Source organism: Arthrobacter sp. PTI12, assembly GCF_056679915.1.
In genome coordinates this window covers 3,245,972-3,303,085 of sequence record NZ_CM155256.1, presented here as the reverse complement: position 1 = coordinate 3,303,085, position 57,114 = coordinate 3,245,972, and the positions used below count along the sequence as shown (strand labels likewise).

Genomic DNA, 57,114 nt, shown 5'->3' with positions numbered 1-57,114 from the left:
CTGCACCCGTACAACATCAGCCAGAAGGTTGCGATCATCGTGGAGCATTTCCGCTCCAATGTGCGCCACCACCTGGCGGGGCGGGCGAAGGCGATGGTGGTGACTGGGTCGCGCAAGGAAGCCGTACGGTACAAGCGGGCGATCGACAAATACATTGCCGAGAAGGGCTACAGGGACCTCGCCGCGCTGGTGGCGTTCTCCGGGGAGGTGAATGATCCGGAGTGCGGACCTTCTGGGTTTACCGAGACAAACATCAACCCGAGGCTGAAGGGTAGGGAGCTGCCGCAGGCGTTTGCGACGGATGAGTTCCAGATCATGCTGGTGGCCAATAAGTTCCAGACCGGGTTCGACCAGCCGCTGCTGGTGGCCATGTATGTGGACAAGAAGCTGTCCGGGATTTCGGCGGTGCAGACGCTGTCCCGGCTGAACCGGGTGACCGAGGGCAAGGACCAGACGTATGTGCTGGACTTCGTGAACGAGCCGGAGGAGATCCTCGCAGCGTTCAAGCAGTACCACACGGAGGCAGAGCTCTCTGGGGTGACGGATCGGGATATCGTGCATGACCTGCAAACGAAGCTCGACGGTAGTGGGATCTACGACTCCAGCGATGTCGAGCGCGCGGTTGCGGCGTGGGTTGGGAAGGTCAGTCACGAGGAGCTCAACGCTTCCGTTGCTCCTGCGCGGTCGGTGTTTCGCGAAAGGTACCGGGCTGCCGTGGAGGCGGGGGACAAGGCCGCCCAGGATGCGCTCGACATGTTCCGCAAGGATCTGGGGAGCTTCATCCGGGCGTACGACTTCCTCTCGCAGATCATCGACTACCAGGACACGGATCTGGAGAAGCGGTCCATTTTCTACCGGTTGTTGATCCGGGTGATTCGGGCGGACAACCAGAACCGCGACCGCATCGACCTTTCTGAGGTGGTGATGACCCACTACAAGCTTCAGAAGCTGCAGAAGGCCGACCTGCGGTTGGCCGAGGGGGAGGCTGAGCTGCTCGATCCCGTTCGCGAGGTTGGGTCTGGGACCGCGCATGATCCACAGAAGGTGCGCTGGGCCGAGATCATCGAGCAGGTCAACGGGTTCTTTGAAGGCTCGGGGCTGTCTGATGCGGACCAGTTGTCGGTTGCTGAAACGGTACTGAACAAGGCACTGGAGAACGATGTCTTGCGCGGCCAAGCGAATGCGAATCTGAAGACCGACTTTTACTCTTCGCCGAAGATTATCCGGACTGTCGAGGACACCATCATCGAGGCCGGCGAGCAGCACGCGAAGGGTATCGGCTGGTTGTTGTCCTCAGACAAGCTGCCGGAGTTCATTGAGGTGCTTCGGACGATGGGAATGTACGAGAAGTTTCGTGGGGAGGAAGTGGCATAGTCAGCACCTGCCATCCCTCGACGTGCGGCCATGTGCACCAATTGCATAGAAACAATTATCAGTCCTGAAGGAGACATATCAATGATTCCACGAGCGTTCATAAGTTTCGAGATGGAAGATAGATGGGCGCGGGATTTTCTCGTGCAGCATGCGAAAGACGAGCGTAACGGCGTCCAATTTGTTGACTATTCAGTTCAGAATCCGTGGGATACATCGTGGAAGACCCAATGTGCTGAGCGAATTGCGCGAACAAAAGGAACGATTGTTCTGATCGGTCCTACGACACATAAATCAGAAGCTGTACTGTGGGAAATCGAGGAAACTCTCAACCAAGGTCATTCTCTTTTTGGGATTCAAGCCTACTCCGACAAAACGTATGCCGTTCCCGCCGGAATTCCTGCAGGGGACGTAATTTGCTGGGATTTCCACCAAATCGCCACTAGGCTTAGTACGTGGGAATGACTTATCTTGATCGCCTTGCGACTCGTATACGCGCACACGTCGCGACGTCGGATCTGCCGGAGGAGGATGCCGTTGATCTGTTTCGAATATATGCCGTTCTCCTTCTAGCGAAGGGGCAGGCGGTAGGTGCGAGCGATGTACATAATGCCTGGGTCGCGTGGATGGTCACGCGCGATCCCTCCCACAAGGCGCTCGTCCCCTACGAGGAGTTACCACCCGCTGTAGCTGCACACGACCTCCCGTACGTAGACGCCATTCGCGCGCTCGCGCAAGAGGCCGAGCTGTGAACGAGGAAAATCCTCTAGATCAGGACCTCTTTCCGCATGGTCTCCCGAAACGGATAAAGAGTACGGATCCTGCCTTTGAGCTTTACAGGATGATGGTGGATAGCTCCGAGAAATTGGTAGCGAGGCGCCAAGGCGTCAATACCTTTTTCTTGACTATAAATGGAGCAATTCTGACAGCATTGGGCATCATTTTGAACGATGGTCCCGACCAGCAACTGCAGGCCGTAGCTCTAATGATCCTCACGATCACCGGCGGGTTGCTAGCTCTAGCCTGGCGCAGTTTGATCATCTCATTCGGACAACTCAATACCGGTAAGTTCAAAGTCATAAATAGAATTGAGCAGTTTCTTCCGGTTGCGATATACAGAGCAGAGTGGAAGGCTCTTGGCGAGGGCCGGGATCCTAAGCTTTACCGTAGTTTTACGTCGAGAGAGGTATGGGCGCCATGGGCCTTCATCATCGTCTACGGGGTCTTTACGGTGGTCGAGCTTCTTGTGGTGCTAGACCTCCTCGTACTGCAATAAGTATTCGGTAGATGCAGTTAACCCATTGCAGCCCTCAAGACCCCACCTGAGGCTTCACTGCAGCGGTTTGCGCAGACGACTTCGGGACGGGTGCAGCCTATATCCCGGCGCCGTTGGTGAGAGCAAAGCCGCCCGATATCTCGGCGTGTTCCGAGGCATGCAAGCTCCTAGGGAAGGAAAGGGAAGTCGAAGTCATCGCACGCTTGGGTTACTTCCTCAACGTAGAGGCGCCGGTCGCGAAGCTCTGGATTATCGGCAATGCAGGGCCAAGCTCGTGTGCGCGCCGCCCGAGTCAGCGTCACTGTGTCCCGTGTCCTCACCAGCCGCGGCGGCCCGCTCCGCCGATTGCCGTCCCAACATTCGAATCCTCACAAGGTCTTTGACCCCCGGACGGCAAGTTGCTTCCCAGCCCTGTGATGATTTCTGTGGAGTGGGTATGCTCGGGAGGGCTTTTAGCCGACCGGTACGGACTAGTGGGGGAAATGATTTCAAAGGACTATGGTGCTCCGCATCAATCGCTTCAGAATGCTGCTCAATCAGGCAAGCCTGGCGGTTCAAGCAATCTTTCGAAACGAGAAAAGGTCATGTCGTTTATTGTCATCACGGTGGTTGCGGCAATCGTCTGGCTAGTCGACTTCTTCATGATTATTGAAGGTGGTGAAGGCGGAAGCGCTGCAGCGAACGCCCTCGGCGCGACTCTGACAGGAGCTGGAGGCATCCTCATAATGCTGGCAAGCACCACTGCTATTGGCTGGACTGAACGTAAGTGGCGACCTAATACTCTCGCGGTAGGAGGTCTCCTTGTGGGAACCGGCGGGGTCCTCGTCGCACTCAGCGCCTGGCAAAACCTCGTCTGAAGTTCCTTTCATCTGGAGCCTAATCGAATCGTCTCTGGCGCCCAACCAGCTGTGGATGTTCCGCACTTGCGCTTGCCATTTAGTGCTTAAACCTCACCAAATTGGCACGACTGCTTCAACGATCGGTGAAATCGTTGAACGGCCTTGCATGTCTGCAGAATGGCCAACATGACGAGGACAGCCTTCCTGTCCTCACTGTTTTACCAGGGATATGCCGACGTTGGGTGTACGAGGAACCGGAAGTCACAGCCCTCGTCCGCTTGGGTTACTTCTTGCACGTAGAGACGCCGGTAGCCGCGTTCGGGAACTGAAGGAGCAGCAGGACCGAGCTCTTCTGCACGCCGCTCGAGCTCCTCCTCGGAGACCTCTAGCTGCACCAGTCGCTGGCTCACACTGAGCGTGACCGTGTCCCCAGTCCGCACCAGCCGCAGCGGCCCGCCCACCGCAGACTCCGGCGTCACATGCAACACCACCGCTCCGGCCGCTGTGCCGGACATGCGCCCGTCCGAAATCCGCACCATGTCCTTCACACCCTGCGCGGCGAGCTTCTTCGGGATGGGCAGGTAACCGGCCTCCGGCATACCGGGATTACCCACCGGCCCAATGTTCTTCAGGACCAGCACCGAATCGGCGGTGACGTCCAGCGCAGGATCATCGATCCGAGCAGCCAGGTCAGCCGCGCTCTCGAACACCACCGCCGGTCCGGAATGCTCGAGCAACGAAGGCGACACCGCCGCCTGCTTGATGATCGCCCCACCCGGAGCCAGATTCCCAAGCAACACAGCAAGACTTCCCTGCGGATAGATGGGGTCCTGCAGCGGCCGGATGATGTCCTGCGGGAAGCCGGGACCGGCGTCGTCGATCTCTTCACCCAACGTCCGCCCGGTCACGGTCAGCACATCGCGGTTGATCAGTGAACCCAGCTCACGCAGTACGGCAGGAACACCACCGGCACGGTGGAAGTCCTCCATGTAGTACTTGCCCGAAGGCTTTAGATCCACCAGCACAGGTGTCTCGGCACTCATCCGGTCCAACTCGTCCAGTGACAGCTTGATGCCGAGCCTCCCGGCCACAGCGGTCAGGTGAATGATCGCGTTCGTCGAGCCGCCGATCGCCAGCAGCATCCGCAGCCCGTTCTGGAATGCTTCCGGCGTCAGGATCGAGGACGGCGCAACACCAGCCGTAGCCAGTGCAACAGCCTGCGTCCCGGTCCGCTCGGCGATCCGTACCCGGTCCGCAGTCACGGCCGGCGCGGAAGCCGACCCAGGCAGCGCAATCCCCATCGCCTCGGCGATGCACGCCATGGTGCTCGCCGTTCCCATTACCGAGCAGGTGCCGACGCTGCCCACCAGGCGCGAGTTCACGTCGTCGATCTCTGGTTTTGAAATTTCCTGCGCCCGGAACTTGCCCCAGAACGCCCGGCAGTCCGTGCACGCTCCAACCCGCTCGCCGCGGTACCCACCGGTCAGCATGGACCCGGTCACCAGCGAAATCGCCGGCACACCGGCCGACGCCGCACCCATCAGCTGCGCCGGTACCGTCTTGTCGCACCCGCCGATGAGTACGACGGCGTCCATCGGCTGCGCGCGGATCATCTCCTCCGTGTCCATCGACATCAGGTTCCGCAGGAACATGCTGGTGGGGGAGGAGAAGCTCTCGTGCACCGAAATGGTCGGGAACTCCACCGGCAGCCCGCCGGCCAGCATCACGCCGCGCTTCACGGCCTCCACCAGCGCCGGCATGTTGCCGTGGCACGGGTTGTAGCCGCTGCCGGTGTTCACGATCCCGACGACGGTCCTATCCAGCGCATCATCCGAATACCCGGCACCCTTGATGAATGCCTTGCGGAGGAACAGCGAGAACTCGGCGTCCCCGTAGCTGGTGAGGCCGCGGCGGAGGCCGGTGGGTTCAGGCGAGGAGGAGGAGCCGCTCATCGGAACGCAGGCGTCCCCGTGATGTGGTTGCCCAGGATCAGGGTGTGCACCTCGTCGGTGCCCTCGTACGTACGCACACTCTCCAGGTTGTTCGCATGCCGCAGCGGCGAGTAGTCCAGCGTGACGCCGTTGCCACCGAGCATCGCCCGGGCGTCCCGACAGATCTCGATCGCTTCGCGGCAGTTGTTCAGTTTGCCCACGGAGATCTGGTACGGCTCCAGCGTCCCGGCATCCTTCAGCCGGCCCACCTGCAGCGCCAGCAGCATCCCCTTGTTGATCTCCAACGCCATGTTCACCAGCTTCTGCTGGGTCAGCTGGTACCCGGACAGCGGCTTGCCGAACTGCAGGCGCTCCTTCGAGTAGTTCAGCGCCGCCTCGTAGCTGTCCCGCGCAGCACCCATCGCACCCCAGATGATGCCGTACCGCGCCTCGTTCAGGCACTCGAACGGCCCGCGCAGCCCCTTGGCTTTCGGCAGCATCGCCGACTCCGGCAACCGCACGTCCTCAAGCGAAATGTCGCACTGGATCGACGCCCGCATCGACAGCTTCTGCGTGATCGGGGTGGCCGTGAACCCCGGCGTGTCGGTCGGCACCACGAAGCCGCGGACGCCGTCGTCGGTCATGGCCCAGATGATCGCAACCTGCGCCACCGACGCCAGCCCGATCCAGCGCTTGGCACCGGAGATAACCCAGTCAGATCCATCACGGCGAGCAAAGGTAGCCATCGATCCCGGGTCCGATCCCGCCGTCGGCTCCGTCAGCCCAAAGCAGCCGATAGCTTCACCGGCAGCCATCTTCGGCAGCCACTCGTTCTTCTGCTCCTCGGAGCCGTGCTTGGCGATGGCGCTCATCGCCAGGGACCCCTGCACGCTCACGAACGTGCGCAGGCCGGAATCGCCCGCCTCGAGTTCCAGCGCGGCCAACCCGTACTCCACCGAACTGCGGCCCGGGCAGCCGTACCCCTTGATGTGCATCCCGAGGAGCCCCAGCTCAGCCATCTTCGGCACGATCTCCAGCGGGAATACCGCGTTGTCATACCACTCGGCGATGTTCGGCTTGATCTCGTTATCCACAAAGGAACGGACTGTGGAGCGGAGGTCAATCTCCTCCTGTGACAGGAGCGAGTCGATGGACAGAAGGTCAACAGTCATGGTTCTACGTACTTTCAGTGAGAGGTAGTGGTGGTCGAGAGCGCCGCGAAGGTCGCATCGTTGTGTTCGCCGAGCAGCGGCGGCAGGCGCCGGTAACTGGCAGGGGTCTCGGACAGGTGGATCGGGTTGGCGACCTGGTGGCTGGTGCGCGGGCCGGCGTCGTCGGCCATTTCGACGGCGGGATCAAGTCCCAGCTCCTCAGCCAGCTGGAGCGCCTCCACAATGGAGTTCACTTTCCCGGCCGGGACGCCCTCCTTCGACAGGACAGCGGACCACTCCGCCGCGGGACGCTTGGCGAGCTGCTCCTCGAGACGCGACTTCAGCTCGTCGCGGTGGGCAACGCGCTGGGTATTGGTTTCAAATCGCGGATCGGACGACATTTCAGGCACCCCGAGAACCCGCACCAGCGACGCGAACTGTCGGTCCGTCCCGACGGCCACGGCCAGCGGCCCGTCCGCGGTGGCCAGCGTCTCATACGGTGCGATTGACGGGTGAGCGTTCCCCATCCGCTGGGGCGCCTCACCGGTGGCCAGCGTGCTCGACGCCTGGTTCACCAGCCCCGCCAGCAGCGACGACAGCAGGTTCACGTCAATCCGCTGGCCCTGCCCGGTCACGTCCTTGTGCCGCAGCGCCGCGAGGATCCCGAGCGCCGCGTTCTGCCCGGTGACCACGTCGACCAGCGCCACGCCCACCTTGCTCGGCTCCGAATCCAGCGACCCGGTCACGCTCATCAGCCCACCGACGGCCTGCACCAGGAGGTCATATCCCGGAAGGTGGGCTCCCGCCGTTGAACCGAATCCGGTGATGGAGCAGTAGATGAGGTCAGGATTGAGAGCGTGCAGCGTCTCATAGTCCAGGCCGAACTTCTTCATCACGCCGGGCCGGAAGTTCTCGATGATCACATCCGAGCTCAGCGCCAGCTCCTTCGCGCGCGCCAGCCCGTCCTCAGTCCGCAGGTCACACACCACTGAGCGTTTGTTCCGGTTCACGCTCGAGAAGTACGTGCCTACGCCGTGCTCGTCGACGGGCGGCGTCCAGGACCGGGTGTCATCCCCGGCAGGGCTCTCCACCTTGATGACGTCCGCTCCGAAATCGGCGAGCATCATCGACGCATACGGTCCCGCGAGAACACGGGAGAAGTCGGCTACCCGAACACCCTCGAGAGGGCCAGATCCAGACGTGCCCATCGTCATCTCCTTACTTTTGGTGCATCGAGTGGGCGCTGGCTACGTGCTTCCTGCCGGAAATCCGTTCTCAGCGCCCCCTCGATGGTGGTGCTCTTGTAACTCAGGTTCCTTGCGTCACGGGGTTGGTGAGGACGCCCACGCGTGCCACCCGGGCCTCCGCAACGTCCCCGGGCTTGATGTGGATCGCGCCCGGCGTACCGGTGGAGATGATGTCGCCCGGGAACAGCGGCATCACCTTCGAGTGGAAACTGATCAGGTACTCGGGGCTGTACCGCATGTGCGCCACGGTATTGGTCCGCAGCACCTCACCGTTCACCACCGTAGACACCTCCATGTCCGCGAGCATCCCGTCACCCACAGCCTCGGCCAGCGGCACAATCCGCGGCCCGAACGAGAAGAACCCCGGAAAGTTCTTGGACCGCGTCAGGAACCGCGGATTCCGCTGCAGGATGTCCTCGGCCGTCTGGTCCAGCACTGGCACGACGCCGGCCACATAGTCCAGCGCTTCCTCCACCTCCACATTGCGGCAGTACCGCCCGATGACGACGGCGACCTCCCCCTCGGCGGTGGTTCGCTCGCTCTGCGACGGGATGGGGATGTCCTCCCCGGGCCCGATGATCGTGTGATCGCCCTTGATGAACGACGCCGGTTCCTCCGGCACACCCTCGGACAGGTCCGAGGCGTGCTCCACGTAGTTCAGCCCGATGCCCCACAGCATCCGCGGGTGCCGGTAGGGCGCGCCATAGGTGACGCTCTCCGGGTCCCGGAAGACGTCGTCGTTCGCTTCATTTGCCGCGGCCTCAAGCTGATCGAGCAGTTCCTCGACCAGGACGTCCCGAATATCGCCGGTGAAGCTGGGCATCAGGTCCCGGACCAGCGCAAGACCGCGCTGCGGGTGCACCACGGCAGGAATCTCCTCCTGGCCCTCAGTGACAGAGCAGAGGTGCAGTGTGTGGTTCATCATCAGTAGCTCCTTACCAGTCCGCCGTCGCAGCGGATCTGTTCACCGGTCACGTAGCCGGCCGGCTCACTTGCCAGGAAGGCGACGACTGCGCCGAATTCCTCCGGCTTGCCGTACCTTCCGGCGGGGATGGTGGCCTCGGACGAGGCCCGGGCCTCCTCGGGCGTCTTGCCCGTTCGCTTCGCGGCGCCCGCGTCCAGTGATGCCACGCGGTCGGTATCAATCCGGCCGGGCAGCACCATGTTCACGGTGACACCGTCCTTCGCCACCTCACCCGCGAGGGTCTTCAGGTACCCGGCGAGCCCGGCACGACCGATGTTGGACAGCGCCAGATTAGGCAGCGGACTCTGCACACCGGAGGAGCCGACGGCGACAATCCGCCCCCAGCCCCGCTCCCGCATCCCGGGCAGCACCAGGTTGGTCAGCCGGATGTGCTGCAGCAGCAGCTGGTTCACGGCGGCCAGCGTCTGCTCATCCGACACATCAGCGGCGCCACCGGGCGGCGGCCCGCCGCTGTTCAGAATCAGCACGTCGACGGGCCCGAACGCCTTCTCCGCCGCGGCAACCAGCTGCTCCGGCGCGCCATCGAGCGTCAAATCAATCCCGATCCCGACGGCGGACGGCAGCTTTCCTGCCTCGGCCTGCACCACGTCCTCGCGGCGGGCGGCGAGTACCACGTTGGCGCCCTCCGCGGCCAGCGCCTGAGCGATGGCGAGCCCGATCCCGGAGCTTGACCCCGGCACCAGTACGTTCTTCCCGTTGAGACCCATTTCCATCTAGGCAAGCTCCTTCACAGCATCGAGGTGTGCGTCGATCATGTCGGCCAGTTCGGCAGGCAGCGTGGGCGCCGGCGGGCGGACCAGTGCTTCGGCGATGATGCCGCGCCGCTTGAGAATTTCCTTGCGCAGGGCCAGCCCAATTCCGGGCTGACCCTCAAAGTTCGCCAGCGGCAACCACGGCGCAAAGACGTCGCGGGCGGCACGGAAGCCGCCGTCGTCGTTGGCTGTAATGGCAAGCTGCAGCGCTTCCGGGTGGGAGAAGCCGGTCATCGCGCCCGCGGCGCCGGCAGCGAGCTCGTCGATCAGGCCGACACCGCCAAGCCCACCGAACACGGGGACATCGGTCACCCGGGTCAGCTGCGCAATCGCCGCGGCCGTAGGCGGTGCCTCGGACTTGATGGAAGAGATGAATGGGCAACGCTCGACGACGGCCAGAATCTGCGCGGTGCTGATCTTCACTCCTGAGGCCACGGGGTAGTCCTGGAGCACGATGTCCGCGCCGGTTGCCTCGTGGATTGCGGTGAAGTGTGCGGTCAGCAGGTCCGGGTTCGGCGTATTCGCCTGCACCATGAGAGAGGCGAGGTTCGAGCCCGCAGACTCCACCGCGGTCCGCGCCTGCTCAATCGCGACGCTGGTGCTCCGCGCCGACAACCCAACAATCAGCGGGGTCTCCTCAGCGGCTTCAGCAACCGTCGAGACCGTCAGGGCCTGCTCACGGGTATCCAGCGTGCCGCCCTCACCGAACACGCCGAGCACCACCATGCCGGTGGCCGGAATGTGGGTGTAGAGCTCCACCTCCCGCTTCAGCGACTCGGTGTCGACGTCGAACGACGGCCCGGTGAACGGCGTAGCCAGCACACCCCAGAGCCCCTTCTTCAAGTGCGTCATGCAACTTCCTTACTGTTGGAATCAAGGACGATCGAAACAATGTGCTCGGCAATGGCGAGCGAGGAGGTCGCGGCCGGCGAGGGCGCATTCCGCACCGCCAGCACCGATCCATGGTGGGAAATGCGGAAGTCGTCCACCAGCGAACCGTCGCGGTCCAGTGCCTGGGCGCGGATGCCGCTCGGCCCGGGAACGACGTCGTCGACGGTCAGCTCCGGCACGTACTTGCGTGCCTCGTTCACGAAGCGGCGCTTGCTCAGCGAACCCACCATTTCGACGGCGCCCGTCTTCCAGTGCTGCTTCGCGAAGGCCCGGAAACCGGGGTAACCCACGGCGTCGCCGAGGTCGCGCGGGGACACGGTGCCCCAGCCGTAGGCCTCACGGGCCAGGGCCAGCACGGCGTTGGGACCGACCATGACCTCGCCGTCCGTCCGCGGAGTCAGGTGCACACCCAGGAACGGGTAGCGCGGATCCGGAACCGGGTACACCAGCCCGCGCACCAGTGACCGCTTCGAGGGCTTGAGCAGGTAGTACTCACCGCGGAACGGCACAATCTTCGGGTCCTCACGGTCACCGGCCAGCCCAGCCACGCGGTCCGCCTGGAGCCCGGCGCAAATGATGACCGAGTCGAAGATCTCCCAGGTGTCCGTGCCGTTGTGGGTCCCGGTCACCAGCGTCTCTTTCCCGCGCTGGGTGATGCCGGTGACCTCAAACCCGGTGTGCACGGTGCCTCCGGCCGCAACCACGTCTTCCGCGAAGGAACGGGTCACCGCGCCGTAGTCCACAATCGCTGTGTGCGGGGAGTGCAGCCCGCCCACTCCCTCAACGTGCGGCTCAAGTTCGCGCAGCTCTGCGCGGTTGATGATCCGCACGCCCGGGACGCCGTTGGCCTGGGCGCGGGTCATGATGTCACCCAGCCGCGATTCCTCCACCGCGTTCCGGGCGACAAGCACCTTCCCGATCTCGTCATAGGCGAGGTTACGCTCGCCGCAGTACTCCTTCAACAGTTCCACGCCGCGTCGGCACAGTTTCGCCTTCAGGGACCCGGGCGTGTAATACAGCCCGGCATGGACCACGCCCGAGTTCCGCCCGGTCTGGTGGGCGGCAAGCGAATCTTCCTTCTCGAGCACGGTCACCGAAGCGTCCGGCTGCTGCTGGAGCAGCCGGCGCGCGACGGCGGTCCCCAGAATCCCGCCGCCGATCACCGCATAGCGTGTGGCTGTCATGAAGTCTCCTTTACAGGGTTCGAGGATGGGCGCCGCAACGTGAAGACCGGCACGCCGCGTGCCCGGCGGATGATTCTCCGCCCGATGCGGAACGTAATGGCAGCAGCCAGCGCAACGACGCCGGCCACCACCCAGGCAGTGGAATAGGACGTCGCGCTCACCAGCAGGCCGAACAGCAGCGGCCCGCCGGCCGCGCCGAGCGAGAGCCCGGTCTGGACGACGCCCGTCGCCGATGCGGCTGCCAGCCGGTTATCCCGCACGACGGCGAAGTGCAGCAGCCCCGGCCAGGTCCAGCCTGCGCTGTAGGCGAGGAGTGTGCCGGTCACCATCAGGGCGGTGGAGCCGACACTGAGCATGAGATAGCCGACGACGCCGGCCACCAGCAGATTGGCGATCAGTACGTAGGGGCTGCGGGTGGGCATCTTGTCCATGAGCGCACCGAGGAGGATTCGGATGCTGAGGCCCACCACCGCGGCGCCCGCGAAGATAAACCCGGCGGTGCTGGGTTCAATGCCTGACTGCACCATCGAGTCCACAAGGAACACACCGAGTGAGGTGGCGGCCGCGGCAGCGAGGCCGGCGCCGATCGTGAGGACAACCAGCCCGGCGCGCGGGGTGCCGCGGTCTTCCGGGTGGCCGGCCGCCGTCGTCGTTGTCAGTGCTGCCTGCCCGCGGAAGAAGGCCCAGACAGCGAGGCCCAGTGCGAGGCCGGCACCGAAGAAGAACGCATACCGCCAGCCGAGCACCAGCGCAATGCCCGGAACGGCAAGGCCGCCCAGCAGTGACGCCATTGGGATGGACGACTGCTTCACACCGAACGCCAGGCCCAGCCGGTTGCTGCCGATGCTGCGGGAAATGCCGAGGTTTGCCGAGGGCTGGGCCATGGCGTTGGCAAGGCCACCGATGAACAGCGCCGCCACCAAAACGGGAAATGACGGTGCTGCACCGGCGCCTGCCAACGCCACGGTCGCGAGAATGGCCGAGAAGACCATGCCCCGCCCTGCTCCCACCCGCTGGACAACTCCTCCGAGCGGGCGGGCGAGGGTTCCGGAGACCGCAAACAGCGTTGCTGCTGCGATGCCCATCTGCGCCGGCCCCAGGTCGAGGTCGTCGCGGATCTGCACCGCCAGCGCGCCCAGAAGGAACGCCGGCAGTACCCCGGTGGTAGTGACCGAGACGGCCTGCAACAGGGTGGTTACAGGCCGCCCGGAGGACGGTAGGTTCACGAGGTCGATTCAGCCGTCCGTGAGCGGTCGGTTCCTGAGCGGTCGGTTCCTGAACGTTCCGGCGTGGTCGAATCGTCATGCGGGTGCCGCTTCATCCGGACCACATGCATCACCAGGCCGAGGGCGATCAGCGCGCCGCCGACGATCAGGTACATCGGTTCCATCACGAGCATCGGCAGGGAGCCGACTCCGATCAGCAGGCGCTCAAGCCAGTTGGCCGGGCCCATGATCCAGCCGCCGGTTGCCACGGCCAGGGCCGCTACGGCGATGGTCGAGACCACCAGGGCCATGAGCACGGTCCCGAATCCGCCCTGCATCAGCAGGCCGATACCCGGGCCGGTGAGCACGAAGATGAACGGAACCAGGAAAGCGGAGAGCGTGTACCGCCAGGTGAGCCACATCGTCTTGATCGGCTTGCCGCCGGTAATGGCCGACGCCGCGAACGGGGAGAGCGCGGTCGGAGGGGACACTTCGCTGAGTACGGAGTAGTAGAAGATGAACATCGCGGCGGCGAAGGCTGGAACGCCGACATCCTGCAGCGCCGGGCCAATGATGACCCAAGAGATGATGAAGCTCGCCGTCACCGGAACCGCGAGGCCCAGCAGGATCACCGAGATCGCCGAGAACAACGCCGTCAGGAACAGGCTGCCGCCGGCGAAGTCCACAATGATGTTCGCGAGCTTCAGGCCCAGCCCGGTGAGCGTCATGATGCCCACGATCAGGCCGGCCGCCGCCATCACCGGGATGACCGAGAGGGCGCCGGTGGCGCCGGTGGCCAGCGCATCCCAGATGCGCTTGGGGGTCATCCACGACTGGCGGTCCAGGAAACTGAGCAGGAACGCAAGGATTGTCGCGTAGACCACCGCACGGAACGGAGTCATTCCGGTAGCCATGAACACCACGATCGCGATCAGCGAGCTGAAGTGGTAGCCGAAGCGCAGCAGCAGTTTGCCGGCCTTCTGGGTTTCCATGTCCACCGGCTGGGTCTTGAACCTCCGGGCATCCATCTCGATAGCGAGGATGATGCCGAGGTAGTAGAGGAGGGTCGGGATGGTCGCCCAGATCAACACCTCGAGGTAGGAGACGTTCAGCAGGGCGGCAATGATGAACGCCGCAGCGCCCAGGGTCGGGGGAGACATGATTGCGCCGATGCCGGCAGCAGCCAGGACTGCACCACCGTGTTCCTTGGGGTAGCCGGCCTTTTTCAGCAGCGGCCAGGAAATACCACCGAGGGTCACTGTGGTGGCAACACCCGAGCCGGAGACCGTACCGAGGAGGAAGCCCGCCAGCGTGACAGTACGTCCCGGGCCGGACTTGGACTGGCCGAACGCCGAGAAGGACAGGTCGATGAAGAACTTCGTGGCTCCCGACGCCGTCAGCACGGCGCCGTAGATAGTGAACAGGATGATGTACGTCGCCGCCACATCCGTTGGAACACCGAAAATGCCCTGCGTTCCCATCACGTTGTGGCCCACCAGGCGAATCCACCCGAACGACGACGTCTGGAACGGATCCGGAATATACGGACCGAAGTAGGCGTAGGCGAAGAACCCGGCCACGACGATCGGCACCAGGATGCCCACCGTCCGCCGGCAGGCTTCCAGCACCACGAGGATGGCGATGGTGCCCATGATGAGGTCGAGGTAGGTGGGGATGATCGCCCGGCGGAAGAAGGCATCCCAGTCGGAAATGATGTAGGCAAACGGGACGACGGCGATGATCGCCAGCGCCCAGTCCAGAATGTGCGGGTTGTCGCTCTTGCCGGCCGCCTTGTCTTTGTCCGACCGGCCCCAGCCGCGGTAGACGAGGAACGTCATCGACAGGCCGATCATCAGGAACGCCGGCAGGTAGAACTGGGTGGCCATGGGATTGAACACCCAGTACAGGCCGAAGACGGACAGCGCGACGCCCACTGCCTTGATGATGGCTGCCGGTGTACCGGTGAGGTGCCGGGCGGGCTTCTCCGCCTCGAACTCGGCAATCAGCGCTTCTTCGTCGAACTTGCCGTCCGTGTCCTTGTAAGGATCGGGGGAGCCGTTGAACTTTTCGTCGGCAACCCTGCTGTGGACAGCCCGGTGGGAGCCTTTGCCGTGTTTCTCCCCATGGCCGTGCTTCTCGCCGGGCGGCTGATCCTCGGACGGTGGTGACTTATGCGCAGCTACGGCTCCGTTGCCGTCAGGTCGCTCGGTCATTGGGTCTCCTTGATATCTAGCACAACAAACGGATTGGCGTTCCCCACCAGCGGCCACAGTTCCAGCGGCGGCTCTCCGGGGACGTGGAGGGTGCGCTGCCCCAGATCGGTGGCAGCGATTGAGAGGGTGTCAAAGACCACCGGACGCTCAGGGTTCGGCGGTACAACGTAGTTCCGTCGGTCGGACGGACCGGCGGCTGTAGGGGCATCGGGGACGCCGTAGTACTCCTCGAGGACAGCGAGCTGGTCAGCCGCTATCTGCACCAGGCGGTAGGAACCGTCCGGCTGCACCTCGTAGCGTTCCTCGGCGAGGGTCTGGTAGATCGAATTGCGGTAGCTCACCGCGAAGGTGCCCCCGTCAAGGGGCACACGGGCAAGCTCGCCGTCGTCGTTCGTCACTGTCAGGAAACGCTGGGTGGGGCCAGCATTTCCGGCGGTCACGCCGGCCAGTGTGCCAAGGCACACCAACACGGCAACGACGACGGCGAGCTTACGCATGTCCGGTCAGCCTCAGCCGGCCTGGTCGTAGTACGCCTGGGCGCCTGGGCAGGTCTCGACGAAGGGCACGTCACCGGCGGTGGCGGCGTCCATCTCTTCCGCGGCGGGGTGCACCTGGATGAGCTGGTCCTTGTTTTCGAAGAGGGCGGTGGTGATGTCCTCCTGGAGCTGCTCATCCATGCTGGACGGAGCAACAAGGATGTTCGGCGAGGCGATCACGGAGATCGGCTCGGTCTGTCCCTCGTAGGTTTCGGCGGGGATTTCCTGCTCGACGTAGTACTCGCCGTATTCCTCGGCCATCGGAGCTGCGTACTCTCCGATGGGCACGATCACCATGTCGCCGTCGGCCGCGAGGTCGATCAGCGCACCGGTGGGCAGGCCGCCTGACCAGAAACCGGCGTCGATGGTGCCGTCACGCAGGGCTGCCACTGTTTCGGCAACCCCGAGCTGGCGGCGGTCGATGTCAGCTTCGGGATCCAGTCCGGCTGCCTCCAGGGTACGGATTGCGGCAACCTCGGTAGCCGAACCCGGTGCTCCCACGGAGACGACCTTGCCCTTCATGTCCTCGACACTCTGGATTCCGGTGCCCTCAACCGTGACGGGCTGCAGGAAGTTGTTGTAGACGTTGCCGAGCGAGCAGATCTCCTGGGCCTTGCCCTCGAAGTCATTGACGCCTTCAACGGCATCCGCAACGACGTCACCCACGGCAAGGGCAAGGTCAGCGGCCCCGCTTTCGAGCAGCAGGATGTTGTCTACGGACGCGTTGGTCTCCTGGACCGTGGCGTCGTAACCCTCAACGTTCTCGCGGATGACGGTCGCGAAACCGCCGCCCAGCGGGTAGTAGACGCCGCCGGTGCCGCCGGTTGCGATGGACAGGGTGCCGCCTTCGCCGCTGTCCGCGCCGCCGCCGTCACCCCCTCCGCTGGGTGCCGGGCTTCCGCAGGCGCTCAGGAACAGTGCCGGTGCAAGGAGTGCGGCGGCAGCGATGCGCGATCCGCGGACCTTGTTCGAGGTGCTGGTCATGGATATCTCCCTTGATATGTGTTGGGTTTTTGGTGCGGTGTTGATTTTCATGGGTGTGATCTTCACTGCTGGTGCCCCTCCTCTGGAGCGGTGTCAGCCGGGGCTGGGACGTCAGCCACGGCAAGCAGTCCGGCGAGGGTGCGGTAGTACCCTACGAGGACTGAAATTTCGGTGAGCCCGCTGTGCCCGAAGTGCTTCTGTGCGGTGGCGCGGATGGTTTCATTCACTCCGGCTTCCGTCACCAGTTCGCGGGTGAGCTCGAGGGCGGCAGCCTCGCTGTCGGAGACGCTCGCCGGGACGCTGCCTGCTTGCAGTTGGCTCAGTTCCTCCGCTGAAACGCCGACGACGACGGCCGCCCGGCTGTGCGCGTACCACTCATACTCGGAATTGAGGGCTGCCGCGACAGCGCAGATCACCAGTTCCCGGGTGCGGTCGGGGAGTTCGCCGCCGAATCGAAGCGCGGCGCCGAGTTCCTGGACCGCGTTGCCGATTGCCGGTGCGAATAGGAGGGCGTTGAACGGGCCGGCGAGGGTGCCGTCGTCGTGCATGATCCGGAACGGACCGTTGGCGCGCGGGCCGGCAGTGATCTTCTCGTAGAGGTCCTGCTGGTCCGGTGACAGGTCCGCGGGCTTCAGGAGGGGGAAGTGGTTAGACAAGGGTCCGCCCTCCGTCCACGTAGAGGACATGCCCGGTGACAAAGGAGGCCTGCTCGGAGGCGAGGAAGAGCACGGGGCCGGTGAGGTCATCGACACTGCCGAGCCGCCCGGCGGGAACCAGCGAGGTGTAGTGTTCGCGGACGCCCGGCTTGTCCAGGTGGGTGCGGGTGAGATCCGTTTCGGTGTATCCGGGCGCTATGGCGTTCACGGTCACGCCGCTGGAGGCCCATTCGCGGGCCATGACGCGCATCATCTGATTGATGCCGCCCTTGCTGGCCGCGTAAGAGGCGTGATCGGGATGGGCGAGGAGGCCCGAGACTGAAGAGCAGTAGATCTGGCGGCCCCAGCCTGCGCTGACCATGTGCTTGCCCGCGGATTTGCCGAGGCGGAAGGCGCTCGAGAGGTTGATGTCGAGGGTGCGCTGCCAGTCCTCGTCCGCAGTGTCGAGGACCGGGACCCGCTGGTTCATGCCGACCGCGTGGAGGAGGATGTCGATGCCGCCGAGTACTTCGACCGTTGCCTGTACAGCGTTCTCGCAGCCTTCGGCGGTGGAGAAGTCTGCGGTGAGGCCGTTCTCGTGGGCCGTCAGGCGTGACTCGTCAATATCGGCGACGACCACGCGGGCGCCAGCCTCGGTGAAGGCAGCCGCGCAGGCTTCACCAATGCCGCCGGCTCCTGCAATCAGCACGCGCCGATCGGTGAGTCCTAGCCAGTTCTCCACGAAATGCGATCCCTTTGCGTCGTCGTTGTTGGTGTCATCGAAATAAGCGCTATTGGAGATTGTATACAAAAACGGGACGGAATGTAACCCCGGTCACACAGGAGAAGTTATCAGAGGTAACTTCGTTGCGGGAGGGGTTCGGAGGAGTGTTACGAGAGTGTGACATGTTACTGAGCCGGGGCCGTTTTGGCCCCACGAACACTCGCGTATCCGGCCCGGATTCTTACTTTGCGTCGAGGAACTTCCGGAGCGCGTTGACGGCGTGGTCGCGGTGATCATCCAGGTGTTTGACCAGCCGGTCGGCATCCCGGTCAGCGAAAGCATCGATGATGAGGTTGTGCTCTTCCTCGACGAGGTGGCGGTTGGTCGGAACGCCGTAGTAGACAAACCGGTAGGTATCAGTGGCGTCCCAGAGGACCTGGATGAGCCGGTCGAGCCGCGGCATCCCCGAGGCGGAAAGCAGCACAAAGTGAAACCGGCGGTTGGCTTCGGTCATCGGCAGGATGTCCGCTGCAGCGCTGGCTGCCTCGACTTCGCGCGCCGCGTCTTTCATCGCCTGCAGCACCGAGCCGTCGGCGCGCTTCACTGCGGCGTACGCAGCTTCAGTCTCAAGGAGCTGCCGGATGCGGTACGTCTCAAGGAGGTCCGCGAGGGAGAGCCGGGCAACCTTGAACCCGCGGTGTGGTTCGTAAACGATCTGCCCCTCGCCCTCGAGGATCTTGAACGCCTCGCGCAGCGGAACCCTGCTGACGCCAAGCCGTTCGGCGAGGGCGTCCTGCCGCAGCGGCTCGCCGGGCTGGACCTCACCGGCGATGATCATGCGGCGCAGCTCGGCGAGGGCGAAGGCCTGCGCGGTGGGGGGCCGCTTGGGCGATGTGCCGGCCATCTACGCGTCCTCCCTCTGCTCCCGCTGACTTCACTACAGCTTCACGTCGCCGCATTCCTGACGACTCTAGTTCAACACAGCAGCAGGTCCGGATTGCTCTGGATCTGACCATTCTTGAGGAAAGCTTCGGCCAAAAGGGCATAGTGGCTTGATCTGGATGGGTCACAGTGGAGGCAGACTCCTCCGGACCGGACCGTTCGCCGGCCCGGAGGTCGACTTCTTTGACGGGTTGGGAGCAAGTGCTGCGGTGGCCTGGCTGAAGAACAAACGAACCTCGGCAGTATCCGCCGTGCCCACACAGACCGGGGCGGCATCGACTGAAGCACTTGAGAACTGTGTTCCCGCAAACCTGCCGGTGCACCGTCCCGAGGTCATCACACAACTGGGTGAGGAACTGGCGACCCTCGCCGATGCCCTCCGCTACCGGGACAACTTTGCCCGGCTCCTGCCCAAGCGCATCCGGGACCTTGAGGCGGATCTTCGGTCAAAGAGCTCCAAGAACCTCGAAGACGCCGAGGGTACGCTCCTGAGCCTCAACGTTGGCGCCACCATGGTCGGAGCACCGAGACTGCAGTACGTCGCGGACCGGTGCTTGTCCGACTTCCGCGGCGGCCGCGAAATGAGCTGCCTGCCGGCACTCGCGGGTGAAGCCGAGCGGTTCCTCATGTTGCTGTCAGGGCCGGAGGACGCGCCACCCGCACCAGGTGCTACTCCACCGGGATCATTCGGTAGCCCACGCCCCGAACAGTCTTGATGAACCGGGGCTCGCGGGTGTCCTCGCCGAGCTTCTTCCGGAGGTTCCGGATGTGCACTTCTACGAGGTGATGATCGTCCGTCCACCCCTCACCCCACACACGCTCAAGCAGGGTCTCCCGGGTCCACACCCGGCGGGATCCGGTGATGAGCGTTGCGAGCAGATCGAACTCAATCTTGGTCAGCGGCAGCTCCTCACCCCCAAGCCGAGCCACCCTTCCCTCAACATCGACCGAGAGACTTCCATGAACGACGACGCCGTCAACTGCGCTGCCCGCTGCGGCTTCAGTTCCAGCCGCGTCCCGTGACACCGCGTCGCGTGACACAGCCTCCCGTGACCCCGACCCGCCGTCAACGAAGGACCGCGGACGGCGGAACATCGCCGCAACCCTCGCCCGCACCTCGCGCGGACTGAACGGCTTGATAATGAAGTCGTCTGCCCCGATCTCCAGGCCCAATACCCGCTCAATTTCTTCGACGCGGGCCGTAATCATCACAATGTAGGCATCGGTCTCCGGCCGCAGCTGGCGGCAGACCTCCATGCCGTCAAGATCCGGCAGGTTCAGGTCCAGGGTCACCAGGTCCGGTTTATGTTCCCGCACCAGGGCGAGTGCTTCTCTTCCACTCGCAGTTTCGATGATGTTGAACCCCACCATCGAAAGCGTGAGCACCAGGAGCTCGCGGATGTCGGGATCATCCTCCACCACCACGGCCGTGCGTTCGAAGGAGTCAGTACCCATGGGATGAACCTTTCATGATCGCGGCAACTCGATGACCACCGTGGTTCCTTCGCCCAGCTCGGACTGGATGACCAGCGATCCGCCGTGCCGTTCCACCGCTTCGGCAGCTATCGACAGGCCCAGCCCAGTACCGGGAATCTCTGTGGCCACCGAGTTGGTCGCGCGGTAGAAGCGGGTCAGCAGCTGGGGGAGCTCGTCTGCTGGAATACCCATGCCTGCGTCTTCGACCGTCACCTGCACTGCCCCGTTCTCGGTTGCGAGGCTCACGGTGACCTTCCCGCCGTCGGGACTGAATTTCACGGCGTTGGACAGCACATTCACAAAAGCGCGCTCGAGCAGCGCCCACATGCCGTTCACATACAGCGCCTGATCAGTAGGCAGGACCTGAATCGAGACGTTCTTTCTGGTAGCGAGCGGCAGCAGGTCGGCGGTGACCGTCTCAAGCAGATGAACCAGGCCAATCGACGCGTCGCCGAGCTCAGTACCGGCGTCGAGCACTGACAGCGCAAGGACGTTCTCCACCAGGCTGCTCAGGCGCTGACCGTTGCGCTCGATGATCTCCAGCATCTTCCCCGCCGGCGCGGGCAGCTCACCGCCGTCGCCGTCCTGCAGTAGCTCAACGTACCCGAGGATCGAGGAGAGAGGAGTTCGCAGCTCGTGGTGCACCGTAGCCACGAAACCGTTCTTGGCCGCGTCGAGTTCGCGCAGCCTGTCCACCACCTGCTGCTGGCCGACGATCAGCTGGCCCTGGATCATCCCGTGGGCAAGGTTTCCGAGCAGGTGTTGCAGCAGGGCGATCTCGGCGCCCGACCACTTGCGCGCACCGCGGTCAGCGACGATCCACACGACGCCGAACGGCGTAGCGCCCTCGCCGATCGGCAGCAGCAGGCCGCTGCTGTCGAAACCCTCCATTCTGGCGTGAATTTTGGGCAGCGTCTCCGGAACCTCAGTGAGCTGCCCGGCGATCACTGCGAGGGAACCCGAGGTACGCCACAGCTCAGTCCCGAGCACCCACAGTTCATCCAGTAATTCACTGACGTCATTCGGTTGAGCGCTTCCGACACCGCGCTGCCAGCGGGCACCACCGTAGGAAACCCGGGCGTCGTCAAAGGTATGAAGGGTCACGTCCTCAGCGCCGAGTGCTTCACCGATTCCCTGCAAGGCCAGTTCAACCATGTCCGCTGGTTCGTTGGTCTGGCGGATGTCGTCGGAGATGCGCCGCACCCGGTCCCGCAGGAACGCCGATTCATTCCGCCGTTCTTCGCGAAGCCGGTTACGGTGGATCGCGGTATTGACCCGGTGCAGCAGCTCCTCGGAGGCAATCGGCAGCAGCAGGTAATCGCTGGAGCGCATCGCCAGCTCGGGATGGGACGTCACCTGCTCGGCCGACTTCGCTGTCAGCACCACCGGGATATTCCGCGGCAGCAGGTGGTCGGCTTCCTTGGCGATGGTCGCCAGATACTCCAGTGCAATGTCCGCACCGACGACGGCGACATCAGCCGTGAGCTCCCGCGCCGCCTCGATGGCCGGGTTGACTGTGTTGTGCGCGGCGACGGTGAAACCGGCGCTGCGCAGGCCGCCGGCAATCTGGTTGAGCAGGTCGATGTCCGAGTCAACCACCAGGGCAGTGCCCCCGGCAGTAGTGATCTCGCTGGTTGCGCGCAAGACTCGTCCCCTTGTGTTCAAAATTGCAGACCGTTGGTACAGCAGGTTCTGCCGAGTCTAGCGATGTGCCGGTTGTCCCGCTGACGGGGAACGGTAGGATCGTGCATCAGCCGCCCTGACGAAAGGCCTGATCGTGCGCCGTGGCACCAATCTTCCCCGCATGGGGGACTTCAACCAGAGTGTCATTCTCGATGCCGTCCGCCGGTCCAGCGAGGGCCTGAGCAGGGTTGAGCTGGTGGAGCTGATCGGGCTGTCTCCGCAGGCCGTCTCCAACATCACCCGGCGCCTGCTCTCCGAGGAACTGATCGTAGAGGCCGGCAAATCCGGCAGCGGACCGGGCAAGCCGCGGACCATCCTGCGCATCAATCCCTCCGGCCGGTACGCCGTCGGCGTGCACCTGGACCCTGCGCTGATGACGGTGGTGCTGATGGACCTGATGGGGGTGGTGCTGCACCGCCGGGTTCGAGATACGCCGCTTGGCACCGAGCCGGGCCAGATCATCGACGCGATTGCCGGTGAGGTACGCGCCCTGCTCGCCGAATCATCCGTGGACCAGACCCGCATCGAGGGAATCGGGGTGGCACCTCCGGGGCCGATCGATCAGCCGGCGGGCGCCGTCGTCGACCCTCCCCTCCTGATGGGCTGGCACCGTGTTCCGCTGCGGGATGCGCTCGCGGAGGCCACCGAGATGCCGGTCTTCGTCGAGAAGGATGTGACGGCGGCAGCGGTTGCGGAGATCTGGGGCGGCGGCCACGGGAGCACGCAGAGCTTCGTCTTCGTCTATATCGGCACGGGTATCGGCAGCGGCATAGTGGTGGACGGTGAGGTGCTGCGCGGAACCTCAGGCAATGCCGGGGAGATCGGGCACATCGTCACGGACCCCAACGGCCCCGAGTGCGCCTGCGGGATGCGCGGCTGCATTGCGGTGACGTGTGATCCGCAGTCGCTCGTGCGCGAAGCCGAGCGTGCCGGCGTGCTGAGCACGGAGCGGCACCGCAGCGGCGATGTGGCAGACGGGCTCGTGCGGTTGTGTGCAGCGGCGGAGGCGGGGGACAGGATCGCCTGCGACATCATCACCACTGCTGCCGTGCGCACGGCCCGCGCTGTGTCGGTCCTCGCCAACGTGCTCGACGTCGACCGCGTGGTCTTCGGCGGGCCGTTCTGGGCGCCGTTGGCGAACCGGTACCTGGAGGTGGTGCCGTCGTCGTTATTGGACTTCCGGGCTGCGCGGAGTATCCATCCGGTGGAGGTGGTTTCCACCGGGATCGGCGACGACGTTGCGGCCGTCGGAGCCGCCTGCCTCATGCTTGAGCGGACGCTGGGTCCACGGGCCGAGCGGTTGATGCTGGCGCGCTAGTTCCCCCTTGATTTTTGCGCACCTCCGGCGACTTCGCATGCCGTGGAAGTCGCCGTAGGTGCGCAAAACTTCCGGGGTTGACAGATACCCCCTGGGGGTATACTTTACTGGTACCGGAGTCAGGAAGTCCGAGCCCGCTTACCGGGCCGCATACTCCTTGAAGGTCATTCGATGCGGCCGTCGCCACGTTCGGTTCATGTGCAGCGGCAGGCCAAACATTCCTCCATCAACGCCTGACTTTCCAGGTCCCTCGGAAGGCTTTTCTCGAGGGCCAAAGGGAATCATCATGAAACACCAGACTTCAGGTCACGCAGACTCGCAGGTCGCGGACCACGAAATGCCGGAAAACCAGACACATTCCTCCCACGCCGATTCCGAAGTGCATACGCATGGCCAGCATGCCGGGCACTCCACCGCTATGTTCAAGAACCGGTTCTGGATCAGCCTGATCCTGGCCGTTCCCGTTGTCCTGTTCAGCCACATGTTCGCCGAGATCGTCGGCTACACGCTCCCTGACTTCCCTGGCGCCCTATGGATTTCGCCGATCCTGGGCACGGTCATCTTCTTTTACGGCGGCGCACCGTTCCTCAAGGGTGGTATTTCCGAGCTGAAGTCCCGTCAGCCCGGCATGATGCTGCTGATTGCCATGGCCATCAGCGTTGCCTTCATCGCGTCCTGGATCACCACGCTTGGGATCGGTAACTTCAACCTCGATTTCTGGTGGGAACTCGCTCTGCTGGTGGTGATCATGCTGCTGGGGCACTGGATGGAAATGCGTGCCCTCGGCTCAGCCGCCGGCGCCCTCGACGCTCTGGCAGCACTCCTGCCGGATGAGGCGGACAAAGTGACCGACACCGGTATCGAGACTGTGCCGGTCAGCTCGCTCGCTAACGGCGATATAGTCCTGGTCCGCTCCGGTGCCCGCGTTCCGGCCGACGGCGACATCGTCGACGGCGCCGCCGAGTTCGATGAGTCGATGATCACCGGCGAGTCGCGCACGGTCTCCCGCGCCGTCGGCGAGACGGTGGTTGCCGGCACGGTCGCAACGGACAACGCCGTGCGGGTGCGGGTCACCGCCGTCGGCTCGGACACCACGCTGGCCGGGATCCAGCGCCTGGTCGCAGAGGCGCAGGCGTCCTCCTCCAAGGCGCAGGCACTCGCGGACCGTGCGGCGGCGCTGCTGTTCTACTTCGCGCTGATCGCGGGCATCCTCACGTTCATCGCCTGGCTGCTGCTCGGCAGCCCGAATGACGCGGTGATCCGGACCGTGACCGTGCTGGTGATCGCCTGCCCGCACGCCCTCGGCCTGGCGATTCCGCTGGTCATTGCCATCTCCACGGAGCGCGCGGCCAAGAGCGGTGTACTGATCAAGAACCGGATGGCGCTGGAGCGGATGCGGACCATCGACGTCGTGCTGTTCGACAAGACGGGCACGCTCACTGAAGGCCGTCACGCGGTGACCGCTGCCGCCGCCACCGGCGGTGTTGCAGAGGCCGAACTGCTGGCCCTGGCAGGCGCTGCCGAATCCGACAGCGAGCACCCGGTGGCCCGTGCCATTGTGCAGGCGGCGGCGGACAATCCTGACGCCGTAGCCTTCGGTTTCCGCGGCGCCGGGTTCTCGTCAATGACGGGACGGGGAGTGCAGGCGGTAGTCAACGGTTACCAGATCGCTGTCGGCGGCCCCAACCTGCTCCGGGAACTCTCCCTCGAGACGCCGCCGGACCTGAGCGGCGCCGTCTCCGAATGGATGGGCCGCGGCGCTTCGGTGCTGCACGTGGTCCGGGACGGTGCCATCATTGGTGCGCTCCGGCTTGAGGATCGGGTACGGGATGAGTCCCGGGCGGCCGTGAAGGCGCTGCAGGATCGCGGAGTCAAGGTTGCAATGATCACCGGAGACGCGCGCCAGGTGGCTGAGGCCGTCGGTGCCGAGTTGGGCATCGATGAGGTCTTCGCTGACGTGCTGCCGCAGGATAAAGACTCCAAGGTAGCCGAGCTGCAGTCACGCGGGCTCAAGGTGGCCATGGTCGGCGACGGCGTGAATGACGCTCCTGCGCTGGCCCGTTCGGAAGTGGGGATTGCGATCGGTGCGGGCACCGACGTCGCAATGGAATCTGCCGGCGTCGTGCTGGCGGGAAATGATCCCCGCTCGGTGCTGGCGATGATCGACCTGTCCCGGGCCAGCTACCGGAAAATGATTCAGAACCTCGTCTGGGCCACCGGCTACAACGTCCTCGCCGTTCCGCTGGCTGCGGGAGTGCTCGCCTTTGCGGGCATCGTGCTCTCGCCCGCCGCCGGGGCCGTGCTGATGAGCGTCTCCACCATTGTGGTTGCGCTGAATGCGCAGCTGCTGCGCAGGATCGACCTCAACCCAGACCGCATCACCCAATGAACCAGAAGGATCAGACCATCATGAAGCGTTACCTATCCCTTACAGCGCTCGGTGTTGCCGCCGTCGTCATGCTTGTCGGCTGTGGGGCTGCCGATCCGGGTGAATCGGCAGCCGGCTCATCCGGCAGTGAGGTGTCCGGGGAGCATAACGACGCCGACGTCATGTTCGCGCAGATGATGATTCCCCACCATGAGCAGGCGGTTCAGATGAGCGACGTCGTTCTCGCCAAGGACGGCCTCAGCCCCGAGATCACCGAGCTGGCCACCCAGGTCAAGGACGCCCAGGCGCCCGAAATCGAGACGATGACAGGCTGGCTCGATGCCTGGGGAGAGCCGGTTGAGGGCCACCACATGGAATCTGCTGACGGCGAGGACGGCATGGACGGCATGCTGAGCGAGGACCAGATGGGCGAGCTTGAGGCCGCCGAGGGCGAGGAGGCAGCGCGCATGTTCCTCGAGTCCATGACCGATCACCACAACGGAGCCGTGGACATGGCACAGGAGGAAATCGAGAACGGCGAGAACCCTGAGGCCATTGCGCTCGCCGAAGACATCGTCGAAACGCAGGAGGCGGAAATCGAGGAGATGAAGGAGTTGCTCGCGGAACTGTAGGCGGCAGGCTCTAGGCTGGTTTCCACCACCGTTGATTTGGCAGGACACACCCTGATTGGTTGGCCATGAGGGGCGTGTCCTGCTCATTCAACCGGGGGATTGTGGGTTAAATCCACTCGATGTACTATTTCCGGTATCGGAAGTCTCCCGATGCCTAAGTTTCAAAGGAGAAACCATGCGCGGCGCCTCTCGAACCCTCCCAGCAGCGGCGGTTGCCGCGCTCCTCGTCCTCAGCGGCTGCGCAGGCGGCGGCGGAGAGGAGGAGGCCACGGACAACACCCTGCGGATCATCTATCAGAAGGCCGGCGAGGCCTCTCCGCTGGACACCCTCATGCAGACCACCAAGGAACAGTTCGAGGCCGCCAATGAGGGCGTCACCGTGGAACTTGAGCCGGTCGAGGGCACTGATGAGGACTACAACACCCGCCTTGCGCTCTCGCAGCGCTCGCCTGACACCGCTCCGGACGTCTTCTATGAGGACACCTTTCGCCTCCGCTCCGATGTTGAGGCCGGGTACCTGCTCAATCTCGACGAACACCTAGCCGGCTGGGATGAGTGGGATGCCTTCAATGAGCGCGCAAAGGAAGCAGGAAAGGCGGACGACGGCGGCACCTACGCGGTGCCGCTTGGCACCGACACCCGGGTCATCTGGTACAACAAGCAGGTGCTCCAGGACGCCGGGATCGAGGTTCCCTGGCAGCCCGAATCATGGGATGACCTCCTCGAGATGGCTCGTACCGTCAAGGAAGCGCAGCCTGATTCACGGCCGTTCAGCATGTACGCGGGAACGGGCACCGGTGAGGGCACCGTCATGCAGAGCTTCTACGAGCTGCTCTACGGCACTGAAAGCGGCGGTCTCTATGATGACGAGTCGTCGAAGTGGATTGCCGGATCCCAGGGCTTCGTCGATTCGCTGGCGTTCCTGAAGACTCTCTATGACGAGGAATACGCCGTTACCCCGGCCGAGGCCCTCGATCCCAACGTGTGGCAGGTAGTCCTCGGCACCATGCTGCCGGAAAACCAGATGGCAGCCACAGTGGAAGGTTCCTATGCGCCGTCGTTCTGGCAGGAAGGCGGCATGTTCGAGTGGCCGGAATACGCGGACGTGATGGGCGTTGCGCCGTTCCCCACCCAGAACGGCCAGGAGCCCGGCGCCACGAGCATGTCCGGCGGCTGGACCCTGGCAGTCGGTGCGGGTGCGGAGAATCCGGACCTGGCGTTCGAGTTCCTCACCACCGCCATGAGCCAGGAAAACCTCCTGCAGTACACGGTGGACAGCTCGCAGATCGCTGTGCGTACGGATATCGCCGAAGCGCCCGAGTACCTTGACGCGAACCCGTTCGTGGCGGATGTCTCGGCGGTGCTTGATGTTACGAACTACCGGCCTGCAACCTCGAATTATGCCGAGATTTCGACCGCGGTTCAGGAAGCCACCGAAGCCGTCATCACCGGAGGAGCCACTCCCGAGGAAGCGGCAGCAACGTACGACGAGGCTCTGAAGGCCATCGTCGGCGAAGAGAACGTCGTCGAGGAGTAGCCATCTCCTCCACGGTCACTTCCCGCGGTTCGTCCTCCGGCGCCGCGCGCCGCGGCGGCAGCGGGAACAACAGCCAGGAGCGGGAGCGTAACGGACGGGCCTCCCGCTCCCTGGCGTCGGCGTTGAAGCTCATACCCCTCGCGCCGGCAATCATCCTCATCGGGGTCTTCCTGGCGGGGCCGATCATCTGGTCCTTCTACGGGTCCTTCACCAACGCCGCCCTGACCGGCCCCAACGCGAAGAACCCCGAGTGGATCGGCCTGGAGAACTACACCACCCTCTTTGCCGACCCGCTCTTTCCGCAGTCACTGCTGCTCACCGTTGTCTTTGTGTTGGTGTCGGCCGTGATCGGGCAGAACTTCCTTGGACTCGGCCTCGCGCTGCTCATGCAGCGGGCACACAAGGCGGTTGCCGCCGTCGTCGGCGTGTGTGTGGTGGCAGCGTGGGTACTGCCGGAAATTGTGGCAGCGTTCGTTGCGTACGCGTTCTTCTTCCGGGACGGGACGCTGAATCAAATCACCGGCTTTGCGAGCTTGCCGGCGGTGGACTGGCTCTTTGAGCATCCGATGCTCGCCATTATTCTCGCCAACATCTGGCGGGGGACCGCGTTCTCGATGATGGTCTACCAGGCGGCGCTCAATGACGTGCCGAAGGAGATTACGGAGGCCGCGGAGATCGACGGCGCGAGCGGCGCCAAGTCGCTGGTCTTCGTCACGGTGCCGATGATCCGGCGCAGCATCGCCACCAACCTGATGCTGATTACGCTGCAGACCCTCGCCGTGTTCACGCTGATCTACGTGATGACCGCCGGCGGGCCCACCAACCGGAGCACCACCCTGCCGATCATGGCGTACGAGGAAGCCTTCCGTTACAGCGACATCGGCTACGGCACGGCGATCGCGGTGGTCATGCTGATCATCGGCGCCGCGTTCTCCCTCGCGTACATCCGCCTGCTGCGCGAGAGGAAACCCTCATGAGCGGGCCGGTTTCCAGTACGACGACGACGGCGGCGCCCCCGGATTCGCAGCGGTCCCGCAGCGTCCGCCAGGGTGCCCGCAGCCTGCGCCGCGGGGCGCCCAGCTGGAGCGCCAGTGTTGTTCTGGCCGTAATCGCCCTGTGTTTCGTGGTGCCGCTGAGCTGGCTGGTGCTGGCGTCATTCGATGCTGAAGCGACGTACGAGACTGCCCTGCCGGCGTCCTTCTCGCTGGCCAATTTCACCGCCATTCTGACGCCGGAACAGACGTTTGTGCCGCTGTGGAACAGCTTCATCCTGTCCGGTGGATCGGCGGCGCTGACCGTGATCGCCGCAGTGTTGGCCGCCTACCCGCTGTCCCGCTTCAACACCCGGTTCAACCGACCGTTCCTCTACACGGTGCTCTTTGGTACCTGCCTGCCGATCACGGCCATCATGGTCCCGGTGTACAGCCTGTTTGTGCAGCTGAACCTGCTGGATTCACTCGCCGCGACCACGTTTTTCCTCGCCGCGACGTCCCTGCCGATGGCCATCTGGATGACCAAGAACTTCATGGATTCAGTGCCGGTGTCACTCGAGGAAGCGGCGTGGGTAGATGGCGCGTCCGCCATGAAAGCGCTGTGGCACATTGTGGTGCCGCTGATGCGGCCGGGACTCGGCGTCGTGTTCATCTTCGTGTTCATTCAGGCGTGGGGGAACTTTTTTGTGCCGTTCATCCTGCTGTTCTCGCAGGAAAACCAGCCCGCAGCGGTAAGTATTTTCCGGTTCTTCGGGCAGTTCGGGACGGTCGCGTACGGGCAGCTGGCCGCATTCTCGATCCTCTATGCACTGCCCGTGATTGTCCTGTACATCCTCGTTTCGCGTGTGTTCGGTGGCTCCTTTGCCATGTCCGGCGCCCTGAAAGGTTAGCTTCATGCATGACAATCGACTCCTGGTCGAGGCGCGAATCGCCCGGTTCCTTGCCGAGCGGCTGACCCCTGCGGTCTGGCCGGTCTCGGTGCCGCTCGAGGTCTCCGCGTGGCAGGCGCCGGGGGAGCCGGTGCCGTTTTCTTCCGTCGTCGCCGAGCAGTTCGAGCCGTTCGTTGTGGGCTCCATGTGGGGGCGACCGTGGGGGACCACCTGGTTCCGCTTCACCGCGACCGTGCCGGAGGAGTGGTCTGTCTCTTCCGGGCAACAGCTTGAGGCCGTGATTGACCTCGGATTCTCGACGATCATGCCGGGCTTTCAGGCCGAGGGGCTGGTGTACGCGCCGGACGGCCGGGTGATCAAGGCACTGGAGCCGCTGAACATGTGGGTTCCGCTGGACGCGGCGCCGGGCACCGCCGTCGAGTTCTATGTTGAGGCGGCGTCCAACCCCAACGTCATTGACGGGTTCACTTACCAGCCCACGCCGTTGGGGTCGCTGTCCACCGCAGGTTCGGATCCGCTATACACGTTCCGCCGGGCGGAGGTGGCGCTGTTCGACCGCGAGGCATGGGAGCTGGGCCAGGATGTCTGGACGCTGAACGGACTCATGCATGAGCTGGCGGTTGACCTGCCGCGCCGGCACGAAATCCTGCGCGCACTGGAGAAGGCGGTCAACGCCGTCGACCCAACGGATATCTCCGGGACAGCATCGGCGGGCCGCGCGTGTCTGGCTGCGGTGCTGGCTGCGCCTGCGCACGCGAGTGCGCACCGGCTGCACGCGGTGGGCCATGCGCATATCGACAGCGCCTGGCTCTGGCCGGTCCGGGAGACAGTGCGCAAGGTGGCGCGGACGTTCTCCAACGTGCTTGAGCTGATGGACCACAATCCGGACTTCGTGTTTGCCGCCTCCTCGGCGCAGCAGTACGCGTGGCTCAAGTCGTCCTACCCAGACCTGTTCGAGCGGGTCGCGGAGAAGGTCCTGTCCGGGCAGTTTGCGCCGGCCGGCGGCATGTGGGTGGAGTCGGATACCAATATGCCGGGCGGTGAGGCGCTTGCGCGGCAGTTTGTTGCCGGTAAGCGTTTCTTCCTCGAAAACTTTGGCGTGGAGCCGCTGGAGGTGTGGTTGCCGGATTCCTTCGGGTACTCGGCTGCGCTGCCGCAGATTGTCCGCGCGGCGGGGTCGCAGTACTTCCTCACCCAGAAGATTTCGTGGAACGAGACGAACCTGTTCCCGCATTCGTCCTTCAACTGGGAGGGCATTGACGGCACGAGGGTCTTCACGCACTTCCCGCCGGTGGACACCTACAACTCGGATCTCAGCGGACCCGATCTTGCCCGCGCCCAGCGGAACTACCGGGAGAAGGGCGCCGCCAACGCCTCGCTGGTCCCGTTCGGCTGGGGCGACGGCGGTGGCGGACCCACCCGGGAGATGCTCGCCGCTGCTGCCCGCGCCGCTTCCCTCGAGGGGTCGCCGACTGTGACGCTGTCTTCTCCTGCACGGTTCTTCTCGGAGGCAGCCGCCGAGTATCCGGATGCACCGGTATGGTCCGGTGAGCTGTACCTTGAGTTCCACCGCGGCACGTACACCTCGCAGGCGCGGACCAAGCGAGGCAACCGTCGCTGTGAACACCTGCTGCGTGAGGCTGAGCTGTGGTGCACGCTTGCTGCGGTCCGTTCAGGTTTTGCGTATCCCTACGACGAGCTGGAAACCGCCTGGCATACGGTGCTGTTGCAACAGTTCCACGACATCCTGCCGGGATCCTCGATTGCCTGGGTCCATGAGGAGGCCGAGCGGAACTATGCGGCGGTCACGGCTTCGCTGGAGTCGCTGATTGCCGCGGCGTTGGAGGCGCTGCTGGGCGACGGATCAGCGACAGCCGCGCTGAATGCTGGCCCCTATCGCGTGGAGGGTGTGCCTGCGCTGGGAGGTGCAGCGCCGTCGTCGTCGGCTGTTTATGAACCGGCACGCGAGGGGTCCTCGTGGGTGTTGGAAAGCGAATCCCTGCGGCTGACGGTTGATGAGAACGGGTTGTTCACCTCCTTGGTGGTTGACGGCTTGAGTGCGTCCGGCGGGCGGGAAGTCATCCCCGCGGGCACGAGCGCCAACGTGTTCCAGCTGTTCCGGGATACGCCGAATCAGTGGGACGCCTGGGATATCGATGAGCATTACAAGTTCAATATCACCGAGCTGACCGAGGCGGCGTCCGTTGATGCGGTCGGTTCCGTGTTGCGGGTGGAGCGGGTGTTCGGGAAGTCGCGGCTGGTTCAGCGGATTTCGTTGAGTGCTGACGGCACCGCGGTGAACCTGTCGATCGAGGTTGACTGGCATGAGCAGCAAAAGCTCCTCAAACTCGCGTTCCCGGTGGATGTGCTGGCTGATCGTGCGGCGTCGGAGATCCAGTTCGGGCATATCCAGCGACCGACGGCCACGAACACGTCCTGGGATGCTGCGCGGTTTGAGACGGTGGCGCACCGCTGGGTCCACGTGGGGGAGCCCGAGTTTGGGGTGTCGCTGGCGAATGATTCGACGTACGGCTATGACGTCACCCGGGCGGAGTCGCCGTCCGGTGTTCCACATACACTGGTGCGTGCATCACTGCTGAGGGGGCCGCTGTTTCCGGACCCGCAGGCTGACCAGGGAGCGCATACCTTCCAATTTTCGCTGCGGCCCTCGTCCGGAATTGCTGAGGCGGTTGCGGAGGGCTATCGATTGAATCTGCCGGTGCGTACGGTGGCCGGCGTGGGGTCTTCAACTGTTGAGCCGGTAATGACTGTGTCCAATCCAGCGGTGGTCGTGGAGGCGGTGAAACTTGCCGAGGACCGGAGCGGTGATGTTGTGGTGCGGCTGTATGAGGCGTTCGGAGGGCGGGCTTCGGTGGTGCTTTCGGCCGGCTTTGAGTATTCGTCCGTGGAGGTCACGGACCTGTTGGAGCGTCCGGTTTCGGCGGACTTCCTGAACACCGACGACGGCGGTGTTGCTCTCTCGCTGCGACCCTTCCAGTTGGTGACGCTGCGGTTTCGGCGGTAGGCCTGTATTGGGGGCTGACGAGGGCGTCGTGCATTCTCCGCTAGAACGGTGGCGGTAGTTCGGGCGGTTCGACGTAGGTCTCACCACCGAGCGACGTGACGTTGAGTGTGCCGGAGTCGTCCTGCCCGATAGACCAGAGGCCCTCGGTTTTCATCATGTGGTGTCGTTTACACCGAGGCCCGAGATTAGTCAGCGACGTTTGCCCGCCGTGTGCCCAGGGGATGATGTGGTCGATTTCGCAGGACCACGACGACCGGTTGCACCCCGGATGAATACAGGTCGGGTTGGTGATTCTCACCCAATCCTGAAGGTGTTTCGGTGGCCGGTATCTGTCTCTGCCGACGCTGAGCACCGCGCCCGTTTCAGGGTGGACGAGGATTCTGGTGAAACTCGGTGCGTGCGCGGCGAGGTTCCGGGCCGTTTCGGGGTCAATGGGCCCGTATCCATCGAGGTAGCCGTTCTCACAGCCCTCGAGATCCGGGGCGGCGCCCTCGATGGCGAGCGCGCCGGCAACGCGTGGCGCTCCTGCATGGGCTTCTTGCGTAACAGCCTCCACAGCGTCAGCGGGTAAGTTCACCGCCGCGCTTTCATCGAAGTCGGTGCCGCGTGCGCCGGAAAGATCCTGCCAGTCAGCGCGAGTGTGACCGAGCAGTGTCATCACGGGAACTGTGACAAACACTGTGGCTCCTACACCGCGGAAGCCTGTGCCCTTCTTCGGGTCTCCGGCGCAAGTATGGGTCAGGACATCAGCGAACACATCCGCACGCAACTGTGACAGAGTGCGGGCCTCGTCGCGACCCTGCAAGGAGCGGGCCGCGGCGTCCACACGGTTGAAGATCCCGTGTGCCTGCTCCGCGGGAAGATAGGCGCTGAGCCAGGCCATACCGTCCTGCTCAGGCTCCACTGCAACGCGGCGATCTTTCACCTCACGGGTTTTCCGTTCGATGATCGACTCGGGATGCAGTTTCTCGCGGAGCTGCCTGCAGCGCCGGACGAGCTTGGGGCGCGTCAGCGCGCCGGCCGTTTCCAGGACCGCATCCTCAAACCCGGCCGTGGCCTCTGCCGGAATGCATTGCGATTCCTGAACGATGACCTGCGCCTGAGTGGGGCTGATGGTGCCGTCGTCAAGCGCCTCCCACGTTCCCGGTAGGTCTTCCCTCAAACGCAGCGCTTCACCGAGCATTTGTTGCGCTGCCCTTCCCGGCACCCGCAGCAACGGGGCGATTTCCTCAGCCGCCATGGTGAAGCTCAGATCCGGAGAGGTGCCACCCTCCCCGGGCTTCCCCAAAGCGGTGCCGTCAATTGCGCGAATATGGTCGAAGACATCAGCGATCAGTACGGCCTGTCTGGCTGCGGCCCAGGACGCCAACCGCTGTGCTGCCCGGAGTAGGTCGAGACTGTCAGCGATGGACCGCGACCGCCGGGACTCTGACGACCGAATGTTCTGCAACCGGCCAACCAGTTGGTACGCCGATGCTGAGTCCACGGCGGCGCGGGAACGGGCCTCGGATTCGCCGTCGTCGAATTCATCATCCCAATCCAGCGAAAAGGACTGGCCGGGATGCAGGTCCCACCAGCGCTGGTCCGCCTCAGCGTAGGCGGCATCGAGAACGCGCTCGTACGCTTCTTCGCGAGTCAGCCCATCGGCTTCCTCGAGCGTCTCCCACATCCTGATTCCCATAGAAAACAGCTAATCATCCGGCTCTGACATTCTTGGATCGATGCCTAAAGAGCCGGAAGAAGCCGCCCTTCACCGTGCTTTCACACGCAGCGATCCGGGATGCGAAGACTTACGTTCCCGCCTGTCTGCCGTCCACATGACGTAGCCTGCCGACGCGATCGCGAGCTGGAACGGAACGGCAAACAGGACTGCTGAGGTCTGTTCGTTTGCCACCAGCAGCAGTGCGCTGCTCACCACAAGGAAGACGCCGATCCACCGCGGCAGCACTCCTGAGCGGAGGGTGAAGATGCCGATCAGCACAAACCCGATAATGAGCGCCACCATGCCGACGACGACGAAGTAGGGCATGCCGGAAAAGTCACCATCGAAGAACGCGGCCTGGAGAAAGACCGCTGCAAGCAGCACCAGAAAGCCCAGGGCGGCGGATCCCAGCCCGATGTGCATGAGCCTCGGCGGACGTCCGGATAGACGTGCCCTGAAGGTCAACCCAATGATCCCAATGAGAACGAGGATGGCCGCAACAGAACCAAGACCGGTAACAAGACCGGACGCAGTCCGCATCGATTGAGCGCCGCACTCACTTCCGACGCAGCCGCTCGGTTGGAGGGAGTGGAGGACTATCGCGAGTGAGCCCAAGGCTCCGCCGGCCAGAGCGGAGGGCCCGGCCAGGCGAGAGCTCCAGTGCGTTTGGAGAAAGTCCCAGGACATGAATGACCGCCATCAATAAGGAGACCCAGGAGAAATGATGCTTTATGGTCACCCGGCGGCAAGTTCGGCGTCAAGAGTAGTCTGAACGACCGGGGTGCAGGCTGTGCCCGGTCCAAGGCACCCTAATCGCCCGTCATAGTCAGCTCGCGAAGAAAGACGACTTCATCTTCGAAATTTCACCAGCAGATGGCGTCATCGTGCTGGAGAGTATAGGTACGCGTTGCCTCCACCAAGGAAGGTGCATCATGACCAAGTGGCGAGTCCGCGACTTTCACACCACCGATCTGGACGGAATACTGCACCTCTGGGAGTCTGCCAAAGCTGCAAGCGCCGAATCCGTCTATGCGCTTTCGGAAGTGTTGGCATCGTGCGAGAAGGATTATGCCGTTGTCGCGGTGGAGGGCGATCAAGTGATCGGCGCCGCCGTCGGGAGGGCAGCGCATGATCAGGGGTGGATCGTTTTTCTGGCCGTCCTGCCTGAGTATCGCAGCAGCGGAATCGGAACGGCGCTGCTCGCCGGCGTCGAAACCCGTATGGCGCCACACGGCTTGAACAAGCTGTCGGCGCTGATGCCGGAAGCTGAAACTCGGGTGGGAGCATTCCTTGCCCGGGGTTTCAGCCTGAAACAGAACCTGCGCTATCTCGAGCGGAAAATTCCGGTTCAGCGGCAGGAGCTCGAACCGCTGAGTTCACTGGGAGGCAGGGTACTTGCACGCGGCCTGTGGGAGAACGTTTCCGGGATGCGCAAGGAGAAGGAACTGTTGGAGCGGCGCCTGGTGTTGCCCCTGGCGAAAGCGGATCTGGCTGACGAATTCGGGGTAGTGCCTCCACGCGCCGTCGTTCTCTTTGGTCCGCCGGGCACCGGCAAGACGACTTTCGCGAAAGCAATTTCCTCACGGCTTGAATGGCCTTTCGTGGAGATATTCCCCTCGCGGCTGGCTTCCGATTCCAAGGGACTCGCGGGAGCCTTGCGAGAAACGTTCTTGGAGGTCGCGGAGCTTGAGCACGCGGTCGTTTTCATCGATGAGGTCGAGGAAATTGCCTCGCATCGGTCGGGTGAGCCGCCGTCTCCGCTGCAGGGCGTCACCAACGAGTTGTTGAAGATCATTCCGGCCTTCCGTGAACAGCCCGGCAGGCTTCTCATCTGTGCCACGAACTTCATCCGCACCCTGGACTCCGCGTTCCTGCGCCACGGACGCTTCGACTACGTCATCCCCATCGGACTTCCGGATCAGCAGGCGCGCGAGGCAATGTGGCAGCGTTTCATTCCTACCTCAGTGGTGAACGACGTCGATGTGCCCCTCCTGGTGCGGCGCACCGATGGGTTCACTCCAGCAGACATTGAATACGCCGCGCGGAGCGCTTCCCAACGGGCGCTGGAGAAGGCGGTCTATGGCAACGGTGGAGGTGGAGCCACGGAGGGAGCCACCAAGGGTCCGGCCACCCAGGACTACCTGGACGCGATCGAGGACACGCGGACCACCGTGAGCGAAGAGGTGCACCGGCAATTCCTGGAGGATATCGACGTCCTCGGGCGGGTGTGAGGAACGACGACGACCGAGCCTGCGCTCTACTGTTCCACCGCTGTGCGCAGAACGGCAGCGACCTCTTCGAAGCCCAGAGAAGTGGCTTGCTGCAAAGGCGTCTGACCATCACCCTGGGAGGGAGACCTCACATCGGCACCGCCGTCGACGAGCAGCTGCACGGTCTCCACGTATCGGGGCGAGCCATCGCCGAAGATAATCGCCTCGTTCAATGCGGTCCAGCCCAGGTTATTGACGTGGTTAACGTCCACATCGGTCTCCAGCAGCCTACGCACCACGTCCGCGTGGCCACGCTCCGCGGCGCGGATCAGAGCGGTGCCGTTGAAACTGTCGAGCGCGTGGACGTCCGCACCGTTGCTCAAGGTCAGCTCCAGCAGCTCGAGGTAGCCCTCACTCGCTGCGATGAGGAAAGCGCTCTGTTGAGTCTCGTCCTCGTAGTTGACGTCAGCACCGGCCTCGATGAGTCGGCTGGCTTCGGCGACGTTGTTGTCCCAGGCGGCGTTGATCAGGTTCTGATTGAGCGCGATCAATTCTTCGGGAGTGAGCGACTTAGGAGTAGCCGGTGGGCTGCTCGGCGGTACCTCAGGAGCAGACGCCACGGCTCCCGGTGACGTGCTCGACGTGCTCGGTGAACTCGACGGGCTGGGTGAAGACGCGGACCCGGAAGGCGTCTGTTGCGTCTGACCGGTCACTTCGCCGCCGTTGCCGGTGCAGCCGGTCAGCAGTAGCAGGAGGCCCAGAACAGTGGCCGGCACGGAGGCCCTCACCGGGAAGCCTTCCGTGAGGTCACCGAGGGGTTACGCCAGAACTTCGTGGGGACCATTCCCATGCGCTCTAGCATACTCGCGCCATGATCCGGACGTCACTCAAGTGCCCCGGCAAAAACTGCCCGTAGGTGCAGGGTCGCCGCTTCGAACCGGCGGGCTTGCGCCTGCGGGCAGTTTTTGGGCTCGGGCCGGCCGTTTCTGGGGGTATCGGGTGCGGAAGGCTCACACCGGGTCACGCGGAAGGAACCGAACCGCCGGCAACAGCCACAGCCCAATCCCGAGCCCGTCGCCGCGGAAGACCACCGAGCAGGTCCGACGGAAGCGAAACGCTCTCAAACCCCGAGCGTGAAGCCATCACCAATACCGATGCCGAAGTATGCTCACGGACGTACACCAGCACATCGCCCTGCGCATACACCCACCACAGTCCTCCGGAAGCCAAGGCCGGCACATCCCGACGCAACCGGCCAAGGTGAGCAACGGCGTCGTATCGTCGCTTGGGCTCCGAACTGCTAGTCGACACGTCCGCGGTAGACGTCCTTGCGATGGCCAAGAGTGACGACGACGATCAACAGGATGTCATCCTCAATGGTGTAGATAATGCGGTAGTCGCCTACTCTTACGCGCATGCCGGGCCTTCCCTGAAGCGCCCGGGCGGCAGGAGGCCGGGGGTCTTCGCTGAGAAGGGCGATGGCTCCCTGTATTCGGCCGCGGTCCTTATGGTCCACGCGGCGGAGGGCTTTTACAGCGGCGGGACGTAACTCGACGCGGTAACGGGTCATGTCCAGCCGAGGTCGGCCTTGACCTGGTCCCAGGGAATGTTCTCCCCTTCCTCAGCCATTGCAGCGTCGAACGCCTCAATGTCTTCGCTGTCCTCGAGCGCTTCCACCATGCGCTCATAGTGTTGTGGGCTGATCATCACTGCTTCAAGCTTCCCGCGTCGTTCAAGGAAAACGGCGCCGTTTTGCGCGTCCTCGATCAGTTCGGGGAGATGCGCTCGTGCGTTCGTCACGCTGACGGTGGTCATAATCTAAATGTACGTTTCGAGATCAGCGATGTACATATTAGCGCCCAACTCTCTCAGCGCCTGAGATTGGCGAAGGGCAGTTGCCCATGGATTAGGAAGAACTCATCCAGAAGAAGCTCGTCTTCGACAGTCGAGGCCGGTCGGTCGGATACGGGCAACCACGAGATGAGAAGATTCGTCGAGTTAGAAAGCTGCCAGATGTAACGACCACCCCGATGGCCTACCGGTTCACCATGCCCAAACCGGGCCAACTCAATTTGTCTTGCACAATCATGCTCCAATCAGTTGCAACAGATAGTCTTCGCTCACCACCGGAATGCCATAGTCTCGCGCTTTGCGCGCTTTGCCCGACAGGCTGTCAGGATCAGCAGCGACGACGAGCTTCACCTTCTTCGTCACTCCGGAGTGAGGCGTGTAGCCTGCGTCGATAATCAGCTGTTCCAACTCGGCGCGATCACGTTGCATCTGGCCCGTCAGAACGATGGTGTCTCCAAGTTCGAGCCCATTCCGTCGCTCGAAAATTGCAGCAGGAGCTGATGGGCGGGTGTCGAGTCCTTCTGCGACGATTTCCTGAGGGACGTCCAAAAGCTTGGCAACCAGTCCGAGGTCGTGTTCTTCGTCCTCGGTGATGACTCCGTCACCCCAAGCTGCTTCGACGAGAGTATGAACGTAGTGTCGGTGCAGGTCGCGTACGGTTTCACGGGCGACTCCGAGTTCATGGGCGAGGTCGACCAGAGCGCTTCCTTCCGTTGCTGACAGATGCCGGTCCAGCAGTGCGCGGTCGAGGAGGGCCAAGTACTGTTCGTGTTCGTGCGGACCGCTGTATTCAGGCAGACGCTGGGAGATTCGGGCGAGGAAGTGAGGTTCCACGAAGTCGATGGGTCGACGCAGTACGGGCGCAATCGGAGGGAAGGTGCCGTACGACTGCCATTTCAGGCTGGCACCGGTATGGAGGTGGTCGTCCCACAGCTGTAACTCGCGGTCGAGATCGATGTAACGGCCAAGTAGCTGAGCTGCCGCAAAGGCATCGTCGCCCGCGCTGTGTGATCTACCTGTTTCGATGCCGAATGAGTCACAGCAATCGCGGAGTGCACGGCCGGCGCCCGGAAGGTAGGTGTGTGCCAGCCGCATGGTGCATAGTCCGCTCAAGTAGCCGGTAGGGAGAGGTGTACCTGCGGATGCGAACTCGTGCGCAAGAAAGCGGGAGTCGAAGGAGAGGTTGTGAGCGACGAGGACGCTTCCGGCGAGAACATGGGTAAGAGTCGGGATGAGCTCGTCAAACGAGGGCGCTGCAAGAACGACATCCCTGGTGGCGGCCGTCCCACGGTGACACTCGTCGAAGGGCAGGACTTCAACACCACACGTTGCGGAGCCTGGCAGAAGCAATAGGGCGGATCGGCGCCATAATGGTCAGATGGGGATGCGACTCCGAATGTCTCACCACACACTGACCCGGCGGTCAGCGGCGATGCTCGCGGCCGGCTTGATCGGCGCGGGTATCGCCCTGACTGGGTGCAGCACTTTCGGCCCCGGCGCTCCGCCCTGCATGCCGCCCACACATTCGGTGAGCCCGTCAACCGTCGAAATCGGCGAAACGGTGACGGTCCACGCGCAGGATGCTGAGTGCGATCCCCGCTACGGAGGGAGCGCCGAAATTCAGGTAATCGTCACAGACTCGCTTGGCAACAGGGTCATCGACACAACCGCGCCCATGAACGACGCCGGCGGCTTCAGCTATTCGTTCGAGGTCCCGGAAGAGGCCGCGACAGGGAAAGCCGCGGTTGAGGCTTACCCGCATAACGTTGACTGGTGTGATGACACCGGCCGGAATAATCGTGTGTCCGAGGCTGACGTGTCACTCCAACGGGTGTCCTGCGCAGCCCGGATTGAACCGCTCACGATCACCGGCTGAGCGCTTCGCCGGGTCAACCGCTTGGCCCCCGGGGGGATCCGACATCGGAATGTCGACCACAGGCAAAATCAGCTCGACCCTTGTCTTTGCCGGACGCGACGCATACTCTTCGAGAGCTGGCACCCCCCTCACAGGCATCCAGAATCATCGCGTCGCCTATCTGGCGGGAAATCGAGCAGGGTGAAATGAGGTCTACCCGAAGTAGCCCTGGTCAGCAGCGATCGTCCCCGCTGGTCGCGGGGGCCTGTATCGCGTTCGCTGTCGCCGGTGCACTGGCCACACTTGGCTGTGTTCTCGCCCTCTACGTTGAATCATCAGGGCTGGGCTCTCCCCGGGATACCGGAATGCGTCCGGCCTACTCAGCTGTGCTGATTGGAGGTGCAGTCGCCGGCATCGCTCTCCCAGCGGCGGTGTGCTTCACAGTACTGCGCGGTTCGCGGCGAGTGGTGGTAGTTGTTGCTGTGCTCGCTGCCATAGCGGTGGCGCTCGCAGTACTGGGAATCACGGGCTGAAACCATACCCAACCCCCGGCAACTGCCACAGCCCAATCCCGAGCCCGTCGCCGCTGAAACCTACCGAATCGGCAGCCCACTCCGCCGAGATACTGCCCGTACTCCACAGTTCTGTAGGCTGACCGTCCAAAGGGACACCAATCAGGTCCAACGGAAGCTGAACCTCGTCAAACCCAGACCGTGAAGCCACAACCAACACCGAACCGGACACGTGCTCACGGAGGTAAACCAGCACATCGCCCTGCGCATACAACCACCGCAGTCCTCCGAAAGCCAAGGCAGGGACATCCCGACGCAACCTGCCAAGGTGGGCAACGGCGTCGCACAGGTTCCGTTGTTCCGTCGAGAGCGAGTCCCACGGCATCGGCGTCCGGGAATCCTCACCGTTGACGCCTTCAAGACCGAACTCGTCACCGGCAAAGAGCGTCGGAATCCCGGGCATCGAGAACAGAATGCCCAGCCCGATCAGCTGTCCACCAGGAACCATGACGGTCGAAGCACGGGCAGTGTCATGCGTGTTCAGCGCGATCATGTTCTGCGTCCGGACCTGCCACGGAAATGCCGCCGCAAACACTGCATGCAGCTCCACGAACTGCTCGGCCGGAATACGGTTGGGACCGGGCAGGGGAGTCCCGAAGAAGTTGACGTCCGAGGACCCAGCAAGCCATTGCCACAGCGGACGCGTGAAGTTCGAGTAAGTCATGGCCCCGTGCCAGGTGTCGCCGTCGAAATCTTGCGCTGCATCATTGGTCGATTCCGCAAGCAGCAGCGTGTCAGGATTAACAGACCGCATCGTCGAGCGTACGGCAGAAGCCACCGAATGGTTCAGGTCCACGTCCCCATGGCGGCCGGTCATATTCGCCACATCGATCCGCCACCCGTCCAGCTTGAACGGAGCCTCCAGGAACCGCGCGACGACGGACCCCGGCCCGCTCACGAATCGGTCCCGTAGCGCCGGGGAGAGCCAGTTCAGCTTGGGCAGGCTCGGCACACCAAACCACGACGCATACTCGGAACCGTCCTCGGAAAAGTAGTAGAAACCGGCCTCCTCGGAGGCAGGATCGGACGACGCCGTCCGGAACCACTCGTGCGCAGCTCCCGTGTGGTTGGTGGTGAGGTCACCGATCACCTTCAAGCCCCGCTCATGAGCCGCCGAAACGAGCCGGATCAGCGCCTCATCGCCGCCGAGCAACGGATCCACCATGGCGAACGTCGATGCGTCGTACCGGTGGTTGGAACGCGCCGGAAAGAACGGCGTCAGGTACACCACCGTGGCGCCGAGCGAGGCGATGTGATCGAGCCGCTCCGTAATCCCGTCGAGGTCGCCGCCATAGAACTGGTACGGCGTATCGGGGCCGGTTGGCTGAACCGGAGCATCCCAATCGCAGGGAACCGCCCAATCCGGGGCTTCGGATGCCGCCGACGTAGAACGCCCGAACCGGTCCGGGAAGATCTGGTAGATCACGCCGCTCCGCGCCCATGAAGGTGCAGGCTCATGGGTCACCATCCGGAAGTCGTGCACATCAGGCGTATCCCGGGTGAAGAACCCCTCGGCGTTCAGCCAGTGCCAGGATGAGCCCTCGGAAGCGCCAACCTCCAGCAGAAACCGGTACCGCGTCACAGGATTCACCAGCAGAACTGAGGCCTCCCACCAGTCCCACGCACCGTCCGTGCCGAGAAGGACCGCCTCGTCATAGTGTGGCTCCGCATCACGCAGCGACCGGACAAACACCCGCTCGACCGAACCGAACGCATGCGGCACCCGAAGACGGACCGGCAACGCAGCACCGAGATCGGGGGAGGACGGCACATACAGTGCCGATCCGTCGTGATGCGGAACCTGGAACATCGTTCCTTAGCCCTTGACCGATCCGGCCGCGAGCCCGTTCACGATGTACTTCTGCAGGTAAAGGAACAGCGCCATGACCGGCAGGGCAGCCAGCACAGCACCGGCGGCGAACACTCCCCAGTTCTCGGACCGTTGCTGACCCACGTAGGAGTACAGGCCAACGGCGAGGGTCTGGCTGTCCGGGTCATTGAGCACCACGCTGGCAATCACAAACTCACTGCTAAGACCGATAAACGCCAACAGCCCGACGACGGCCAGGATCGGCGTCACCAGCGGCAGGATGATCGTGAAAAATACCTGAACGTGGCTGGCGCCATCGATCCGCGCCGCCTCGTCCAGGGACGCCGGAATGGTGTTGAAGAACCCGTACATCAGGTAGGTATTCACACCGAGCGCGCCGCCGAGGTACACCATGATCAGCCCTAGCTGGCTGCCCAGTCCCAGCCACGGCACCACATCGGTGATGAAGTTCAGCAGCAGGAAAATTGCGACGACGGCAAGCAGCTGCGGAAACATCTGCAGTACCAGCAGGGACAGCAGGCTGACCCGGCGGCCCTTGAACCGCATGCGGCTGAATGCATAGGCGGCCAAAGCCCCGAGGAAGACCGTTGCCGCCGAGGTGACAACGCCGATCACCAGCGTGTTCATAAACCACTTGCCGAACGGGCGGTTGGGATTGCTGAACAGTTCCTCGAAGTTGCCGAAGTCAATCCGGCTGAAGAGCACGTTGGAACCGGCCATGGTGCCAGTGGAGTTCAGGGCAGCAGACAGAACGTACAGCAGCGGGAAGATCGCAAACGCCGTGGTGATGACCGCGACCACGTGCCGCCACCCCTTGTCACGGAACCACGCACCGAAGGATTGTTTGCGGCGTTCCGGCGGCGGCGTCGTCGTGCCGTGACTGGGCGTAGCGAGGAGCGGTGTGGGGGTTTCGGTAGCCATTAGTTGATCTCCTCGAGAGACTTTGTCTGCCGGAAGCTGATCACGGAGATCACGGCAACGATGAAGAAGATGATGATGGACAGCGCGCTTGCGAGGCCGTAGTCACGCCCCACGCCGCTGCCGAACGCAACCTCGTACACCATGGTGATCAGGATGTCCGTTGCGCCCACGTTGACCGTGGTGTCCGACAGCCGCGGGCCGCCGTCGGTAAGCATGTAGATCACGTTGAAGTTGTTGAAGTTGAACGCGAAGCTCGCAATGAGCAGCGGAGCAACCGAGACCAGCAGGAGCGGGAGCTTGATGGAGGTGAAGAGCTTCCACGGGCTGGCGCCGTCGAGCCGTGCGGCTTCGTTGACGTCCTCGGGCAGCGACTGCAGCGCACCGGTGCACACCAGGAACATGTAGGGGAATCCGAGCCACAGGTTCACCAGCAGCACGCTGAACTTCGCGAGCAATGGATCCGTGAGCCACGGGATGTTCGCGCCGCCGAAGAACGTGTTGTTGACGTAGCCGAATTCCGGATTGAGCAGACCGGACCAGACGAGGCCGGCAAGGAAGGCGGGAAACGCGTAGGGCAGGATCATCAGGATGCGGTAGATCTTCTTGCCGCGAAGGTTCGGGTGGTTGAAAGCGTTAGCCAGGAACAGGCCGAGCGCAAACGTGGACAGCACCGAGATCAGCGCAAAGGTGAACGTCCAGAGGGTCACCTGCAGGAGGGGTCCGCGGATGTCCTCATTGGAGAATGCCTTGACGAAGTTCGCAAAGCCGACGTCGATCTTCCAGCCGGTGTTGAGTTGCTGACCGTCCGCAGAGACAAAGGTTCCCTCGCCGGAGTCTGAGTAGACCGTTCCGGTTTCAGTGTCGGTGAAGGTGTCGGACGCGTCGTCGTAGACAAGGGTTGGGCTGAACACGTACGCAGTGGAGCCGTCGCTGGTGCGCAGGGTTCCGTCGTCGGGATCTTCAGAGAACGGGACGGTCAGCGCAAGGATCTCGGACTGGTTCGCGAGGATCTCGTCGAACTGCAGGGTGCGGTAGTCCTCGAGTTCGGTCGCCTTGCCGGTGCCGTCGGTGACGGCGTTGGAAACTTCTTCGAGCGGTTCTTCCGTGCTGCCGATGCTGATGTCGCCGTCGGGATCGGTGGTGAGGAAGTGGAAGTCGCCGCCCTGCTCAACGATGGTGACCCGGTAGGCGGGGGAGTCCGGTACCCGCTGCTGCGCCGCCAGCTGGATGGACGAGATGGCGTCTTCCTTGGTGCTGTTGTGGCCGTCACCGTAGTTGGTGAACGCAACGTAGCCGCTGAAGATCATGACGAACACCTGGAAGAGCAGGAGGAAGAAAATTCCCGGGGCCAGGTACTTGGCGGGCAGCCCGCCGCGCCGGAGGTAGATCCAGTTGATGAGTAGTGTGACCGCAGCGGCCAGCACCAGCACTATCCACTTTTCCTGCAGAAACAGGACAATCAGGACATAGACGGCAAAGGCGTCAACGAGTCCCAGCAGAATGATCTTTGCGAGGAGACCGGCAACGGAATCTGAAGGGCGAAGGGTCCGGGACCGCTTCGTGGACTCGGCGGGGGAGGCAGTGGTGGTGGGCATGCGGCGGAGCTTTCGTTGAGGGCACTTCGGCGAAGCGGGCCGGGCAGGTGGAAGGCAATGAGGCAGGTATGCAGGTAAAGCGAAGCCGCTGTGGGCCGGGGTCTGTCCGGCCCACAACGGCTTTCAAAGGGTGTAGCTATCCGGCAGCGATCTTCTGCTCGATGTTCTTCACCATTGCCGGCCAGGCCTCTTCCGGCTTGACGGCGCCCTTGATGAGAGCGAGTTCGGTTGCGCCCCAGTCGGCCCAGACTGCCTGCATCTCGGGTACGGCGGGCATCGGAACGCCGTTGGCGCCGATTTCACCGAATGCGGCAACTACGGGATCTGACGCTGCCTTGTCGAAGGACGCGGTCAGTGCCGGGGGACGGCCGCCGACGCTGAACATCGCGTCCTGCGCCTCTTCGGTGGTCAGGTAGTTCACTGCAAACTCGTTGGCTGCGAGAGCGTTGGAGCTCTGCGAGGAGATGAAGAAGCCGTTGACGCCGATGAACGGCTGGGCGGGCTCATCACCCACGGTGGGCAGCGGATCGATGGCCAGGTTGATGCCGGCCTCCTGTGCAGCAGGAACGTTCCACGGGCCGGTCAGGTAGTAGGGGGACTCGCCGGCGAGGAACTTCTCCTTGGCGATGTCTCCGGTGATGTTGGAGTTCAGGACGCCGGAACCGGTGTCGCCCCACTCAACAAGCTTCTTTGCGAACTCAACGCCGTTGGGCTCACCGAGCATCAGCTTCGAGGGATCGTAGCTGCCGTCCTCGTTCTGAGCGAAGACAGGAACGCCCATCGAGGTCTGGAACGGGTACATGTGGTACGGATCCGCCTGCTTGGGATCGAGGCCAACCAGGAACGGGAACTCGGCTTCGCCGGCGTCAACCGCTGCCTGGCCCTTCTCGATGACCTGATCGAAGGTCTCGGAAGCCTCGGAGACCATATCGGTGTTGCGCAGCAGCGCGATGTTCTCGACTGCGTACGGCACGCCGTACAGGCTGCCCTCGTAAGACATGGCCTGGAGTGCGGACTCCTGGAACTCTCCAGCCTTGTCTCCCAGTTCGATGGGAGCAACAACGCCGTTCTCCACAAAGGTACCGATCCAGTCATGCGGGCCGACGATCAGGTCTGGTCCGTTGCCGGTAGGCACCTGGGTGATGAAGTCATCGCGTACCGCTGCGAAGTCCTTCACCGCAAGGTCGATCGAGATGCCGGTATCTTCCTTGAAGTCGGCGGCGATCTGCTCAAGTGCCGGAGCGCGCTCCGCGTCCACCCACATGGTCAGGGTGGTCGATCCGCCTTCAGCGAGGTCGGTTGGCGCAGCGGATTCTCCCGCGGCGGTGTCGGTGGATCCGCCACCGCAGGCAGTGACGGCCAGCATCGCGACGGACAAAGCCGCGGTGGCCAGCGTCCGGCGATTCAGGAGTCTGGTTGTTTGCACCTTCATTGGTGAACCTTTCTGTGGCGCCGCGAGGCAGCCGATACTGAGGGTTTGCGCTGCATGGCGCGGTTGTAAATGGAAGACCTGTTTGGTTGCGCCGAACACGTCGGATCCGAAACGGAACCAGTGAGGCACAACACATCGTAAGCGCTTACGGCCAGTCTGCACAACAACACGGCTGGGATCGCCCAGTTTCTGCGGAAAACCGGCATTCGCAAGAGTGGGGGCAACTTCTCATTCATGTAAACGCTTCCATTTTTTCGGCAACCGGGGTTAGCATGTTCCCCATGCCCAACGCTGTTTCCCTGGCCCCTGCTGTGTCCGCGCAGGCTGTAGCGCCCACTTTCCACGAACCCCTTCACACCGCCCACAAGGACGACGCCTGGTGGCGCTCGTCCGTGATCTACCAGGTGTACCCGCGGTCTTTCCGGGACCTGAACGGCGACGGCCAGGGGGACCTCGCGGGGATCACCGCCGAGCTGCACCAGCTGGCCGACCTCAGCATTGACGCGATCTGGATTTCGCCGTTCTACACCTCCCCGCAGCGCGACGGCGGCTACGACGTCGCCGACTACTGCGACGTCGACCCGATGTTCGGCACGCTCGACGACTTCGACGGGCTGACTGCCCGCGCATCCGAGCTGGGCATCAAGGTGATCGTCGACCTCGTTCCCAACCACTGCTCCAGCGAGCACCCGCTCTTCAAGGCTGCCCTCACCGCCGGGCCGGGCTCGGACGAACGGGCCATGTTCATTTTCCGCGACGGCACCGGACCGGACGGCTCAAACCCGCCGAACAACTGGCAGTCCCACTTCGGCGGGTCCGCCTGGACGCGCACACTGAACGACGACGGCACGCCCGGCCAGTGGTACCTGCACCTCTTCGATTCCTCGCAGCCGGACTTCAACTGGGACAACCCTGCCGTCCACGCCGAGTTCGAGCGCATCCTGCGGTTCTGGCTGGACCGCAACGTCACCGGTTTCCGCGTTGACGTTGCGCACGCCCTGGTCAAGGCCGAGGGGCTCCCGGATTGGCACGGCCGCCCCGATGGCTGCTCCACCGACGGCTACCCGGGCCACGCTGCGCCGATGTTCGGCCAGAAAGAAATCCATGACATCTACCGCCGGTGGCGGTCAGTTCTTGCCGAGTACGACGGCGACCGCATCCTGTGTGCGGAAGCCAGCATCGATCCGCTGTCCCGTCTGGTCAACTGGGTCCGCCACGACCAGATGCACCAGGCCTTCAACTTCGCCTACCTGAACCACCCCTGGAATGCCGCTGAACTTCGCGGGATCATCACTGACTCATTGCAGGCGTTCGACAGCGTGGATGCGCCGACCACCTGGGTCCTGAGCAACCACGATGTCACCCGGCACGCTACGCGGTTAGGCGAAAACAATCCGGAGGTCGGGCTCGACCGTGCACGGGCGGCGTCGTTGGCCATGCTGGCACTCCCCGGTGGCGTCTACCTCTACCAGGGTGAGGAACTCGGGCTACCGGACCACCTGGAGATTCCGGACGAGCAGCGCCAGGATCCGACGTTCATCCGCACGGGCGGAGAACGCGTAGGCCGGGACGGGTGCCGGGTTCCGCTGCCATGGCGGGCTGACGAGCCGCACTACGGGTTCGGCTCCACCAGCGGCGGATGGCTGCCCCAGCCGGAAGACTGGTACACCCTGGCGCGCGACGTCCAGCAGTCCGATCCAGATTCCACCCTCAACCTGTACCGTTCGGCGCTCGCACTTCGCAAACAGCTCCGTCTCGGTGCCGGCTCGCTGAGTTGGGCTGCGGATTACATGGACACGGACATCATCGCGTTTCTCAACAATGACGTCATGGTGATCATGAACATGGGAGAATCTGATGCCTATGTACCATCGGGCACAGTCATCGCAGGGAGTCACGCGGATGCCGGTGCAGAGGGCGTCCTGGCGCCGAACCGGTGCGTATGGATAAAAATCAACTAAGAGGACCGCGCCCGTCCTTTGCTCTGAGGGAGGGCACCGTGGTTGGCATCAAGGATGTTGCAGCGCTCGCCGGCGTCTCAACTGCCACGGTATCCCGTGCCCTCAGCGGCAACGGCCAGGTGTCCGAGCGGGCACGGTTGAAGGTTCTTGAGGCTGCAAAGCAGCTGGACTTCGTGCCGTCCTTCTCGGCATCATCACTTGCCTCGGGCAGGAACCGCAATGTCGGCGTCGTTGTTCCATCAGTCAATCGCTGGTATTTTTCCCAGATTGTGGACAGCGTTGCGGCGTCACTTCTGGACGCTGGCTATGATCTGACGCTGTATAACGTGAGCGACGGCGCGGGCCACCGGGACCGCGTCTTCTCCGAGTTCCTGCTGCGCCAACGCTGCGACGGCGTCATCTCCGTTTCCCTGCAGCTGTCCGAAACTGAACTCGGACAGCTGCTGGCGGTGGGCAAGCCGATTGTCGGTATCGGTGGTCCCCTTCCCGGCGCTGACACCATCAGCGTCAACGAGTTCGCCATTGCCCAGTTGGCCACCGAACACCTGATCAGTCTGGGACACCGCGGGATCGCCTACATCGGCGGGCCTGAGGACGCTGCCAGGGACTTCAATATCTCGGAAGGCCGCCGCCGCGGCTACGAGGTAGCCATGGAAGCTGCCGGTCTGGAAATTCTTCCCTCATGGCTTGCCTATGCGGACTTCACGATTCCCGGTGGATATGCCAGCGCCAAACAGGTGCTCGGGTATCCCCGGAACCGTCCCACCGCAGTCTTCTGCGCCTCGGATGAGATGGCGATCGGCGCCATTGTTGCCGCACGGGAACTGGGAATCAGGGTTCCGGATGCCCTCTCGGTGATTGGCATTGACGGACATGACCTCGGCGAGGTTTTCGGGTTGACCACCATCGCGCAGTACCCGGCGTTGCAGGGAAGCCGTGCCGTGCAACGAATGCTTCAGCTCTTCGCCGGCCCCGCCGAGTCGGGAGAACGCTCCAACCACACGGCCCACACCGAGATGATTGTGCGTTCCAGTACCGCAGCGCCGGCAGAGTAGCGTGCGCTCTCAGTCCTGCGGGGCGTCCGCCGGCGGCAGTTCGTCCGAGTAGGGAGCGCGCGGACCGGATCCGTCGGCGCACAATTCGTTCGCAGCCATGGCCAGGAGGTCGCGTTCCAGTTTCGGCAACGAGATCAGGCTCTGCAGGTAGGCGTCCACCTCATACTCTCCGGCGGAACCGCCGATGCTGAAATAGCGAAGCCACAGCTCGCCCGTGGTGATGTCCGCTCGCGCCAGGACCTCGCTGAGACCCTGGCGCTGTTCAGGTTCGTAGCTTTCAAAGCCCACGATGAACCTCAGGTGTTGCGGGCCGTGGTTCCGGCCACCAGTTCAGCGCTGACGCCGCGAAGGGAGGTTCGCTCCTGCCTAGCGGTCTTCATCAGCTCCATCAATGCCTGCTCAGAGGTGAGGCCTTTCCGTTCAAGGAGTATTCCGCAGGCCTGGTTGATCAGGTCCCTGCTATGGAGCGCCGTCTGCAGGCCTTCGCTCATGCGCTCAACGGTTTCCCTGCTCTGGATATGGGACAGGAGCGTTGCCGCCGGGCTGACCAGAATATGCATCAGGGAGGTTGTCTCGATGGTGAAGACACCGGGTTCTCCTGCGTACGCTTTCAATGCGCCGATGGCGTGCCCTTCCACCATGAGCGGCACGCTCGCCACCGAGCGAATGGGGAGCTCCCGGACCGCCGCGCTCCACTCGGGCCACCGGCGATCAAGAGCGACATCGTTGACAAGCACCTGCTCCTCAGAGGCCCAGGCCGTGAGGCAGGGTCCCTGCCCCAGCTCATACTGGAAACGGTCTGCTTGCTGCACGACGGGGTCGGTGAAACCCGTGCTGGTCCTCTGCCCGCTGGAATCGAGGATGCTGACTCCCGCCCCCACGGCGCTGGGAATCGACTCTTTCACCGCCTGGGCCAGGTGGTGGACGGCGTCGTCCACTTTCTCTTGCGTCAGCAGCACCCCCAGAATGCGGCCGACGGCGGCGGACAGCTCATCCAGTGGCGGTTTCTTGATCATGGTGTGCCTTCGGCTTGACGGGCAGGGTGCAGTTCGGAGGGCTTACTCGTCGAAATCCGGAGCTTTGTCATGATCACCTGCTACCCGACCGATGATCCCTTCGGCCAGCGTCTGCATTTTGGTGTTGCGGTGGCTGCTGGCATCAACGAGGATCTGGAACGCCGTTTCTCGGGAACAACGGTTCTCGGCCATGATGATGCCAACTGCTGTAGCAATAGTCGTCCGGGATTCCAGCGCCGCACTGAGATTGTCCTTGAGCTCATTGAGCTGCGCAATCTTCAATGCAAGGTGAAGCGCCCTGGCTGCCTCTTCTGCAACGTCCTGCGCAGCAAGGATGCTGTCCTCCGAGAATCCGCGGACGCGCGGTGAGTAGAGGTTGAGGACTGCCTTGCCGGAGTTTCTGACGTCCATGGGCACTGAGAGAATGGACTGCACATCACAGGATTCCGCGGCACGCATATAGTCTGGCCAGCGGGTTTCGTTCTCCACCTCCGCAACGCTGATGATGGCGCCATCGCGGAGCGCGGTCAGGCACGGACCGTCGCCGTAGCTGTTCTGCACTTCATCGAGTGTTCTGGAACGCTCGTCGCTGCTGGCTACCGTCAGCGGTTTCTTCCGGCGAAGAACCGTCACTCCACAGGAGATGGGATTGTCCGGCAGGGAAAGCTGCTCGGAGGCCATCCGACTCAGCTCCGTTAGGAATTCCTGGACATCAGCATTGTCCGCGAGCAGATCCTGCAGCTGCATCACCAGTTCGGCACTCTCTGTACCGACCGGTTGGAGAAAGGCGCGACCCTGTACTTCCACGTCCGGCATCCTTTCTGATCGGAACCTCGAATCATCTTCCCGTGCTCGGCTCATTCTTGAAACCTTGCGCCTTCCTGCCTGTGCCGTACGAGTCAGCCTGGCTGATTCGCGGTGCGGCTGATCAGCGACGTCGCCCTGGCTTTCCCCAGAAGCTCACCAGCGATGCCCTGTACCCGCGTGTTGTGGTGCCGCGCAGCAACGTGCAGCATCAGCATTGCTGCTTCGCGACTGCAGCGGTTTTGAGCCATGACGAGCGCCACGGCTGCATCGACCACCGCGCGGGATCTCAGTACGTCATACAGGTCGTCAGGATAGTGTTCCGGTTCGTGGACGCGCAGAGCCAGCTGAAGAATGGTGGATAACGAAGCGGCGTGCTCTTCCACGGACTCAACCATCGCGGCGTCAAATGCAGCAATGTCCCTGGAGTAGCAGTTGAGCGCGCCGGCCGAGGCATGATCCATGAGGATCGGGACGGCAAGGATCGATTGAATGTGTTCGCCTGAAATTGCATCTGCGTATCGCTGCCAGCGTGGATCGTCCGTGAGTTGAGGGATCAGGACTGTATGACCCGTGCGCAGCGCGGTGAGGCAGGGGCCGTCGTCGAACGAATACTGCTGCTCGTCCAGGCGCTGGGCGAGGGCGCTGCTGCTGGCAACGGTGGTAGGCCCGCCGGTGCGCTCCACCGTGATGGCGCAGTGCATTGGGACGTCCTGGTTGAACAGCGAAGCGGAAATGGTGCTCAGACCGAGCAGGAATTCTGTGAATCCCGGGCTCTCAAGAAGCAGAGCCTGCAGCTTTTCACTGTCAGAGATGTCGCGGTCGGGGGCCATGCGGCCTCAATTCTGTACGAACGCCAGAGCAACTACCCCGACTGGCGGCAGGCTACTCGATGCGCACCCTGCCCGTAGGACGCCGGACCGCCATAGCGGAAGGCTTCCTACTATCGAGACTACGCTCCCTCAGCAACGCGGCGTCCGTTTGGTCGGTACTAACTGCCGGCCGCAGAACCAACTGCGGCCCGGGGCCAACTGCGAGGGGCGGTACCAACTGCAAAGGGCGGCGCCCGCCGTGCGCGGACACCGCCCCATGGGATGCAAAGAATGAACTGCGCGTTGATCAGAAAGACGCGCGGATGGTGCCTGCGTAGTCAGTGCTGTAACCCGCAACCGGTGCATGCGGGATCTCTTCCCAGACGTCCGGATCAACCTGCTGGACCTCACCGGTAGCCAGACCGGACAGCAGGGTTCTCATCGCAAGAACGTTCTGCTGAATGCTCTTGCCGCGGGCCTTCTGGCCGAGGCTGCCGTCGCTGGTATTGCCCGAAGTTTCAAAGAACACCACAGGATTGGAGTGCCCGGTGGGATTCATGCCCTGGTAGTCGAGCCCGAGCATCATCGCGGAAACAACACCGCCCTTGATGTCGATTTCCAGGTTCCCGCCTACCTGATAGCGGTCCATGGTGATATAGCCGTACTTCGACAGCTCCTGGAAAACGAACCCGTGCATCTGCCGAGTCAGCACGTCGTAGGCCCCACCTTGCAGCGTGGGCAGCGTGGGACCGCCGGGCGCCAGCGAAATTCCGAGGGAGAGGGTGACATCGTCACCGGTTCCATACTGCTTCTTCAGCCCCTGATGATGAATGTCGATGCCGTAGTCCGGCAACACCTGCGTCCAGTACTCATAGAACGCCAACGATTCATCCGCCTGGAATTTGTCAGCAACCCAGTCGCGGTTGAGGTCGATCCGCTGCTGTTGACCGGCGTCGTTCAGGAGTGGTTCGCCGGTTGCATCGTCATACAGGACGGTCTGGCGGATGTTCAGCTCGCTGCCGTCCGGATTGTACATCGGGATGAAGTGGATGGTGAAGGCGTCGCGGATCTGCTGGTACTCAGCGGAGCCGTTGGTGCCCAGGTCCTTCAGGAGAGTGAGGATGGACTCGGCACCGTAAGGCTCGTTGCCGTGGATGCGTCCCTGCACCCAGACGTCCTCGGGTCCGTTGCCTACAGTAGCGACGTAGAGGTCGCGGCCCTGCTCGCTCTTGTTGACGGCTGTGCCGGCTTCTTCGAGAGTGAAGACGTCTACGGGGAACCGGCTGTTGTTCTCGAGTTTGGTCAGCTCGGCGATGGTGTCGTCATAGGTGAGGATGCTGGCGGTGCTGGTCTTTCCTTCCGTGGACGGAAAGTTGGCATCGGCAACGGCGGGCGGGCCAACAAGGAGGGGCGCAGCGAGGGCAGCGGTGCCCAGGAGTGCGAGTCGTGCATAAAACGGGAAGGGCTTTCCCATGGTCGTGAACCTCCGGGGGTCTCAGAGAGGGGGGGAAATCACGACGTTACTTGGGGCAAGCAACTGATTGGCGAACTTGGCCAATATTGGGACCAATATCGCCCTGGGATCTTGACGGAACGGTCCTGACACAATATGAGCCCCAGAAGTTTCAGGGGCTCATATTGCGCTGTACGTGGTGGCACGGCGCGGTGACCGGTACCTTGCGTTATGGCGCGATGGTCAAACCTGGATCGGCTTCCCGTGCAGGCTCTGTCCCGGTGATTCCGGGCGTTGGTGTAACGGAGACCGAAGCGCACAGTTCCGCAGCCGTGATCGGCTCCTTCGTCATCGGGTCAAGTACCGGGTCTTTGGTGATCGGGTCGACGATGATGGACTCCGGGTCGATTGCGGGATCGCAAGCCTCCAGTGGATCGGTCACCGAGACTGTCGGGGGAGTAGCAGGAGGTGGGGTGCCGGGGTCTGTAGACGGCGGCGGATCGGCGGGCGCCGGATCAGGGATGACAGGCGTTGGGTCCACGGGGGGTGTGGGATCCACCGGTGGAGTTGGGTCAGCGGGTGGAGTCGGATCAGGCGTCACCGGATCCACAGGTGGAGGCGTCGGCGTTACAGGATCCACGGGCGGCGTCGGAACGGGCGTGTTCGGCGGCGTTGGATCGAGAGTTCGGGGCAGCGTGCCGGGGTCGGTGGCCGGCGGCGTTCCAGGGTCTGTAGGCGGAGGAGTCGTCGTCGAAGGCGGCTGTGTACCCGGCTTGGTGGCTGACGGAGTCCCGGAAGGCGTCCCCGACGGCGTGCCCGGCTTGGAAGGCGCTGTTGACGTTCCGGGAAACGACGTACTTGGCGTATCCGAGGGCTGTGTAGCCTTCTTACTGCCCGAAGACGTGCTGCCCGAAGAAGCGCTGCTCGTAGACGTGCTGCCTGAGGACTTGCTACTCGAGGACTTGGTGCTGGAAAGTGCCTTGCCGCTCGCTCGCGGACCCTGAGCCGCCACTTCCGCATCCACACGGGCGGGTGACTTAAGCGCAACCGGCTCAATGGCCCCAGCGGTAGCGAGGTAGGCAACCCAGGCGGTGTCGTCGTCGTTCCCGTTGCCGGTCCCCGGGGTGAAGTTGACCAGGCTCGGCATCTCAACCGGGCCACTGCCGTCCAGCGGAATCAGCTTCCAGGCGTCGGGATCAGTGTGACCGCCGTCGAGGATGGTTTCGAAGTGCAGGTGGCACCCGGTGGACCAACCGGTGGTGCCTACCGTGGCGATGACCTGCCCGGCTCCCACGCGGTCTCCGGCCTTCACCCCGATCCCCTCCAGGTGGTTGTAAGTGGTGACGAGGCCGTTGCCGTGGTCAAGCTCCACGCGGTTACCGCCGCCCCAGGGATGCCAACCGGCGGCACGGACAACACCGGCATCCGCTGAAAAGACGCGGGTTCCGCAGGGTGCCGCGAAATCCTGGCCGGAGTGAAATTCATTGTGCTCCCCGGTGATGGGGCTGGTTCGAAGACCGAACGGCGAACTCGGGGTCAGGAACTGCAAGGGAGAGATCAGCATGCCCTTGCCAGGGCGCGGCGTGGAGCTGAGGGACTCAACCGATGACCTCTTGTCAGCGGTAGCCGTGGCCCGTGAAGACTCCTGCGCGCCGGGAACCTCACGCCCCGGTACCAGCGAATCCGTGGTGCCGAAAGGCAACGCTGTCCCTGGACCCACGAGCTGCTGCTCACCCACATACCCGGTCACCGGAACGATGGCGTCAGAGAAACTTCCTGCTCCCTGGGCGAGCACGGTGCCGGTTGCACCCGCACCGGAGGTCAACGGTGTGGATCCGGGATAGCCAAAGGAGTAGATGACAGCCAGAGCAAGGCAAACGCTCACACCAGACCGAACCGCACGACGACGGCTCCTCAGAACGCTGTGGCCCGATGCCGGCCTGACTTCACTCACTGGTAACTCCCCATATGTTTCCCCTGATGAAGGTCCGTTACGACCGAACCCCGGGGAGGAATCCGAACAATCAGCCTTCGCCAGGTGCCCGCGAGGGGCCCGAAATTGCTGGTGGCTGACAATCAGCCTACTGGGCTGTTTGCCATGGAGATAGAGTGCTCCGCCACTCTTGTGGAAACCTTGAGTGAACTTCGTGAGCGCTGCGGCAATACCCGGAGTTCAGTGCTGTTTGCTGCGGAGCAGGTGCTACTGAAAGGCGCATGCTACTGCGGGGCGATGACCTGCCAGGCGTCACATACGACATCCCACCGGCGGTGCGGGAACGGGCCCCACAATTCACCGTCATTGCTTACCCTGAATCCATTGCCGTCAACCGCGGTGATTTCAACAGTCTCCCCGCGCCCGATCCGCACATCAGTGCGCCGCGCATGGTCGCCGCTCTTGAGGCCGAGGGCGTACCCCACCCGTGCAGCGGAACCCACCGACTCCCAGAGCACGACGTCGACAAGCCCGTCATGCGGGTTGGCGTCCGGGATGAGACGGGCGCCTCCGCCGACGGTGCCGCCCAGGCCGAGGGCCACCATCAGCAGCGGCCTGGATCCGTCATGCAACAGTTCACCGTCCACCCTCACGCTAAGGTGCTGCCCGGGAGAGCTGAACCCCGCAGCGACGGCACCCAGCGGGTACCCGAGCTTCCCGGCCTTCACCTTTTTCAGCTTCTTCTTGAGGTCAGCGCCCTTGGCCGCGGCATCCGCGCCGATCCCCACGTGGACGGCATTGACGGCAACACGGTCTTCGCTGACCAGCAGCTCCATGGTGCGTGCCGGCCCGGACATCACACACTCGGCAGCCTGCAGCGGATCGAGCGGAATTCCCAGTGACCGTGCGAGGTCGTTTCCGGTACCCACGGGGATGATGCCGATGGGCCCGGCGGAGGCCAGTGTGCCGGTCTTGTGCAGGCACTGGATCGCGGCGTGGACCGAGCCGTCGCCGCCCAGCAGTACCAGCTGCCTGCCGTCCAGGCTTCCGAGGGCTGAATCCAACTCGTCCAGGTCCTGGGTGCGGGCAAGTTCAAAGGACGTGCCCCGCCGTGCGGAAGCGGAGGCAAGGAAGGAGGCAACGGCGTCGACACTGCGGCGGTATGCGGTTCCGGCGGACGCGTTCACGACCGCCAATATGCCCTGACTATGCACAGGTGCTCTCGTCTGCTGGGGATGGGGACAACTGAACCCACACTAGTACGGGCGGTCAAGCGGAGGCGAGGGCCGCCGTCGTACAGTCAGTTGCACGAAGGAGGTCAGCG

General features: G+C 63.4%; 54 protein-coding genes (2 of these 54 only partly in view). 19 read left to right on the top strand and 35 right to left on the bottom strand.

Features of this window, described 5'->3' with window-relative positions; genetic code table 11:
* The 5 genes from AC1MBU_RS15785 to AC1MBU_RS15765 all read left to right on the top strand — a co-directional run.
* On the top strand, positions 1-1,374 hold the end of the coding sequence (locus AC1MBU_RS15785; protein WP_479787953.1) for a type I restriction endonuclease subunit R. 1,725 nt of this gene lie to the left of the window's left edge; 1,374 of the gene's 3,099 nt are visible here — the last part of the coding sequence; its start codon lies beyond the left edge, outside the window; its stop codon occupies positions 1,372-1,374.
* An 81-nt stretch (positions 1,375-1,455) separates the two neighbouring features.
* Positions 1,456-1,836 (top strand): TIR domain-containing protein, encoded by a 381-nt coding sequence (locus AC1MBU_RS15780; protein WP_479787951.1) that lies wholly within the window; start codon positions 1,456-1,458, stop codon positions 1,834-1,836.
* Positions 1,833-2,123, top strand: a complete 291-nt coding sequence (locus AC1MBU_RS15775; RefSeq protein WP_479789816.1) for a DUF7701 domain-containing protein — start codon at positions 1,833-1,835, stop codon at positions 2,121-2,123. The genes AC1MBU_RS15780 and AC1MBU_RS15775 overlap by 4 nt, the downstream gene beginning before the upstream one ends.
* Entirely contained in the window at positions 2,120-2,647 is a 528-nt protein-coding gene (locus AC1MBU_RS15770; RefSeq protein WP_479787950.1) for a RipA family octameric membrane protein, read from the top strand. The genes AC1MBU_RS15775 and AC1MBU_RS15770 overlap by 4 nt, the downstream gene beginning before the upstream one ends.
* A gap of 482 nt (positions 2,648-3,129) precedes the next feature.
* The gene (locus tag AC1MBU_RS15765) at positions 3,130-3,504 is read left to right on the top strand and encodes a hypothetical protein (RefSeq protein WP_479787949.1); all 375 of its coding nucleotides are present in this window, start codon (positions 3,130-3,132) and stop codon (positions 3,502-3,504) included.
* A 200-nt stretch (positions 3,505-3,704) separates the two neighbouring features.
* Here AC1MBU_RS15765 and AC1MBU_RS15760 read toward each other — a convergent pair whose 3' ends face one another.
* The 14 genes from AC1MBU_RS15760 to AC1MBU_RS15695 all read right to left on the bottom strand — a co-directional run bounded on the left by AC1MBU_RS15760 (position 3,705) and on the right by AC1MBU_RS15695 (position 18,828).
* Positions 3,705-5,438 carry an IlvD/Edd family dehydratase gene (locus AC1MBU_RS15760; RefSeq protein WP_479787948.1) on the bottom strand — a complete coding sequence of 578 codons (1,734 nt, stop codon included), beginning with the start codon at positions 5,436-5,438 and terminating at the stop codon, positions 3,705-3,707.
* A complete protein-coding gene (locus AC1MBU_RS15755) occupies positions 5,435-6,589 on the bottom strand; it encodes an acyl-CoA dehydrogenase family protein (protein ID WP_479787947.1) in 1,155 nt (384 codons plus the stop codon). Before AC1MBU_RS15755 ends, AC1MBU_RS15760 begins: the two co-directional genes overlap by 4 nt.
* A 14-nt stretch (positions 6,590-6,603) precedes the next feature.
* Complete coding sequence (locus tag AC1MBU_RS15750; RefSeq protein WP_479787946.1) at positions 6,604-7,776, bottom strand: CaiB/BaiF CoA transferase family protein; 1,173 nt, start codon at positions 7,774-7,776, stop codon at positions 6,604-6,606.
* Between the two features lie 100 nt (positions 7,777-7,876).
* On the bottom strand, positions 7,877-8,740 hold the full coding sequence (locus tag AC1MBU_RS15745) for a fumarylacetoacetate hydrolase family protein (protein ID WP_479787944.1): 864 nt from the start codon (positions 8,738-8,740) through the stop codon (positions 7,877-7,879).
* Positions 8,740-9,513, bottom strand: coding sequence for an SDR family oxidoreductase (locus tag AC1MBU_RS15740; RefSeq protein ID WP_479787943.1), 774 nt, complete (start codon positions 9,511-9,513; stop codon positions 8,740-8,742). The genes AC1MBU_RS15745 and AC1MBU_RS15740 overlap by 1 nt, the downstream gene beginning before the upstream one ends.
* Positions 9,514-10,404, bottom strand: coding sequence for a dihydrodipicolinate synthase family protein (locus AC1MBU_RS15735; protein WP_479787942.1), 891 nt, complete (start codon positions 10,402-10,404; stop codon positions 9,514-9,516).
* On the bottom strand, positions 10,401-11,627 hold the full coding sequence (gene lhgO / locus AC1MBU_RS15730) for an L-2-hydroxyglutarate oxidase (protein WP_479787940.1): 1,227 nt from the start codon (positions 11,625-11,627) through the stop codon (positions 10,401-10,403). The genes AC1MBU_RS15735 and lhgO overlap by 4 nt, the downstream gene beginning before the upstream one ends.
* Entirely contained in the window at positions 11,624-12,853 is a 1,230-nt protein-coding gene (locus AC1MBU_RS15725) for an MFS transporter (RefSeq protein WP_479787938.1), read from the bottom strand. Before AC1MBU_RS15725 ends, lhgO begins: the two co-directional genes overlap by 4 nt.
* Positions 12,850-15,045 (bottom strand): TRAP transporter permease, encoded by a 2,196-nt coding sequence (locus tag AC1MBU_RS15720; RefSeq protein WP_479787936.1) that lies wholly within the window; start codon positions 15,043-15,045, stop codon positions 12,850-12,852. The genes AC1MBU_RS15725 and AC1MBU_RS15720 overlap by 4 nt, the downstream gene beginning before the upstream one ends.
* On the bottom strand, positions 15,042-15,542 hold the full coding sequence (locus tag AC1MBU_RS15715) for a hypothetical protein (RefSeq protein WP_479787935.1): 501 nt from the start codon (positions 15,540-15,542) through the stop codon (positions 15,042-15,044). The genes AC1MBU_RS15720 and AC1MBU_RS15715 overlap by 4 nt, the downstream gene beginning before the upstream one ends.
* A gap of 12 nt (positions 15,543-15,554) precedes the next feature.
* Complete coding sequence (locus AC1MBU_RS15710; RefSeq protein WP_346027420.1) at positions 15,555-16,565, bottom strand: TAXI family TRAP transporter solute-binding subunit; 1,011 nt, start codon at positions 16,563-16,565, stop codon at positions 15,555-15,557.
* A 62-nt stretch (positions 16,566-16,627) separates the two neighbouring features.
* On the bottom strand, positions 16,628-17,221 hold the full coding sequence (locus AC1MBU_RS15705) for a carboxymuconolactone decarboxylase family protein (protein ID WP_277357454.1): 594 nt from the start codon (positions 17,219-17,221) through the stop codon (positions 16,628-16,630).
* On the bottom strand, positions 17,214-17,942 hold the full coding sequence (locus AC1MBU_RS15700) for an SDR family NAD(P)-dependent oxidoreductase (protein ID WP_479787932.1): 729 nt from the start codon (positions 17,940-17,942) through the stop codon (positions 17,214-17,216). The genes AC1MBU_RS15705 and AC1MBU_RS15700 overlap by 8 nt, the downstream gene beginning before the upstream one ends.
* A gap of 223 nt (positions 17,943-18,165) precedes the next feature.
* Positions 18,166-18,828 carry a GntR family transcriptional regulator gene (locus tag AC1MBU_RS15695; RefSeq protein WP_479787930.1) on the bottom strand — a complete coding sequence of 221 codons (663 nt, stop codon included), beginning with the start codon at positions 18,826-18,828 and terminating at the stop codon, positions 18,166-18,168.
* Positions 18,829-18,985: 157 nt separating this feature from the next.
* Between AC1MBU_RS15695 and AC1MBU_RS15690 the strand changes: the two genes are divergently transcribed.
* Complete coding sequence (locus AC1MBU_RS15690; protein ID WP_479787929.1) at positions 18,986-19,582, top strand: hypothetical protein; 597 nt, start codon at positions 18,986-18,988, stop codon at positions 19,580-19,582.
* Here the strand turns inward: AC1MBU_RS15690 and AC1MBU_RS15685 are convergent.
* Together AC1MBU_RS15685 and AC1MBU_RS15680 are read right to left on the bottom strand one after the other, a co-directional pair.
* Positions 19,536-20,321: a response regulator transcription factor gene (locus AC1MBU_RS15685; RefSeq protein WP_346027416.1), complete on the bottom strand. Its 786-nt coding sequence runs from the start codon at positions 20,319-20,321 to the stop codon at positions 19,536-19,538. The genes AC1MBU_RS15690 and AC1MBU_RS15685 overlap by 47 nt on opposite strands.
* 12 nt (positions 20,322-20,333) lie before the next feature.
* On the bottom strand, positions 20,334-21,986 hold the full coding sequence (locus AC1MBU_RS15680) for a sensor histidine kinase (protein WP_479787927.1): 1,653 nt from the start codon (positions 21,984-21,986) through the stop codon (positions 20,334-20,336).
* Positions 21,987-22,146: 160 nt separating this feature from the next.
* Between AC1MBU_RS15680 and AC1MBU_RS15675 the strand changes: the two genes are divergently transcribed.
* The 7 genes from AC1MBU_RS15675 (at position 22,147) to AC1MBU_RS15645 (ending at position 32,787) form a co-directional block, all read left to right on the top strand.
* Positions 22,147-23,343, top strand: coding sequence for an ROK family protein (locus AC1MBU_RS15675; protein WP_277357449.1), 1,197 nt, complete (start codon positions 22,147-22,149; stop codon positions 23,341-23,343).
* Positions 23,344-23,680: 337 nt separating this feature from the next.
* Positions 23,681-25,732: a heavy metal translocating P-type ATPase gene (locus tag AC1MBU_RS15670; protein ID WP_479789815.1), complete on the top strand. Its 2,052-nt coding sequence runs from the start codon at positions 23,681-23,683 to the stop codon at positions 25,730-25,732.
* Between the two features lie 20 nt (positions 25,733-25,752).
* Positions 25,753-26,343 (top strand): DUF305 domain-containing protein, encoded by a 591-nt coding sequence (locus tag AC1MBU_RS15665; RefSeq protein WP_479789814.1) that lies wholly within the window; start codon positions 25,753-25,755, stop codon positions 26,341-26,343.
* 175 nt (positions 26,344-26,518) lie between these two features.
* Positions 26,519-27,880 carry an extracellular solute-binding protein gene (locus tag AC1MBU_RS15660; RefSeq protein WP_479787926.1) on the top strand — a complete coding sequence of 454 codons (1,362 nt, stop codon included), beginning with the start codon at positions 26,519-26,521 and terminating at the stop codon, positions 27,878-27,880.
* A gap of 122 nt (positions 27,881-28,002) precedes the next feature.
* A complete protein-coding gene (locus tag AC1MBU_RS15655; protein ID WP_479787924.1) occupies positions 28,003-28,857 on the top strand; it encodes a carbohydrate ABC transporter permease in 855 nt (284 codons plus the stop codon).
* Positions 28,854-29,762, top strand: coding sequence for a carbohydrate ABC transporter permease (locus AC1MBU_RS15650; RefSeq protein WP_277357447.1), 909 nt, complete (start codon positions 28,854-28,856; stop codon positions 29,760-29,762). The genes AC1MBU_RS15655 and AC1MBU_RS15650 overlap by 4 nt, the downstream gene beginning before the upstream one ends.
* A 4-nt stretch (positions 29,763-29,766) precedes the next feature.
* Positions 29,767-32,787, top strand: a complete 3,021-nt coding sequence (locus AC1MBU_RS15645; protein ID WP_479787923.1) for an alpha-mannosidase — start codon at positions 29,767-29,769, stop codon at positions 32,785-32,787.
* A 40-nt stretch (positions 32,788-32,827) separates the two neighbouring features.
* Here the strand turns inward: AC1MBU_RS15645 and AC1MBU_RS15640 are convergent, their stop codons facing one another.
* Entirely contained in the window at positions 32,828-34,468 is a 1,641-nt protein-coding gene (locus AC1MBU_RS15640) for an HNH endonuclease signature motif containing protein (RefSeq protein WP_479787921.1), read from the bottom strand.
* 69 nt (positions 34,469-34,537) lie between these two features.
* The gene (locus AC1MBU_RS15635) at positions 34,538-35,029 is read right to left on the bottom strand and encodes a hypothetical protein (RefSeq protein WP_479787918.1); all 492 of its coding nucleotides are present in this window, start codon (positions 35,027-35,029) and stop codon (positions 34,538-34,540) included.
* A 392-nt stretch (positions 35,030-35,421) separates the two neighbouring features.
* Here AC1MBU_RS15635 and AC1MBU_RS15630 point away from each other — a divergent pair, with 392 nt between their 5' ends.
* Positions 35,422-36,720, top strand: coding sequence for an ATP-binding protein (locus tag AC1MBU_RS15630; RefSeq protein WP_346027397.1), 1,299 nt, complete (start codon positions 35,422-35,424; stop codon positions 36,718-36,720).
* 26 nt (positions 36,721-36,746) lie between these two features.
* Here the strand turns inward: AC1MBU_RS15630 and AC1MBU_RS15625 are convergent, their stop codons facing one another.
* On the bottom strand, positions 36,747-37,250 hold the full coding sequence (locus AC1MBU_RS15625) for an ankyrin repeat domain-containing protein (protein WP_479787916.1): 504 nt from the start codon (positions 37,248-37,250) through the stop codon (positions 36,747-36,749).
* Between the two features lie 10 nt (positions 37,251-37,260).
* On the opposite strand from AC1MBU_RS15625, the gene AC1MBU_RS15620 reads away from it, so the two are divergent.
* Positions 37,261-37,404 (top strand): hypothetical protein, encoded by a 144-nt coding sequence (locus tag AC1MBU_RS15620; RefSeq protein WP_479787914.1) that lies wholly within the window; start codon positions 37,261-37,263, stop codon positions 37,402-37,404.
* Positions 37,405-37,719: 315 nt separating this feature from the next.
* Here AC1MBU_RS15620 and AC1MBU_RS15615 read toward each other — a convergent pair whose 3' ends face one another.
* From AC1MBU_RS15615 to AC1MBU_RS15600, 4 genes are all read right to left on the bottom strand, one after another.
* The gene (locus tag AC1MBU_RS15615; protein ID WP_277357441.1) at positions 37,720-38,010 is read right to left on the bottom strand and encodes a hypothetical protein; all 291 of its coding nucleotides are present in this window, start codon (positions 38,008-38,010) and stop codon (positions 37,720-37,722) included.
* The gene (locus AC1MBU_RS15610) at positions 38,000-38,269 is read right to left on the bottom strand and encodes a type II toxin-antitoxin system RelE family toxin (RefSeq protein ID WP_277357440.1); all 270 of its coding nucleotides are present in this window, start codon (positions 38,267-38,269) and stop codon (positions 38,000-38,002) included. The genes AC1MBU_RS15615 and AC1MBU_RS15610 overlap by 11 nt, the downstream gene beginning before the upstream one ends.
* A complete protein-coding gene (locus AC1MBU_RS15605) occupies positions 38,266-38,514 on the bottom strand; it encodes a type II toxin-antitoxin system Phd/YefM family antitoxin (RefSeq protein WP_277357439.1) in 249 nt (82 codons plus the stop codon). The genes AC1MBU_RS15610 and AC1MBU_RS15605 overlap by 4 nt, the downstream gene beginning before the upstream one ends.
* 270 nt (positions 38,515-38,784) lie before the next feature.
* Positions 38,785-39,900, bottom strand: a complete 1,116-nt coding sequence (locus AC1MBU_RS15600) for an exonuclease domain-containing protein (RefSeq protein WP_479787913.1) — start codon at positions 39,898-39,900, stop codon at positions 38,785-38,787.
* A 46-nt stretch (positions 39,901-39,946) separates the two neighbouring features.
* On the opposite strand from AC1MBU_RS15600, the gene AC1MBU_RS15595 reads away from it, so the two are divergent.
* A complete protein-coding gene (locus tag AC1MBU_RS15595; RefSeq protein WP_479787912.1) occupies positions 39,947-40,426 on the top strand; it encodes a hypothetical protein in 480 nt (159 codons plus the stop codon).
* A gap of 185 nt (positions 40,427-40,611) precedes the next feature.
* On the top strand, positions 40,612-40,938 hold the full coding sequence (locus AC1MBU_RS15590; RefSeq protein WP_479787910.1) for a hypothetical protein: 327 nt from the start codon (positions 40,612-40,614) through the stop codon (positions 40,936-40,938).
* Here the strand turns inward: AC1MBU_RS15590 and AC1MBU_RS15585 are convergent.
* From AC1MBU_RS15585 to AC1MBU_RS15570, 4 genes are all read right to left on the bottom strand, one after another.
* The gene (locus tag AC1MBU_RS15585; protein ID WP_479787908.1) at positions 40,928-42,787 is read right to left on the bottom strand and encodes a glycoside hydrolase family 13 protein; all 1,860 of its coding nucleotides are present in this window, start codon (positions 42,785-42,787) and stop codon (positions 40,928-40,930) included. The genes AC1MBU_RS15590 and AC1MBU_RS15585 overlap by 11 nt on opposite strands.
* 6 nt (positions 42,788-42,793) lie before the next feature.
* A complete protein-coding gene (locus AC1MBU_RS15580) occupies positions 42,794-43,729 on the bottom strand; it encodes a sugar ABC transporter permease (RefSeq protein ID WP_299166331.1) in 936 nt (311 codons plus the stop codon).
* Entirely contained in the window at positions 43,729-45,324 is a 1,596-nt protein-coding gene (locus AC1MBU_RS15575; protein ID WP_277357433.1) for an ABC transporter permease subunit, read from the bottom strand. The genes AC1MBU_RS15580 and AC1MBU_RS15575 overlap by 1 nt, the downstream gene beginning before the upstream one ends.
* A gap of 136 nt (positions 45,325-45,460) precedes the next feature.
* Positions 45,461-46,756: a sugar ABC transporter substrate-binding protein gene (locus AC1MBU_RS15570; protein WP_277357432.1), complete on the bottom strand. Its 1,296-nt coding sequence runs from the start codon at positions 46,754-46,756 to the stop codon at positions 45,461-45,463.
* A 281-nt stretch (positions 46,757-47,037) separates the two neighbouring features.
* On the opposite strand from AC1MBU_RS15570, the gene AC1MBU_RS15565 reads away from it, so the two are divergent.
* Both AC1MBU_RS15565 and AC1MBU_RS15560 read left to right on the top strand, forming a co-directional pair.
* On the top strand, positions 47,038-48,717 hold the full coding sequence (locus AC1MBU_RS15565; protein ID WP_479787907.1) for a glycoside hydrolase family 13 protein: 1,680 nt from the start codon (positions 47,038-47,040) through the stop codon (positions 48,715-48,717).
* 38 nt (positions 48,718-48,755) lie between these two features.
* A complete protein-coding gene (locus AC1MBU_RS15560; protein WP_277357430.1) occupies positions 48,756-49,772 on the top strand; it encodes a LacI family DNA-binding transcriptional regulator in 1,017 nt (338 codons plus the stop codon).
* Between the two features lie 9 nt (positions 49,773-49,781).
* Here the strand turns inward: AC1MBU_RS15560 and AC1MBU_RS15555 are convergent, their stop codons facing one another.
* The 8 genes from AC1MBU_RS15555 to ybaK form a co-directional block, all read right to left on the bottom strand.
* A complete protein-coding gene (locus AC1MBU_RS15555; protein WP_346027389.1) occupies positions 49,782-50,060 on the bottom strand; it encodes a hypothetical protein in 279 nt (92 codons plus the stop codon).
* Between the two features lie 8 nt (positions 50,061-50,068).
* On the bottom strand, positions 50,069-50,788 hold the full coding sequence (locus AC1MBU_RS15550; protein ID WP_479787906.1) for a GAF and ANTAR domain-containing protein: 720 nt from the start codon (positions 50,786-50,788) through the stop codon (positions 50,069-50,071).
* A gap of 42 nt (positions 50,789-50,830) precedes the next feature.
* Positions 50,831-51,604, bottom strand: coding sequence for a GAF and ANTAR domain-containing protein (locus AC1MBU_RS15545; protein WP_479789811.1), 774 nt, complete (start codon positions 51,602-51,604; stop codon positions 50,831-50,833).
* A gap of 83 nt (positions 51,605-51,687) precedes the next feature.
* Positions 51,688-52,425, bottom strand: coding sequence for a GAF domain-containing protein (locus AC1MBU_RS15540; RefSeq protein ID WP_479787904.1), 738 nt, complete (start codon positions 52,423-52,425; stop codon positions 51,688-51,690).
* A gap of 286 nt (positions 52,426-52,711) precedes the next feature.
* Positions 52,712-53,878, bottom strand: coding sequence for a M14 family zinc carboxypeptidase (locus tag AC1MBU_RS15535; protein ID WP_479787903.1), 1,167 nt, complete (start codon positions 53,876-53,878; stop codon positions 52,712-52,714).
* Positions 53,879-54,086: 208 nt separating this feature from the next.
* On the bottom strand, positions 54,087-55,811 hold the full coding sequence (locus tag AC1MBU_RS15530; RefSeq protein ID WP_479787901.1) for a M23 family metallopeptidase: 1,725 nt from the start codon (positions 55,809-55,811) through the stop codon (positions 54,087-54,089).
* Between the two features lie 263 nt (positions 55,812-56,074).
* Positions 56,075-56,977 (bottom strand): diacylglycerol/lipid kinase family protein, encoded by a 903-nt coding sequence (locus AC1MBU_RS15525; protein ID WP_479787900.1) that lies wholly within the window; start codon positions 56,975-56,977, stop codon positions 56,075-56,077.
* 82 nt (positions 56,978-57,059) lie between these two features.
* Positions 57,060-57,114, bottom strand: partial view of a Cys-tRNA(Pro) deacylase gene (gene ybaK, locus AC1MBU_RS15520; RefSeq protein ID WP_479787899.1) — the final stretch only. The gene runs 437 nt beyond the window's last position; only the last 55 of its 492 coding nucleotides appear in the window; its start codon lies off the right edge, out of view — the gene reads right to left on this strand; the stop codon is at positions 57,060-57,062.

Excerpts from the sequence above, each read along its gene's own strand:
- AC1MBU_RS15745 (WP_479787944.1), bottom strand. The coding sequence starts at position 8,740 with ATGATGAACCACACACTGCACCTCTGCTCTGTCACTGAGGGCCAGGAG.
- AC1MBU_RS15575 (WP_277357433.1), bottom strand. The coding sequence starts at position 45,324 with ATGCCCACCACCACTGCCTCCCCCGCCGAGTCCACGAAGCGGTCCCGG.
- AC1MBU_RS15570 (WP_277357432.1), bottom strand. The coding sequence starts at position 46,756 with ATGAAGGTGCAAACAACCAGACTCCTGAATCGCCGGACGCTGGCCACC.
- AC1MBU_RS15675 (WP_277357449.1), top strand. The coding sequence starts at position 22,147 with ATGGGGGACTTCAACCAGAGTGTCATTCTCGATGCCGTCCGCCGGTCC.
- AC1MBU_RS15750 (WP_479787946.1), bottom strand. The coding sequence starts at position 7,776 with ATGGGCACGTCTGGATCTGGCCCTCTCGAGGGTGTTCGGGTAGCCGAC.
- AC1MBU_RS15535 (WP_479787903.1), bottom strand. The coding sequence starts at position 53,878 with ATGGGAAAGCCCTTCCCGTTTTATGCACGACTCGCACTCCTGGGCACC.
- AC1MBU_RS15690 (WP_479787929.1), top strand. The coding sequence starts at position 18,986 with ATGGGTCACAGTGGAGGCAGACTCCTCCGGACCGGACCGTTCGCCGGC.
- AC1MBU_RS15695 (WP_479787930.1), bottom strand. The coding sequence starts at position 18,828 with ATGGCCGGCACATCGCCCAAGCGGCCCCCCACCGCGCAGGCCTTCGCC.
- AC1MBU_RS15765 (WP_479787949.1), top strand. The coding sequence starts at position 3,130 with ATGATTTCAAAGGACTATGGTGCTCCGCATCAATCGCTTCAGAATGCT.
- AC1MBU_RS15595 (WP_479787912.1), top strand. The coding sequence starts at position 39,947 with ATGTCTCACCACACACTGACCCGGCGGTCAGCGGCGATGCTCGCGGCC.
- AC1MBU_RS15640 (WP_479787921.1), bottom strand. The coding sequence starts at position 34,468 with ATGGGAATCAGGATGTGGGAGACGCTCGAGGAAGCCGATGGGCTGACT.
- AC1MBU_RS15605 (WP_277357439.1), bottom strand. The coding sequence starts at position 38,514 with ATGACCACCGTCAGCGTGACGAACGCACGAGCGCATCTCCCCGAACTG.
- AC1MBU_RS15720 (WP_479787936.1), bottom strand. The coding sequence starts at position 15,045 with ATGACCGAGCGACCTGACGGCAACGGAGCCGTAGCTGCGCATAAGTCA.
- AC1MBU_RS15550 (WP_479787906.1), bottom strand. The coding sequence starts at position 50,788 with ATGATCAAGAAACCGCCACTGGATGAGCTGTCCGCCGCCGTCGGCCGC.
- AC1MBU_RS15610 (WP_277357440.1), bottom strand. The coding sequence starts at position 38,269 with ATGACCCGTTACCGCGTCGAGTTACGTCCCGCCGCTGTAAAAGCCCTC.
- AC1MBU_RS15645 (WP_479787923.1), top strand. The coding sequence starts at position 29,767 with ATGCATGACAATCGACTCCTGGTCGAGGCGCGAATCGCCCGGTTCCTT.
- AC1MBU_RS15565 (WP_479787907.1), top strand. The coding sequence starts at position 47,038 with ATGCCCAACGCTGTTTCCCTGGCCCCTGCTGTGTCCGCGCAGGCTGTA.
- AC1MBU_RS15740 (WP_479787943.1), bottom strand. The coding sequence starts at position 9,513 with ATGGAAATGGGTCTCAACGGGAAGAACGTACTGGTGCCGGGGTCAAGC.
- AC1MBU_RS15710 (WP_346027420.1), bottom strand. The coding sequence starts at position 16,565 with ATGACCAGCACCTCGAACAAGGTCCGCGGATCGCGCATCGCTGCCGCC.
- AC1MBU_RS15660 (WP_479787926.1), top strand. The coding sequence starts at position 26,519 with ATGCGCGGCGCCTCTCGAACCCTCCCAGCAGCGGCGGTTGCCGCGCTC.
- AC1MBU_RS15735 (WP_479787942.1), bottom strand. The coding sequence starts at position 10,404 with ATGACGCACTTGAAGAAGGGGCTCTGGGGTGTGCTGGCTACGCCGTTC.
- lhgO (WP_479787940.1), bottom strand. The coding sequence starts at position 11,627 with ATGACAGCCACACGCTATGCGGTGATCGGCGGCGGGATTCTGGGGACC.
- AC1MBU_RS15685 (WP_346027416.1), bottom strand. The coding sequence starts at position 20,321 with ATGGGTACTGACTCCTTCGAACGCACGGCCGTGGTGGTGGAGGATGAT.
- AC1MBU_RS15775 (WP_479789816.1), top strand. The coding sequence starts at position 1,833 with ATGACTTATCTTGATCGCCTTGCGACTCGTATACGCGCACACGTCGCG.
- AC1MBU_RS15670 (WP_479789815.1), top strand. The coding sequence starts at position 23,681 with ATGCCGGAAAACCAGACACATTCCTCCCACGCCGATTCCGAAGTGCAT.
- AC1MBU_RS15780 (WP_479787951.1), top strand. The coding sequence starts at position 1,456 with ATGATTCCACGAGCGTTCATAAGTTTCGAGATGGAAGATAGATGGGCG.
- AC1MBU_RS15760 (WP_479787948.1), bottom strand. The coding sequence starts at position 5,438 with ATGAGCGGCTCCTCCTCCTCGCCTGAACCCACCGGCCTCCGCCGCGGC.
- AC1MBU_RS15665 (WP_479789814.1), top strand. The coding sequence starts at position 25,753 with ATGAAGCGTTACCTATCCCTTACAGCGCTCGGTGTTGCCGCCGTCGTC.
- AC1MBU_RS15585 (WP_479787908.1), bottom strand. The coding sequence starts at position 42,787 with ATGTTCCAGGTTCCGCATCACGACGGATCGGCACTGTATGTGCCGTCC.
- AC1MBU_RS15755 (WP_479787947.1), bottom strand. The coding sequence starts at position 6,589 with ATGACTGTTGACCTTCTGTCCATCGACTCGCTCCTGTCACAGGAGGAG.
- AC1MBU_RS15630 (WP_346027397.1), top strand. The coding sequence starts at position 35,422 with ATGACCAAGTGGCGAGTCCGCGACTTTCACACCACCGATCTGGACGGA.
- AC1MBU_RS15580 (WP_299166331.1), bottom strand. The coding sequence starts at position 43,729 with ATGGCTACCGAAACCCCCACACCGCTCCTCGCTACGCCCAGTCACGGC.
- AC1MBU_RS15635 (WP_479787918.1), bottom strand. The coding sequence starts at position 35,029 with ATGCGGACTGCGTCCGGTCTTGTTACCGGTCTTGGTTCTGTTGCGGCC.
- AC1MBU_RS15590 (WP_479787910.1), top strand. The coding sequence starts at position 40,612 with ATGAGGTCTACCCGAAGTAGCCCTGGTCAGCAGCGATCGTCCCCGCTG.
- AC1MBU_RS15545 (WP_479789811.1), bottom strand. The coding sequence starts at position 51,604 with ATGCCGGACGTGGAAGTACAGGGTCGCGCCTTTCTCCAACCGGTCGGT.
- AC1MBU_RS15540 (WP_479787904.1), bottom strand. The coding sequence starts at position 52,425 with ATGGCCCCCGACCGCGACATCTCTGACAGTGAAAAGCTGCAGGCTCTG.
- AC1MBU_RS15650 (WP_277357447.1), top strand. The coding sequence starts at position 28,854 with ATGAGCGGGCCGGTTTCCAGTACGACGACGACGGCGGCGCCCCCGGAT.
- AC1MBU_RS15715 (WP_479787935.1), bottom strand. The coding sequence starts at position 15,542 with ATGCGTAAGCTCGCCGTCGTCGTTGCCGTGTTGGTGTGCCTTGGCACA.